Here is a 56,775-nt window from a genome sequence, read left to right on the forward strand (position 1 = left end):
CCCGCGCATTCGACCGTCACCCACGCTTCCGTCCAGTGCAGAAGGCCCGGCCGGACGGCCGCCGCGACGGCTAGCGCGTCGTGCACGGCGCAGGCACGCACGCCGTGGCGGCGGGCGTAGCGCTCGATGAGATGGCTGAGCATCCGCCCGGCCGCCGAGGTCACGGGCGTGCCGTCGGCGATGAGCGCCTCCGCGTCGGCGAGCGGGGTCAGGGCCTTACGGGTCACGTCGAGTCCGACGATGCGCAGCGGCACCCCGGCCTCGGCGACATAGCGGGCGGCCTCGGGGTCGGCGTGGAAGTTGAACTCCGCGGCGGGCGTGGTGTTGCCCGGGGCGAAGGCCGCGCCGCCCATGAGGACGATCTCCGCCAGCCGCTCCCGGGTGTCCGGGTGGGCGTGCAGCAGCGCGGCGACGTTGGTGAGCGGGGCCGTGGCGATGAGGGTGATCTCGCCGGGGGCGCCGCCACGGATCCGCTCGGCCATCCAGTCCACGGCGTGGCCCGGGTGGGCGGCCCGGGTGGGCGCGGGAATTTCCACGCCACCCAGGCCGTACGCGCCGTGCACCGGCTCATCAGGCGCACGCAGCGCGCGCGCCAGCGGACCGGCGTAGCCGCGGAGCACCGGGGTGGCCGCCGCGGCGCCGCCGATCAGGTCGCACAGCCGCAGGGCGTTGTCGACGACCTGGTCGAGTCCGACATTGCCCGCGACGGTGGTCACGCCCACGACGTCGAGTTCGGGTGACGCGTAGGCCAGCAGCAGCGCGATCGCGTCGTCGATCCCCGGGTCGCAGTCGATGATGACCCGCCGGCGGGCCTGGCTCACCGCCTGGCCCACCGCCTGGCTCATCCGGAGACCTCGCGCTGGAAGCGGTCCACCCACGCGTCATTGTGGTCGACCGCGTAGCCGAGGTCGGGGGAGGTGAACCCGGCGGCGGACGGGTCGCCGGCGGCCTTGCCCGAGACCTTGGTGAGGGACGCGGGCACCTTGGCGTCCTTGTTGACCGGCTTGTCGTTGAAGGAGGCGGCGGCCTTCTCCTGGACGTCCGCGGAGAGCAGGTAGTCGATGAACTTCTCGGCGCCCGCCTTGTTCTTGCCGCCCTTGACGATCTGGGCGGTGTTGGCGGCGACGAAGCGGCCCTTGTCGAACGGCGCCCAGCCGATGGGCTTGCCGGCCTTGGCCGGGTCCACGGCGAACAGATCGAGACCGGGAGCCATATCGACCTCGCCGCGGTCCAGCAGGCTCACCAGTTCGGTGCTGCGGTTGAAGAACTTGAGCACATTGGGCTTGAGGTCGGAGAGCTTCTTGAATCCGGCGTCGGTGTCCTTGGGGCCCGCGCCGTACGTCGCGGAGGTGGCCTCGAGGAAGGGCATACCGGCGCTGGTGGACATGTCGGGGACGGCGACCTTGCCCTTGTGCTCGGACTTCCACAGCTCCTGCAGCGTGGGCGGCTCGCTGAACTTGTCGGTGCGGTAGAGCATGCCGAGCAGCTGATAGGTGTAGGCGGGGCCGTAGCCGTCCTCGCTCCTGGCGAAGTCGTAGACCTTGGAGAGGTTGGGGACCTTCTTGGGGTCGATCTTCTCGAAGAGCCCCTGCTTCTGGCCCATGGCGGCGAACAGGTCGGTGATCATGACGACGTCGACGGTGGGGTTCGCCTTGTTGACGCGGAGCTTGGTCAGCCGGTCGGCGTTGGCGCCGGTCTCCACGGTGACATCGATCCCGGTCCGCTTCTCGAACGGCTCGACCACCGTCTTCTCGAAGCGGTCCGCCCCGAAGCCGAAGGTGCTGACGGTCAGCTTCTTGGGGTCGGCGTCGGCGGTCTCGGCACAGCCGGACAGGGAGAGGGTGAGGGCGGCCGCGGCCGCCGCGCCGCTGATGAGTCTGGTGGTGCGGGTCATGCGGGACACTCCTGCTGTTTCGAGGTGGCCGGCCGGGCGTCGCCGTCGTCGCCGGCCAGGGGGACGGCCCGCGCAAGGGGCAGGTGGAGCCGTACCGACTCCCCCGCACGCAGGGTGTCGTCGGCGCTGACGGCGTGGAGGGTGCGGTCGCCGACGGTGGCGGTGACCGCGAAGTCCGTACCGCGGAAGCGGACCGCGGCCACGGTCGCCTCGACCACTTCGCCGCCGGTCGGTGGCTTCTGGCCGCGGGCGAGGACGCCCACATGCTCGGGCCTGATGGTGATCGGGCCCTGGCCGGGGAGGTCGAGGAAGTTCTCATAGCCCAGGAACTCCGCGACGAAACGGGTCGCGGGCGCCCGGAAGACCTCGCGCGGCGGGCCCTGCTGCACGATCCGGCCGCGGTCCAGGATCACCATGGAGTCGGCGAGTTCGAGCGCCTCCTCCTGGTCGTGGGTGACCAGGATGGCGGTCAGCCCCGTCTCGCGCTGAACGCGCAGCAGCTCCTGCCGCATCTGGATACGCAGCCGCGCGTCGAGGTTGGACAGCGGCTCGTCGAGCAGCAGCACCGAGGGACGGATGGCCACGGCGCGGGCGAGCGCGACCCGCTGCTGCTGGCCGCCGGAGAGCTCCTTGGGCTTGCGGCGGGCGAGGTGGGCGAGGCCGACCAGCTCCAGCACCTCGCCCACCCGGGTGCGGATCTCGGCGGCGGGCACGCCCCGCATCCGCAGCCCGAACGCGACGTTCTTCTCCACGGTCAGATGCGGGAAGAGGGCGTACGACTGGAACACCATGCCGATGTTGCGGCGCTCGGGCGGCAGCCGGGTGGCGTCCTCGCCGTCGAGCAGGATGGTGCCGGAGCTGGGCGGGAGGAACCCCGCGATCATCCGCAGGGTCGTGGTCTTGCCGCAGCCGCTCGGGCCGAGCAGGGCGGTGAACTGTCCGCGCTCCACGGTCAGATCGATGGCGTCCACGGCCACCGACCCCGAGAACTCCCGGGTGATGGCCCGGAGCTGGACCACTGGCGTCGTCATCTGGCGCATCCCTACTTGCTGAAGACCTTGTTGAATCCGACGAGCCGCTCCGTGACCAGGGCGACCAGCACGGTCGCCGCCAGCAGCAGCGTGCTCACGGCCGCGACGACCGGGTCGAAGGAGAATTCCACGTAGTGGAGCATCTCGACCGGCAGGGTGGAGACTCCGGGACCGTTGAGGAGGAGTGACAGCGGCACGTTGTTGAAGGAGGTGAGGAAGGACAGCACGGCCGCGGAGACGATGCCGGGGGTCATCACCGGCAGGGTGATGTGGAGGAACGTCCGCAGCGGGCCCGCGCCGAGCCCGCGGCCCGCCTCCTCCAGGGCGGGGTCGGCCATGGCGAGCGAGGCTCCGGTCACCCGCACCGCGTACGGCAGGAGCAGCACGGTGTGGCCGATCAGCAGCGCCCCGAGGGCGGTGATCCGCAAGGTGACCATCAGCTGCTGGAACAGGGCGAAGCCCAGGACCAGCTCCGGCACGATTGCCGGGGACAGGAACAGCGCCTCGACCGCCTTGCGGCCGGGGAACCGGCGCCGCTGGATCGCCAGCGCGGCCGGAATGCCGACGAGCAGAGCCAGGGCCGTCGCCCCGGCCGCCACCAGCGCGCTGGTGGCGAGCGCCTCCTGGAAGGGCTGGTAGGACAGCGCCTTGGTGAACCACTTCCCCGACAGACCGGGGGGCGGGAACTCCACGGTGTCGCCGGAGGAGAACGCGATCGCGACGACCAGCAGGATCGGGCCGAGCAGGAACAGCAGCGCCAGCGCGGACAGCGCGGTGAGTACCGGACGCCCCCGCATCAGACCGCCCCCACCCGGGACAGCCGACCGGATATCCAGCTCGCGGCGAGCACCAGCACGGTCATGATCAGGGCGACCGCGCTCGCCGCGCTCCAGTCGAGCTTCACATTGGCGTAGTCGTACAGCAGCGTGGCCAGTGTGCGGTTGCGGGTGCCACCGAGCAGCAGCGGGGTGGTGAACGCGGTGACCGCGCCGGCGAAGACGAGGGTCACGCCGACCAGCACCCCGGGCAGCGCGAGGGGCAGCACCACGCTCCGGAACGCCCGGCCCGGCTTCGCCCCGAGCCCCCTGGCCGCCTCCTCCAGCTTGGTGTCGACATGGGAGAGCGAGCTGTAGGAGGTGAGGATCATGATCGGAGTGAAGAGCTGAGTGAGCCCGGCGACCAGGGCGAATTCGGTGTAGAGCAACTGGGTGCCACCGTCCATGATCTTCAGGTCGACCAGTACGGAGCTGATGAGTCCGTTGCGCCCGAGGATGACCAGCCAGGAGAAGGTGCGGACGACGGTGGAGAGCAGCAGCGGAAAGACCGCGAGCGCGAGCAGCAGGCCCTGACGGCGCCGGGGCGCCCGGGAGATCAGATAGGCCACCGGGAAGCCGAGCAGCAGGCAAACCGCCGTGGTGAGGGCGGCGACCCGGATGGTCCGGGCCGCGACCTCCAGGACGTAGGAGTCGCCGAGCATCCCGCCGAGCTTGCCGAGGACATCGGGGTGCTCGGCGGCGGGCGGGGCGAACAGGGTGATGCCGAAGGGATAGAGGAAGCCGAAGGCGAGCAGCGCCACGCCTGGCAGGAGCAAGAGGCCAGCCGCCGCTCTGCGTGACACGAACCCGTCCTCCGTGAATCTGGCGAAGAGTGATGTTGCAACCGGTTGCAGCAACCGGTTGCAGGCAAGCTACGCTAGGCGCGGGGAGGCCGTCAACGGCCATCGGTTAAAACCGTGTAACCGACAACGAGAGCAGGGGCGGATGGTTCGGCTGGCAGATGTCGCACGGGCTGCGGGCGTGTCCACTTCCACGGCGTCGCGCGCCCTCAGCAGGCCAGGCATGGTCGCGGAGGAGACCCGGGAGCGGGTGGCGCGTGCGGCCGACGAGATGGGATTCCGGCTCAACGCCACCGCACGGGCTCTGACGACCGGCCACACCGGGCTGGTGGGGGTCATCGTCCCCACCCTCGCCAACCCCTTCTTCCCACCCATCGTCACCGGCGTTCAGCAGCCCCTCACCGAGGCGGGCGGAAACGTCCTGCTCGGCGTCTCGGACCATTCGGCGGACCGGGAGCGGGAGCTGGTGACCCAGCTGGGGTCGCGGGTCGACGGGCTGGTCCTGGTCGCGCCGGTCAGCCCGGACGCGACGCTGCGCTCGTTCGCCGAGCGGCTGCCCGTGGTGACGGTGGACCGCACCACCCCGGGACTGCCCGGCGTGGTGGTGGACACCCCCGGAGGCGTACGGAAACTGATGGCGCATCTGCTCGGCCTCGGTCACCGGCGGATCGCCTACCTCGGCGGCCCGCCCGGCTCATGGATGGACCGGCAGCGCCGGAAGGCCGCCCTGGAGTCAGTGGCGGACGGCGGCGGGGAGCTGACCGTCCTGGATCCCGTACCGCCGCAGTTCGACGCCGGACTGGCCGCGGCGGAGCATCTGGTACGGCATGAGGCCCGGGTCACCGCGGTCATGGTCTACAGCAGCTATGTGCTGCTGGGGCTGTTCGTGGGGCTGGGCAACGCCGGACTGCGCGTTCCCGAGGACATGAGCCTGGCCGCCTCCGACGATCTGACCGTCATCGGCATGACCCGGCCGGGCAGCACCGCGCTGCACGTCCCCCTCCAGGAGGCGGGCGACGCGGCGGGCCGGCTGGTGCGGGAGGCCCCGGAGGTGGGCTCGCGGCCGCCGCGCGTCCGCGTCACCACACGGCTGGTGGTACGCGACTCCACCGCCCCGCCCAAGGCCGCGGGGCGACCGGTTCCTAGGCCTTCTGGGCCAGTCGCAGCAGATGGTCGGCGAGCGCCTGGCCGCCCAGCGGGTCGCGGCTGATCAGCAGGAGCGTGTCGTCGCCCGCGATGGTGCCGAGGATGTCGTGCAGCTCCGCCGAGTCGATGGCCGAGGCGAGGAACTGGGCCGCGCCCGGCGGAGTGCGCAGCACCACGAGGTTGGCCGAAGCCTCCGCCGAGATCAGCAGCTCACCCGCCAGCCGGGCCATCCGCGCCTCGCTCGCCGACTCGCCGAGCGGGGCGCGCGGCGTGCGGTCGCCGCCCTCGCTCGGCACCGCGTAGATCAGCTCACCGCCGGTGTTGCGGATCTTCACCGCGCCCAGCTCGTCCAGGTCCCGGGAGAGCGTCGCCTGGGTGACGGAGAGCCCGTCGTCCGCGAGCAGCTTGGCGAGCTGGCTCTGGGAGCGCACGGCCTGCCGGTTCAGGATGTCCACGATCCGGCGGTGGCGTGCGGTGCGGGTCTGCGGCACGGCCGGTCCGCCGTGGCCCGCGTCCTGCGCGTCGGTGTGCTGCGCCTCGGTCATCGGTGTCGTCAGTCTCCGGCTCGTCGTTCCCCGTCTCCCTCATGTGCGGCGTCCAGGACGGCGGGCAGCTCCCGGAGGAAGGTGTCCACCTCGCCGTCGGAGATGACGAGCGGCGGGGCGAGCCGGACCACATCCGGCGCGACCGCGTTCACCAGGAGTCCCGCGTCCTGAGCCGCCTTCTGCACCTGCGGCGCGAGGGACTCTGTGAGCACGATACCGAGCAGCAGCCCGGCGCCGCGGACCCGGGCGACCGATGCGTGGCCGAGTGACTCGATTCCGTTGCGCAGCCGCTCCCCCGCCCGCTTGACCCGGTCCAGGAGGCCGTCGGCGGCGATGGTGTCGAGGACGGCGAGACCGGCCGCGCAGGAGACGGGGTTGCCGCCGAAGGTGGATCCGTGCTGACCCGGGGTCAGCAGATCGGCCGCGGGCCCGAAGGCGAGGGTGGCGCCGATGGGCAGCCCGGCGCCGAGCCCCTTGGCGAGGGTGACGACATCGGGCTCGACGCCCTGTGCCTGGTGCTCGAACCAGTGCCCGGTCCGCCCGATCCCGGTCTGGATCTCGTCGAGCACCAGCAGGGTGCCGGTGGCCCGGGTGATCTCCCGCGCCGCGGCCAGATAGCCGGCCGGCGGCACGATGACGCCGTTCTCGCCCTGGATGGGCTCCAGGATGACGAGGGCGGTGTCGGTGGTGACGGCCGCGCGCAGCGCCTCCACGTCCCCGTACGGCACGTGCGTCACGTCGCCGGGCAGCGGAAGGAAGGGCTCCTGCTTGGCGGGCTGGCCGGTCAGGGCCAGCGCGCCCATGGTGCGGCCGTGGAAGCCGCCGTCGGTGGCCACCATATGGGTGCGCCCGGTGCGCCGCCCGATCTTGAACGCGGCCTCGACCGCCTCCGCGCCGGAGTTGGAGAAGTACACGCGTCCGGAGCGGCCGAAGAGCTGGAGCAGCCGCTCGGCGAGCGCCACCGGGGGCTCGGCCACGAAGAGGTTGGAGACATGGCCGAGGGTGGCGATCTGGTCGGACACCGCCCGGACGACGGCGGGGTGGGCATGGCCGAGGGAGTTGACGGCGATACCGCCGACGAAGTCGAGGTACTCCTTGCCGTCCGCGTCCCAGACCTTGGCGCCCTCGCCGTGAGTGAGCGGGATGCGGGGGGTGCCGTAGTTGTCCATGAGCGCCCCCTGCCAGCGCCGCTTCAGCTCCGCGTTGCTCACTGGTCCTCCCCCTTGTCGCCGTCGCTGTCCTGGTCGTCCTTGCCGATCGCGGTCCCGTCCGGCAGGACCATCGTGCCGATGCCCTCGTCGGTGAAGATCTCCAGCAGGATGGAGTGCGGTACCCGCCCGTCGAGCACACGGGCGGTGGTCACCCCGTGGCGCACGGCGTACAGACAGCCCTCCATCTTCGGCACCATGCCGCTGGCCAGCTCCGGGAGCAGCTTCTCCAGTTGGCTGGCGGTGAGCTTGCTGATCACCTCGTCGCTGTTGGGCCAGTCGGCGTAGAGGCCCTCGACATCGGTGAGCACCATCAGTGTCTCGGCGCCCAGGGCGACGGCGAGGGCGGCCGCGGCCGTGTCGGCGTTGACGTTGTAGACATGGCCGTCGTCGGCGCTGCGGGCGATGGAGGAGACGACCGGGATCCGGCCGTCGTCCAGCAGGGCCCGCACCGCGCCGGTGTCGATCTCGGTGATCTGGCCGACCCGGCCGATGTCCACCTGCTCGCCGTCGAGCTCGGCGAAGTGCTTGGTGGCGGACATCAGATGGGCGTCCTCGCCGGTCATGCCGACGGCCAGCGGGCCGTGCCGGTTGAGCAGCCCGACCAGTTCGCGCTGGACCTGTCCGGCCAGCACCATCCGTACGACGTCCATGGCGTCGTCGGTGGTGACCCGCAGCCCGGCCTTGAACTCGCTCACCAGACCGTGCCGGTCCAGCTGTGCGCTGATCTGGGGGCCGCCGCCGTGGACGACGACGGGGCGCAGGCCCGCGTGGCGCAGGAAGACGACGTCCTGGGCGAAGGCGGCCTTCAGCTCGTCGTCGACCATGGCGTTGCCGCCGAACTTGACCACCACGGTCTTGCCGTGGTGCCGGGTCAGCCAGGGCAGCGCCTCGATGAGGATGCGGGCCTTGGGCAGGGCGGTGTGTTTACGGGTGGCGGTCGGCTGGCTCATGACGAATACGCGCTGTTCTCGTGGACGTAGTCGGCGGTCAGGTCGTTGGCCCAGATGACCGCCGACTCGCTGCCCGCGGACAGGTCGGCGGTGATGCGGACCTCGCGGTAGCGCATGTCGACCAGCTCCCGGTCCTCGCCCACCGAGCCGTTCTTGCACACCCAGACGTCGTTGATCGCGACGTTGAGCTGGTCCGGTTCGAAGGCGGCCGAGGTGGTACCGATGGCGGAGAGCACCCGGCCCCAGTTGGGGTCCTCGCCGTGGATGGCGCACTTGAGGAGGTTGTTACGGGCGATGGAGCGGCCCACCTCCACCGCGTCGTCCTCGGTGGCCGCGCCGACGACCTCGATCCGGATGTCCTTGGAGGCGCCCTCGGCGTCCCCGATCAGCTGGCGGGCGAGATCGGCGCAGACCTCGCGGACCGCCTCGGCGAACTCCGCGGCGTCGGGGGCGACACCGGAGGCGCCGGAGGCCATCAGCAGCACCATGTCGTTGGTGGACATGCAGCCGTCGGAGTCGATCCGGTCGAAGGTGGTGCGGGTGGCGGCGCGCAGCGCGGTGTCCAGCCCGGGGGTGTCCATGTCGGCGTCGGTGGTGAGGACGACGAGCATGGTGGCCAGGCCCGGGGCCAGCATCCCGGCGCCCTTGGCCATACCGCCCACGGTCCAGCCCGCGGGGCTCTGTACGACGGCCGTCTTGTGGACGGTGTCGGTGGTCTTGATGGCGATCGCGGCCTTCTCGCCGCCGTGCGGGGAGAGCGCCTCGGCGGCCTTGCCGACCCCGGACAGCACCGCGTCCATGGGCAGCCGGACGCCGATGAGCCCGGTGGAGGCCACGGCGACCTCGCCCGCGCTGTGACCGAGGGCCTCGGCGACCTTCTCGGCGGTGGCGTGGGCGTCCTGGAAGCCCAGCGGGCCGGTGCAGGCGTTGGCGCCACCGGAGTTGAGGACGGCGGCCGAGACCTGACCGCCCTTGACGACCTGCTCGGACCACAGGACGGGGGCGGCCTTGACACGGTTGGAGGTGAAGACGGCCGCCGCGGAGAGGCGCGGGCCGGTGTTCACCACGAGTGCGAGGTCGGGGTTTCCGTTCTCCTTGATCCCTGCCGCGACGCCGGAGGCCGTGAAGCCCTGGGCTGCCGTAACGCTCATGGAGCGACTCCGATCGTGGAAAGTCCCAGCTCCTCGGGGAGGCCGAGGGCGATGTTCATGCTCTGCACCGCGCCGCCCGCGGTGCCCTTGGTCAGGTTGTCGATGGCGCTGATCACGAGGGCGCGGCCGGCCGCCTCGTCATGGGCGACCTGGAGCAGCGCGGCGTTGGATCCGTACACGGCGGCGGTGGAGGGCCACTGGCCCTCGGGGAGGAGGGTGACGAACGGTTCGTCCCGCAGCGCCTTGTCGTACGCGGCGCGCAGGCTCTCCCCGGTGACTCCGGGCCTGGCCTTGGCGCTGCACGTGGCGAGGATGCCGCGGGGCATCGGGGCGAGGGTCGGGGTGAAGGAGACCGACACCCGCTCCCCCGCCGCGGCGGACAGGTTCTGGATCATCTCGGGGGTGTGCCGGTGGCCGCCGCCGACGCCGTACGGGCTCATCGAGCCCATGACCTCGCTGCCCAGCAGATGCGGCTTGGCCGCCTTGCCCGCGCCCGAGGTCCCGGAGGCGGCGACGATGACCGCCTCGGGCTCCAGCAGTCCGGCCGCGTAGGCCGGGAAGAGCGCGAGGGAGACGGCGGTGGGGTAGCAGCCCGGCACCGCGACGCGCTTGGCGCCCTCCAGCGCGGCGCGGGCGCCGGGCAGCTCGGGCAGGCCGTAGGGCCAGGTGCCGGCGTGCGGCGAACCGTAGAACTTCTCCCAGTCCGCCGCGTCCTTCAGCCGGAAGTCGGCGCCGCAGTCGACGACCAGGGCCTGGTCGCCGAGCTGCTCGGCCACGGCGGCGGACTGCCCGTGCGGCAGCGCCAGGAAGACCACGTCATGCCCGGCCAGCGCCTCCGCGGTGGTGGGCTCGAGCACCCGCCCGGCCAGCGGGAGCAGATGGGGCTGCAGCCCGGCGAGGGGCTGCCCGGCGTTGGAGTTGCCGGTCAGGGTGCCGATCTCCACCTCGGGGTGGGCGAGCAGCAGCCGCAGCAGTTCCCCGCCCGCGTATCCGCTCGCGCCCGCCACCGCAGCACGTATGGCCATCGCCGTCGTCCTCCCTAGATGATGGCATGACTATACGTTCGACGACAGCTTTATGCAAAGAGTGGCCGGATTCCCACCGCCGAGGTGCAGCGGCTCAGATGACGATTCAGATGACGATGACCCGGCGCCCGCGCGTATGACCGGCATGGCTGTCGACGTGCGCCGCCGCGGCCCCGGCGAGCGGGTACGACTTCTCGACCGGGATGTGGAGCCTTCCTCGCGAGATGAGGCCGACGGCCTCGGCGAGCGCTTCCGGTACGCTCCCGGCCACACCGGAGAATCGGACACCGAACTCCGGCGCGGCGAGATCGGCGATGGAGATCACCTTCCGCGGATCCCCGGTCAGCTCGACAAGCTCGCGGATCACCCCCGAACCGGCCAGATCGAGCGCCGCGTCGACCCGGCCGAGCCGCCGCACCCGCTCGACCCAGCCCTCACCGTACGTCGTGGCGACGGCACCCAGGCTCCGCAGATAGTCCTGGTTCGCGTCCCCGGCCGTGCCGATCACCGTGATGCCGCGGTCGCGGGCGATCTGCAGCACCGCCGATCCGACTCCCCCGGACGCACCGCTGACCAGCAGCGTCTGCCCGGACCGCACACCGACCTCGCGGATGACGCGCAGCGCGGTCTCCACCACGGAGGGGTACCCGGCCGCCTCCTCGAACGTCAGCCCGTCGGGCATCCGGGCCCAGGCCGACAGCACGGCGAACTCGGCATAGGTGCTCGAACCCTCGCCGAACACACGGTCGCCGACCTCGACCCCTTCGACACCCTCGCCGACCTCGTCCACCACCCCGGAGGCGTCCAGCCCGACCCCGGAGGGCAGCTCGACCGGATGGGCCCCCAGGATCTGGCCTTCACGGATCCGCCAGTCGACGGGGTTCACGCCCGCCGCCCGCACGGCGATGCGTATCTGGCCGGGGCCCGCATGGGGCTCCTCGGCGTCCACGAGTTGCAGAACGTCCGGACCGCCGAACTCGGCGAAGCTCACTCTCTTCATGCCGCGACCGTAACACTAACCGTTAGGGTTTAAAAACCGTTACAGCTTTGCATCTGATAGCGTGAGGGCATGACCGTGCCGCCCGGACGCCGTGAGCGCAAGAAGGCCGCGACCCGCCAGAAGATCGCTGATGCCGCCCTGCGGCTCTTCCTGGAACGCGGGTACGACGCGGTGGGCATCCGTGACGTGGCCGCCGAGGCCGACGTGGCCGTCACCACGCTCTTCTCCCACTTCGCCTCGAAAGAGGCCCTGGTGTTCGAGCAGGACCAGGACTTCGAGCAACGCCTCACACGGGCGGTCACCGGCCGGGCGCCGCACGAACCGCTCCTCCCCGCGCTGCGCCGCGAGATCCATGCCCTGGTGCGCCATTGCTCGGCGGACGGCGCCGCCCCGATCTGGCACATGATCGACGCGTCGCCCGCCCTGCGGGAGTACGAGGAGTCGATGAGGCTGCGCCATGCGGAGTCGCTGGCAACGGCCATCGCGGCCGATCCCGGCCGGTCACAGACCACCACGGCCTGCCGGACGATCGCGAGGTTCGTGATCGACGCCTATGCGCTGGCCCGTGAGGCGGCCGATCCGGAGGCCGCGGTGGACGAGATCTTCCGGATGATCGAGGCGGCCTGGGAGGTCGCCTCACCTTCTCGACGTACGTGACTCGACGTACGTGACTCGACGTACGTGAGGAACCGCTCCCCGGGAGCGTGCCGCAACGCCCGCCACCGGTGTCCTGGCCGATCCGGACACCCGCGGTGGGGAGCTGCGCTGGGTCAGCTTCGACCGGGGCGCGGCGCCCCGGAGAAGGGAACCGCCCCGGCCGGGCGAGTGCCGGCCGGGGCGGTGTGGTGCGGTGCGGTGGTGCGTCAGGCGCGCCAGGCGGGTCAGCCGAGGGTGGCGAGGGCCTGGTTGAGGGTCGCGGACGGGCGCATGACGGCCGAGGCCTTGGCGGTGTCGGGCCGGTAGTAGCCGCCGATGTCCGCCGGGGAGCCCTGGACCGCGAGCAGCTCGTCGACGATCGTCTGCTCCTGGGTGGAGAGCGTGTCGGCGAGCTGGGCGAACGCCTTGGCCAGGTCGGCGTCGTCGGTCTGCTTGGCCAGCTCCTGGGCCCAGTACAGGGCCAGGTAGAAGTGGCTGCCACGGTTGTCGATACCGCCGACGCGACGGCTGGGCGACTTGTTCTCGGCCAGGAAGGTGCCAGTCGCCCGGTCGAGGGTGTCGGCGAGGATCTGAGCCCGCGCGTTGCCCGTCTTCTGCGCGAGGTGCTCGAAGCTGACCGCGAGGGCCAGGAACTCGCCCAGGCTGTCCCAGCGCAGGTAGTTCTCCTTGACCAGCTGCTGGACGTGCTTGGGCGCCGAGCCGCCCGCGCCGGTCTCGAACAGACCGCCGCCGTTGATCAGCGGGACGACCGAGAGCATCTTGGCGCTGGTGCCCAGCTCCAGGATCGGGAACAGGTCGGTCAGGTAGTCGCGCAGGACGTTGCCGGTGACCGAGATCGTGTTCTCGCCGCGGCGGATCCGCTCGAGGGAGAGCTTGATCGCCTCGACCGGGGCCAGGATCCTGATGTCCAGGCCCTCGGTGTCGTGCTCCGGCAGGTACGCCTTGACCTTCTCGATGAGGTTGGCGTCGTGGGCGCGGTCCTCGTCCAGCCAGAAGACGGCCGGGTCGCCGGTGGCGCGGGCGCGGGTGACGGCCAGCTTGACCCAGTCCTGGATCGGCACGTCCTTGGTCTGGCACATCCGGAAGATGTCACCGGCGCCGACGACCTGCTCGATGACCGCGTTGCCCGCCCCGTCCAGGACCCGGACGGTGCCGGTGGTGGGGATCTCGAAGGTCTTGTCGTGGCTGCCGTACTCCTCGGCCTTCTGCGCCATCAGGCCGACGTTGGGCACCGAGCCCATCGTGGCCGGGTCGAAGGCGCCGTGGGCGCGGCAGTCGTCGATGACGGCCTGGTAGATCCCGGCGTAGCTGCTGTCCGGGATCACCGCGAGGGTGTCGTGCTCCTCGCCGTCCGGGCCCCACATGTGGCCCGAGGTGCGGATCATGGCCGGCATGGAGGCGTCGACGATGACGTCGGACGGCACATGCAGGTTGGTGATGCCGCGGTCCGAGTCGACCATGGCCAGCTCCGGGCCCTCGGCCAGCTCGGCGTCGAAGGACGCCTTGATCGCCGCGCCCTCGGGCAGGGCCTCCAGGCCCTTGAGGATGCCGCCAAGACCGTCGTTCGGGGTCAGACCGGCGGCGGCGAGGGTCTCACCGTGCTCGGCGAAAGTCTTGGGGAAGAAGGCGCGTACGCCGTGGCCGAAGACGATCGGGTCGGAGACCTTCATCATCGTGGCCTTCAGGTGCAGCGAGAACAGCACGCCCTCCGCCTTGGCGCGGGCCACCTGCGCCGAGAGGAACTCGCGCAGCGCCGCGACGCGCATCACGGAGGCGTCCACGACCTCGCCCGCCAGCACCGGCACCGACTCGCGCAGCACGGTGGTGGAACCGTCGTCGCCCGCCAGCTCGATGCGCAGCGAGCCGTCCGCCGGGATCACCACGGACTTCTCGGTGGAGCGGAAGTCGTCGGTGTCCATGTGGGACACATTGGTCTTGGAGTCGGCCGTCCAGGCGCCCATGCGGTGCGGGTTGGCCCTGGCGTAGTTCTTCACCGAGGCGGGGGCGCGGCGGTCGGAGTTGCCCTCGCGCAGCACCGGGTTCACCGCGGAGCCCTTGACCTTGTCGTAACGGGCGCGGATCTCCCGCTCCTCGTCGGTCTTCGGGTCGTCCGGGTAGTCCGGCAGCGCGTAGCCCTGCTGCTGCAGCTCGGCGACCGCGGCCTTCAGCTGCGGGATCGAGGCCGAGATGTTCGGCAGCTTGATGATGTTGGCCTCGGGGGTCTTGGCAAGGTCACCCAGCTCGGCGAGGGCGTCGGGGATGCGCTGGCCCTCTTCCAGGTACTCGGGGAACTGGGCGATGATCCGGCCCGCCAGGGAGATGTCCCGGCTCTCCACGCCGACCCCGGCCGTGGAGGCGTACGCCTCGATCACCGGCAGGAACGAGTACGTCGCGAGGGCAGGGGCCTCGTCCGTGTGCGTATAGATGATGGTCGAGTCAGTCACCGGGTGCTCCGCTCCACGTCTGCAACATTGCTCGACATCAAGATATCTGGTGCCGAGCGCTTTCCCGAAAGGGCCCTGGGCAGAAAGCCGCGCCCTGGTCACGGCCCGCGCTCCGACGGGATCGTCCGGTCCATGCCGATGACTCTGCGGGGCGCGCGGGTGGTGCCGCGCCCCACCGTCCCTTCCGATGTTCCCTCCCTGGCCGCGATCCGCGCCACGTGCAGCTGACCGTCGAGTTCGAGGGCGCGGTGATCGGTCATGCGGTCCTATGAGCGCGGCGCCGACGGTACGTGGCACGACGGCCTGCTGATGGGTCTGCTGGCCGAGGAGCTCACGCCGTGAGCGGGCGGACCTTGCGCTCCGCTCTCACGTACGGTCCACTCTCACGTACCGTTCTCGCGTACGGTCCCCTCTCACGTACCGTCCAGGCGCAGCCGCCACTCGCCCGCCCGGCCGGTGAGGGTGACCGTGGAGAGCGGACGGATGTCGACGTTCCAGTAGCAGTGCGGCGGCGCCTTGATCGCGTACATCAGGGCAGCGCGGACCACCCCGGGGTCGGCCACGGCCACCATCTTGGCGTGGTCCTCGGCCGGGCGGGTGTCCAGCCAGCCGCCGATCCGCATGATGAACGCGTGCAGCGACTCCCCGCCGTGCGGTGCGGAGCGCGGATCGGCGAGCCAGGCGTCCACCTCCGTGGGTTCGCGCGCCATCACATCGGCGAGGGAGCGGCCCGCCCAGCGGCCCATGTCGCAGTCGCGCAAGGCGAGTTGGACCAGTGGCGTGAAGCCGAGCGCGTCGCCGGTCTCCCGGCTGCGGGTCGACGGTGAGCAGTACCGCAGCTCCGCCGCGGCCAGCGGCAACAGCCCGGGGGCCGCGCGCTCGGCGGCGAGCCGGCCCTCCGAATCCAGCGGCCGGTCGTCGCCGAAGCGCTCCCCCAACCGGGAGGAACTGCGGCCGGCGGCGACCAGCGTCAGCCGAAACGTCATCCCGGCATCGTAAGGTCACGGCCGCGGCTCCAGGGCCCGTACCGGGAGAAGGGCTTTTCAGGGGGCGCGCTGAAGGTGCGCGGGGCTGTGTCGATGTGCGGCTCCGCGGCCCTTTCCCCTCCCCGCCCCTTCCCGATACCAGGGGCTCCGCCCCTGGACCCCGGGGCCTGGGCCTGGGGCGAAGCCCCGGTGCGGGGGCTGGGGCGGAGCCTCAGTTTCGGGAAGGGGCGGGGAGGGGAGCAGCCCGCCGGCGGGCACCTCCTAGCCCCCCGCCAGCACCTCCTCGCACGCGGTGCGCAACCGCCGCACCCCCTCGGCCAGTTCGCCGGTGCCCGCCACCGATGCGAAGCTCAGCCGCACATGCGGCGCGGGCGGTTCGGCGCAGAAGTACGGGCGGCCGGGGGCGACGGCGACTCCGGCGCGCAGCGCGGCGGAGGCGAGGGCGGCCTCGTCGGTGCCCTGGGGCAGCCGCAGCCACAGGTGGTAGCCGCCGGGCGGGACATGGCGCAGCTCAAGCGCGGGCAACTCCCGCCGTACGGCGGTGACGAGCGCCTCGCGGCGGATGTGCAGCTCGGCGGCCACGGTGCGCAGATGGCGGGGCCAGGAGGGCGCGCCGACGAGTTCCAGGGCGGTCTCCTGGAGCGGGCGGGGCACGAAGAAGCTGTCGACCACCTGGATCGCTCGCAGCCGCTCCAGCGCGGGGCCGCGGGCGGCGAGCGCGCCCACCCGCAGGCTGGGCGAGGTGGCCTTGGTGAGCGAGCAGACATGGACCACCGCCCCGTCGGGATCGTCGGCGGCGAGGGTGGCGGGCAGCGGGGCCGCGTCCTCGTGGACGAGCCGGCGCGCGAAGTCGTCCTCCACCACGAACGCGCCCGCCTCGCGGGCGATCGCGAGCACCTCGCGGCGCCGCCCGGCGGAGAGCATCGCGCCGGTGGGGTTCTGGAACAGCGGCTGGCAGACGAAGACCCGGGCGCCGGTCGCCCGCAGCGCCTCGGCGAGCAGATCGGGGCGTACCCCGTCGGCGTCCACCGGGACCGGGACCGGGCGCAGCCCGGAGGCGCGGGCGGCGGCGAGCATGCCGGGGTAGGTGGGGGACTCGACGAGGACGGGCGCGCCGGGCGGCGCGAGCGCCCGCAGCGCGCAGGTGAGCGCGGACTGGCCGCCCGCGGTGACCAGGACGTCGGAGGCGCCGATGGCCCCGGCCGGGCCGCCGATCTCGCGGGCGAACCAGGCACGCAGCTCGGGCAGGCCCTCCACCGGCGGGCGGTCCCAGGCGCCGGGCCGTCGCCCGGCGCGGGCCAGGGCGGCGGCCAGCGCCCGCTCCGGCTGGAGCGAGGAGTGCAGATAGCCGCCGTTGAACTCCAGGATCCCGGGCGGCGGGGCGGCGAGCGTGGCCAGGACGCCGGAGGCGTCCACCGAGCGCGGCACCGACTCACCGGCCGTCTCCACGCTCAGCGCGACCTCCTGCCAGGAGGTGTCGCCCGGGCGTGGCGCCCCGGCCCGTGGCCGGTCGGCGCGGAAGGCACCGGCGCCGGGACGGGTGACCACCAGTCCTTCGGCGACGAGCGCGGCAAGGGCGCGGGAGACGGTCACCGGGCTCACCCGGTGGCGCTCGACCAGGGCCCGACTGGACGGCAGCTTCTCTCCGGGTGAGTAGCGGTCCAGTTCCTGCCGCAACGATTCCGCCAGTTCGGCCACACTGCTACGCTGTTGCATGACAGTACAGGATAGCGCTACTGACAGCAGTGCGATAGCGGTGAGCGGTGGCCCCGCCGCGGGTGATGACCCCGCCCCGGGTGGCTCTCCCGCCCCGGGCGGTGACCCCGCCCAGGACGATGCCCCCGTCCCGCGCGGCGGCCCCGCCCCGGCCCGGGGCGACGCCCGGACGGCCCCGGCGCTCCCGACACCGTTCGCCCTCCGCACCGGCACCCTGCTCGCCGCGCTCGGCGTGGCCGCCTTCTCCCTCACCTTCCCCGCCACCGCCTGGGCGCTCACCGGCCTCGGCCCCTGGTCGGTGACCACCTGCCGGGTGGTGCTCGCCGCGCTGATCGCGGGCGGGGCGCTGGCCGCCCTGCGAGTCCCGGTGCCGGACCGCCGCCACTGGCCGGGGCTGCTGGTCGTCGCGGCGGGAGTCGTCGTGGGCTTCCCGCTGCTGACCACGCTCGCCCTGCAGACCTCCACCACCGCGCACGCGGCCGTGGTGGTCGGCCTGCTGCCGCTCACCACCGCCGCCTTCTCGGCCGTACGCACCGGGGTGCGGCCCTCACGGGTGTTCTGGGCGGCGGCGCTGGCCGGGGCCGCGGTCGTGATCGCCTTCGCGGTGCAGCAGAGCGGCGGGGCGCTCACCACCGGCGATCTGTATCTGTTCGGCGCGCTGCTGGTGTGCGCGGCGGGCTACACCGAGGGCGGCCGGCTGGCCGGCCATATGCCGGGCTGGCAGGTGATCGGCTGGGCGCTGGTGGGCTGTCTGCCGCTGTCGGTGCCGGGCGCGGTGCTCGCGCTGCTGGGCGAGGACGTCCACCTCGGCGGCCGTGCGGTGGCCGGGCTGCTGTGGCTGGCGGTCGGTTCGCAGTTCGTGGGCCTGGTGGTCTGGTACCGGGGGATGGCCGCCATCGGAGTGGCCAGGGCCAGCCAGCTCCAACTGGCCCAGCCACTGCTCACCCTGGTGTGGTCGGTACTGCTGCTCGGCGAGACGCTGACCCCCGCCGCCCCGATCGCCGCCGTCGCGGTGCTGGTGTGCATCGGGGTGACACAGCGGGCCCGGGTCCCGGCCGGGGCGGTCCGGGCTTCCGGCCCCGGCCGTACGGGGCGGTCCGAAACCGTCGAAGGGACGGACCGGAGCCCCGAAGCGGTGGACGGGAATCACTCCCCGACGGGAGCAAACCAGGACAACCGGCCATAGACTGGCCTCAGGGATCGCATTGTCCTCAGTAGATCGCATTGCCCTCCAGCGGACGGGAGGTCACGCACATGGAGGCGACCGTAGGCGACAAGCTGCTGGTGCACGGCAGGGTTGTCGGAATTCACGATCGTGTAGCGGAGATCATCGAAGTGCTCGGGGATAACGGGGCACCGCCCTACCGCGTGCGTTACGAGGACGACGGACACGAGTGTCTGTTCTCCCCCGGGCCCGACTCGGTCGTCCGCCACCTGACCGCCGGACCCGGGCAGCGTTAGGTCTTTCCCTTTCCCGCCCCTTCCCGCTACCAGGGGCTCCGCCCCTGGACCCCGGGGTCGAGGGGCGGAGCCCGCACGCGGCGGAGCCGCATATCGTCAGGTGTTGACCGTCCCCGCGGGGCAGGCCCCGGGTCAGCGGGGGGCAGGCCCCGGGTCAGCGGGGCGGGCGGACGCGATACGGATAGTGGTCGGCGACCACACGCGCCATGGCGCCGTTGCGGTCGGCGGCCACCTCCTTCGCCGAGAAGTACACATTGCCGCGCACCTGCGGAAAGCCCCGGTCGAAGGTGAGATGCCGGGAGAGCTCCGCCGGGTCCTGCCAAGGCGCGGGCTGCGCCGGATCGCCCGCCTTGTAGAGCGCCTCGCCGATGTAGAGGTTCACCCCGGTACCCCGGACCGCCTCCGACCACCAGGGGACGAGCACCGCGTAGTCGGCGGCGGCGAAGCCGATGTTCCAGTAGACCTGCGGGACGACGTAATCCAGCCATCCCCGGCGCACCCAGCCACGGGTGTCCGCGTAGAGGTCGTCGTAAGTCTGCACCCCCGCCGTGGTGGCGGAGCCGAGCGGGTCGGTGGCCTGGTTGCGCCAGACGCCGAAGGGGCTGATGCCGAACCGCACCCGCCGCCCCCGTCGTCTGACGCGCACGGCCGTCTCGTACACCAGGCGGTCGATGTTGTTGCGCCGCCAGGCCGCGCGGTCCGGGAAGCCCGCGCCGTAGCGCTCGTACGCCGCGTCGTCGTCGAAGACCTGGCCGGCCACCGGATACGGGTAGAAGTAGTCGTCCCAGTGGACGGCGTCGATGTCATAGCGCGCGACCGCGTCCAGCATGGCGTCCTGGACGAAGCGGCGGACCTCGGGCAGCCCGGGGTTGTAGTAGAGCTTCCCGCCGTACGGCACCACCCACTCGGGGTGCACCCGGGCCGGATGGGTGGGGACCAGCCGTGAGGGGTCGGTGTGGTTGGCGATCCGGTACGGATTGAACCAGGCGTGCAGCTCCAGACCGCGCCGGTGCGCCTCGCGCACGGCGGTGCCCAGCGGATCCCAGCCCGGGTCCTTGCCCTGGACACCGGTGAGGCACTCCGCCCACGGCTCGTACGGTGAGGGCCACAGCGCGTCCGCCGTCGGCCGCACCTGGAAGACCACCGCGTTGAGCCGGCGGCTCACGGCGGTGTCGAGGAAGCCCAGCAGCTCGGCCCGCTGCCGCTCCGGAGGGAGACCGGGCCTGGACGGCCAGTCGCGGTTGGCCACGGTGGCCAGCCACATCCCGCGGAACTCGGGCCGGTGCCCACCGCCCCGCCCCTCCGCCAGCGCGTCACCCGCCGTGGCGGTGGCGGCCAGGGCTCCGGCGGCCGCCACCGTGAGACTTCTGCGCGTGATCCGACCCATGAAACTCAGCTCCTCGCCCCAGGGACCTGCACGGCAACTCCCGCTGATGATGGGGCGCTTGTGGGGCGCCCGGCAATGCTTACCGCGAATCCGGGACGGTCGGGCCCAACACCCCTTGAGGACCCCTTGACTTCACCCTTCTCGCACGGCCATCCGGCCGCTAGCATCGGATGACGCACGCATGGGAGCGCTCCCAAATACCCTCGCCCGCATGGCCCTCACGCCTCACTACCCCCACGTCCGGAGAGGAAGTTCCCGTGCGCAGCAACGGCAGAAGACCGGTCGGCGCGCTCATGGCCGCGCTGGCACTCGTCGGCGGCTTACTCACCGCGGCGGCCTCCCCCGCCGCGGCCCGCCCCGAAGCCTCCCCCGCCCGGGGCACCGCCCAGGCCGACGCCTACACCTGGAAGAACGTCCGCGTGGACGGCGGCGGCTTCGTCCCCGGCATCGTCTTCAACCGCAAGGAGAAGAACCTCGCCTACGCCCGTACCGACATCGGCGGGGCGTACCGCTGGGACCAGTCCGGCAAGCGGTGGGTGCCGCTGCTGGACTCGCTGGACTGGGACCACTGGGGCTGGACCGGAGTGGTGAGCCTGGCCAGCGACTCGGTGGATCCCGACAAGGTCTATGTGGCGGCCGGTACCTACACCAACAGCTGGGACCCGGGCAACGGCGCGATCCTGCGCTCGTCCAACCGGGGCGCCAGCTGGCAGTCCACCACCCTCCCCTTCAAGCTGGGCGGCAACATGCCCGGCCGCGGCATGGGTGAGCGGCTGGCGGTGGACCCCAACCGGAACAGCGTGCTCTACCTCGGCGCGCCGAGCGGCAACGGACTGTGGCGCTCCACCGACTCCGGTGTCACCTGGTCGAAGGTGACGTCCTTCCCCAACCCCGGCACATACGTCCAGGACGCGAGCGACACCAGCGGCTATCTGAGCGACAACCAGGGCGTGGTGTGGGTGACCTTCGACGAGCGCACCGGCTCCTCCGGCAGCGCCACGAAGACCATCTACGTGGGCGTGGCCGACAAGGACAACACCGTCTACCGCTCGACGGACGCGGGCGCCACCTGGTCGCGGGTGGCCGGGCAGCCCACCGGCTATCTCTCCCACAAGGGCGTCCTGGACGCCAAGAACGGCTATCTGTACCTCACCACCAGCGACAAGGGCGGCCCGTACGACGGCGAGAAGGGCCAAGTGTGGCGGTACACCACGGCCACCGGGGAGTGGAAGAACATCAGCCCCATGGCGGACGCCGACACCTACTTCGGCTACAGCGGACTCTCGGTGGACCGCCAGAAACCGGGCACGCTGATGGTGACCGGCTACAGCTCCTGGTGGCCGGACACCCAGATCTTCCGCTCCACCGACTCCGGCGCCACCTGGACCCGGGCCTGGGACTTCACCAGCTATCCGAACCGGTCCTTCCGCTACACCCAGGACGTCAGTGCCGTCCCCTGGCTGACCTTCGGCGCCAACCCCACCCCGCCCGAAGTCACCCCGAAGCTGGGCTGGATGACCGAGGCGCTGGAGATCGACCCGTTCGACTCCAACCGGATGATGTACGGCACGGGGGCGACGGTCTACGGCACGGAGAACCTCGGAAACTGGGACGCGGGCGGCAAAATCGCCATCACGCCCATGGTCAAGGGCCTGGAGGAGACGGCGGTCAACGATCTGGCCAGCCCGCCCACCGGCGCCCCGCTGCTCAGCGCGCTCGGTGACATCGGGGGCTTCCGCCACACCGATCTCGACGCGGTGCCCGCGAGGATGTACACCTCGCCCACGTTCACCACGACCACCAGCCTGGACTACGCCGAGACCAACCCGAACACCGTGGTCCGGGTGGGCAACAACGACTCCGCGCCGCGGATCGCCTTCTCGACCGACAACGGCGCCAACTGGTTCCAGGGCAGCGAGCCGTCCGGGGTCACCGGCGGCGGCACGGTGGCCGCGGCGGCCGACGGCAGCGGTTTCGTCTGGGCCCCGGAGGGCACCTCGGCCGTCTACCACACCACCGGTTTCGGCAACTCCTGGTCGGCGTCGAGCGGCATCCCCGCCGGAGCGGTCGTGGAGTCCGACCGCAAGAACCCCAAGAAGTTCTACGGCTTCAAGGCGGGCACCTTCTACCTCTCCACCGACGGCGGCGCCACCTTCACCGCCGGGGCGTCCTCCGGGCTGCCGGCCGACGGCCCGGCGCGGTTCAAGGCGCTGCCGGGCGCCGAGGGCGACATCTGGCTCGCGGGCGGCAGCACCGGCGGGGCGTACGGGCTGTGGCACTCCACGGACTCCGGCGCGACCTTCACCAAGCTGAGCGGTGTCCAGCAGGCGGACACCATCGGCTTCGGCAAGGCGGCGCCGGGCGCCTCGTACCAGACGCTCTACACCAGCGCGAGAATCGGCGGCGTACGCGGCCTCTTCCGCTCCACCGACGCCGGGGCGAGCTGGACCCGGATCAACGACGACGCCCACCAGTGGGGCTGGACGGGCACCTCCATCACCGGCGACCCACGGGTCTACGGACGCGTCTACGTGGCCACCAACGGGCGCGGCATCCTGCGCGGCGACATCTCCTGACGGCGGGGGCGGGCCAGGGCCGGATACCCGGACCCGGCCCGCCCCCTGCCGATAACCGGAGGGTAACGTCTGGGACGACAGGGGGACGGCACAACGGACAGTTGGACCAGCGAAAGGCACGATGTGACCGACATCGAACGCGTCGGAGTGGTGGGCTGTGGCCAGATGGGCGCGGGCATCGCGGAGGTGTGCGCCCGATCCGGCCTGGACGTCATGGTCGCGGAGACCACGGGCGAGGCCCTGGAGATAGGGCGTACCCGGCTGACCAACTCCCTCGGCAAGGCCGCGGAGCGCGGCAAGATCACCGAGGAGCAGCGCGACGCGACGCTGGACCGGCTGAGCTTCACCACCGATCTGGGGGAATTCTCCGACCGTGATCTGGTGATCGAGGCGGTCGTCGAGAACGAGCAGATCAAGACGGAGATCTTCCAGGTTCTCGACCAGGTGGTGACCCGCCCGGACGCGATCCTGGCCTCCAACACCTCCTCCATTCCGCTGGTCAAGCTGGCCGTCGCCACCTCCCGGCCGGACCAGGTGATCGGCATCCACTTCTTCAACCCGGCGCCGGTGCAGTCGCTGGTGGAGCTGATCCCGGCGCTCACCACCGGTGATGAGACGATCAAGCGCTCCGAGGCGCTGGTCGGCGACATCCTGGGCAAGCACGCCATCCGCGCCCAGGACCGCGCGGGGTTCGTGGTCAACGCGCTGCTCATTCCGTATCTGCTGTCCGCCATCCGGATGTTCGAGTCCGGGATCGCCAGCCGCGAGGACATCGACAACGGCATGGAGCTGGGCTGCGCCCATCCGATGGGCCCGCTGAAGCTGTCCGATCTGATCGGCCTGGACACCATCGTGGCGATCGCCGACTCGATGTACGAGGAGTACAAGGAACCGCTGTACGCCGCTCCCCCGCTGCTGCTGCGGATGGTGGACGCGGGCCGGATGGGACGCAAGACGGGCTCGGGCTTCTACTCGTACTGAGCGGGTGCGCGGCTCGTTCCGGATGACGGCGCCGCTGACCGGATCGTTCCGCCACCGGCCCCGATCGTGCCTGGCCGAGGGTGTTCGTCCCAGGTCAGACTGGGGACCATGAAGCGAGCGCTGATCGTCATCGATGTCCAGGAATCCTTCCGCGCCCTCCCGTCCTGGGAGCGGATCGCCAACCCGAAGATCGCGGATCCGGTCAACCGGCTGGTCCGCCTCGCCCGTGCCGAGGGGGACCAGGTGATCTGGGTGCTGCACACCGAGCCCGGCAGCGGGGGCGCCTTCGACCCGGAGCAGGGGCGGATCCGGCTGCTGGAGGAGCTGGAACGGCCTGCTCCGGGTGAGCCGGTCCTCCACAAGACCGCCCACAACGCCTTCACCACCACCCGGCTCCAGCAGCTGCTGACCGAGGCGGGCGTGCGCGAGCTGGTGGTCTGCGGGATCCGCACCGAGCAGTGCGTGGAGACCACCGCCCGGGTCGGCAGCGATCTGGGGTACGGGGTCGTGTTCGTCACCGACGCCACCACGACCCATCCGATCGGCGCGTTGAGCGCCGAGGCGATCGTGGAGCGTACGGAGGCGGTGCTGCGCGACCGGTTCGCCCGGATCGCCACGGTGGCCGAGCTGGAGGCGGAGTCGGGAGCCTCCACGGCATGAGCCGGGTCGTATTCGTGCTGGTGCCCGGGGTCCATCTGCTCGACCTGGCCGGACCGGCGCAGGTCTTCGGCACGGCGGCGGACCTCGGGCTGCCCTATGAGCTCGGCTATGTGGCCGAGCGGGAGCTGGTCCCCACCGCTCAGGGTCTGACGCTGAACGCGCGGACCGAGTGGCCGGCGACGCGCCCGGACGACCTGGTCGTGGTGCCGGGCTGGCGGATCTCGGCACCGCACGACGGCCGGGCTCCCGGCCCGGAGTCGCTTGCGCGGCTGTGCGCCCACCACGCGGCCGGGGGCACCGTGGCCAGCGTATGCGCCGGGGCGCTGGCGCTGGGACGGGCGGGGCTGCTGGACGGCCGCCGGTGCACCACCCACCATGAGCTGCAGGACGAACTGGCGGCCCGGCACCCCCGGGCGACGGTGGTCCGGGATGTGCTGTTCACCACCGACGACCGGATCGTGACCTCGGCGGGCATCGCCAGCGGTATCGATCTGGCGCTGCATCTGCTGGCCGTGCGGCACGGACCGGCGCTCGCCGCCCAGGTGGCCCGGAACATGGTCGTCTACGCCCGCCGCAACGGCGATGAGCCGCAGGCCAGCGCCATGCTGCGGCATCGCGCTCATCTGGACGACGTGGTCCACCGGGTCCAGGACGTCATCGACGCGCGGTTCACCGAATCGCTGTCGCTGGCGCGTCTGGCCGTCGGGGCCGGGGTCAGCGAACGCACCCTCACCCGGCTGTTCACCCGCGCCACCGGCGGGCTCACCCCGCTGCGCTACCAGCAGACGCTGCGGCTGGAGCGCGCGGAGCATCTGATCGCCCAGGGCTCGACGGTGACGGCCGCGGCGCGGGACGTGGGGTTCGACGACGCGCGGATGCTGCGCCGCCTCCGGGCACGGACGCCCTGACCTCGTCAACGCGAGATCGTCAGCCGGAGCCGTCGAGGCCGTCAGTCCGAGGCGTCGAGGTCGTGGCCCGCGTCGGCGCCGAGGACGCCGTCCAGCTCGGAGATCTCCCCGACCAGCCGCAGGACGTCCCCGGTGCCCTCGAGTGCGAGCACCACCTCGGCGACGCCCGTATCGGCGGGCCGGGCCTCCTCCTCGGCCCGGACGATCCGGGTGGTGCGGTCCCGGCCCTTCCACGGCGCCCGGTCCACCCGGACCCGGCCCACCTTGTACCCGGCGGCCGTGCACAGCTCCAGCACGCGCGGCAGCAGCCCGGCGCCCACCCGGTACGAGAGCTGCAACTCCACCTGTTCGGCCGACCAGACGGTCGGCAGCCGGCGGGTGAGCACCGGGTAGCCACGGATCACCAGGAAGTGCACCGCGGTGGCGGCGGTGGCCAGCAGGGCCAGACCACCGCCGCAGGCCATGCCCACCGCACAGGTCAGCCAGACGGTCGCGGCGGTGGTCAGCCCGCGGACGGCGTCCCGCCGGACGAAGATCAGGCCGCCGCCGATGAAGCCGATACCGGAGACGATCTGCGCCGCCACCCGCGAGGGGTCGAGGCCGACGTGGTCGCGGAACAGCACATCGCTGAAGCCGTACTGGGAGACCTGCATGAACAGCGCGCTGCCCACACCCACCAGGGTGTGGGTGCGCAGCCCGGCGCTCTTCTGCTGTACCGCCCTCTCGAGCCCGATCAGGGTGGACAGCACCAGCGCGACGCCGAGTTCGGCGAACTGCCGTACTCCCTGGTCGGCGCCGAATTCCCACATGGGAGCGGCGATCAGTGCCACATCCGTCCCTTCCGTCCGGCCTGTGGATGGGCGCGATCCATCCGGTCCGCCCACCCCTCGCGGTCCCTTCCCCGGACCGCCGTCCCCCATGAGTACCCGCTGAGTACCGGCTGAGTACCGCCTTTCGCACGGGGTGTGCGCCGGTGACTCACACACCACCCCCACACACGCTCCCGCACCACCTGGGCATGCGCTTGACTCGGAGCGTCACCACTGCATGGACGTTACATCCGGAAGGGGATCAACCCGTGACCACCGAGCCCGAGCAAGCCGCGTTAGCCGTGGAGCTCGCGGAACTGCGCCGGACCGTCGAAGTGGGCTTCACCCGCGTCGACGGCCGGCTCGCCCTGCTCGACCACCGCGGAGAGCAGGCTGAGGAGGACGTGAACCAACTGGGCGGGCAGATACGGATACTGGAGCACGGACGCTGGCCGCTGCCCTCCATCGCCGCCCTGACCGGGCTGTCCGCCCTGGCCGTCGCGGTATGGCAGGCGGCGGGACACTAGCCAGGACGGCCGGCGGCCCGGTCTAGCCGAGCCTGATGTGGTGGAGCAGCAGCAGCGCGGCCGCCATGTTGGCCGCGGGCACCTCGCCCCGCGCCACCAGGTCGGGCACCAGCTTGAGCGGCACCCACTCGCGGCGGTCCGACTCGAAGTCGTCCTCCGGGTGTCCGACGTATGACGCCTCCTCGGCCCAGTAGATGTGGTGTCGTGCGTCGGTGAGCCCGTTGGACGGCTCGACGGAGAGCAGATGGCGCAGCGGGCCGGGCCGCCAGCCGGTCTCCTCCTCCATCTCCCGGGCCGCGGCGTCGGCGATCTCCTCGCCGTCCTCGACGACGCCCGCGGCCAGCTCCCAGCCCCAGGCGTCGGTGATGAACCGGTGCCGCCACAGCAGCAGCACCTCGTTGGCCGCGTTCACCGCGGTGGCCACGGCCACCGGGCGCAGCCGGATCAGATAGTGGTCGAGTTGACGTCCGTCGGGGAGCCGGACATCGGCGAGGTTGACCCGGAACCATCGGTTCTCGTACACGGTCCGCTCCCTGAGGTTCTTCCAGCGCACTGTCAGCCACCTTTCGTCGCACGGGAGGCCATCCTGGGCCACCCGCTGACGAGAGTGCGGACCGCGAGCGGAACCGCGGTCACAGAGGAACGCGCAGTGCCCCGTCGATGAGTTCGGCGGCCTCGGCCGTCGCGGCGCTTCCGCTGGCCGCGAGGTGTTCCCGTACCGCCCGCAGCCGGTCGCGTAACCGCTGGGACTCCATGCCCCGCGCCCGCTCGGTCATCTCCACCGCGGTGGCGCCCGCCCGGTCCGCCTCGCCCTGGCGCAGCTCGATATGGGTGAGCATGGCGAGCCGGTGCACCCGGCCCCGGTCGTGGGCGGGGGTGCCGACCGCGGCGGTGGCGTGTTCGCGGGCGCCACCGAGGTCGCCGAGGCTCAGCAGCGCCTCGGCCACCTGGACGTTCACCAGACCGGGCTGGACATAGCCGGTCTCATCGGGCTCCTGGCCCGGTCTGATCCGGTCGGCGGCGGTCTCGGCACGCCGGATGCAGGACAGCGTCCCGGCGCCGTCGCCGAGCCGGGCGTACGCCTTGGCCTGCATGGCGTAGAGGTCGGCGGCGAGCGCGGGGGTGATCTGGGAACCCGCGGCGCGCAGCGCCGACTCGGCGAAGGCGACCGCCTGCCGGTACTCCTTCATGAAGAGGGACTGGTTGACCAGCAGCGCTATCACATACGCGCCCAGGCCCCGGTCGCCGCTGGCCTTGGCCAGCCGCAGCGCCTGGTGGAAGTAGCGCTGGGCCAGGCCGTGCGCGTTGGAGTCGTACGCGCAGATCCCGGCGATGGCCACCAGGCCGCCGGTCGTCCGGTGCAACTGGCGGCCGGTGTCGTCGGCGTACGCGCCGCGCAGCAGCGGCGCCGCCTCGGAGTTGAGGAAACCCACCACCCGGGTCCGGGTCGCGACACCGCCGGCCTTGCGGTACATCTGCTCGTAGTGGGCGCGGGCGGCGCGCAGCGTCTCGATGTCGGTCATGCTGACGCGGGTCAGCCCGCGCCGGGAGACATCGGAGTCCTCAGGAGGGTTCTCCCACTCCCACACCGGGATGACGGCGGGGGTACCGGTGACCGCCGGGGCCTCGACGACATGCGGCCGCTGCTGTTCGTCGGAGCGCCACAGCGCGGTGGCGCGCTCGACGAATCCGGAGAGCGGGGTGGCGGGGCCGCGGACGCTGCCGGGGGTGCCGAGGCCGATGTCGTCCAGGGTGAGGGCGCGGTGCAGCCGCTCGCCCAGCACCTCGCAGATGAGGTCCGGCACCTGACCGCGCGGCCGCTGGCCCTTCAGCCACCGGGCCACCGCGGTGTGTTCATACCGCAGCTTCATCCCCCGGGCCCGGCCCGCCTCATTGACATGCGCGGCCAGCCCCGCGTGGGAGACTCCGGCCTCGTCGAGCACGGAGTCGAGCAGTGTGTTGGGCTCCATCTCGCCCTCCCGAAGCGCTCGGTGGCGCCAGCGTAATGGAGGGCGATTCGCACGGGGTGTGAATCGGAACGGGGTGGGGCCTTGCCACGGGGCCCGGCGACCCTGAAGCAGCCCGCCGCAGGCATCAAGACCCTAGGCCCGGTGGGCGTCGGCGGCGGGGCGGGTGAGGGCCGTGGGGGTCGAGAGCGGGCAGTGGTCGTAGCGCAGGGCGAGCAGTGCGACGTCGTCGGTGAGCCGGCCGCCGGTGTGGCGCAGCAGCGCCGAGCGCACCCCCGCCACGACCGCGGCCGGGACGAGCGGTCCGGCGCCCGCGGCCTCGGACAGGGCGCGGCGCAGCGGGAAGAACGTGCCGTGGGCGTCGCGGGCGTCCTCGGCGCCGTCGGTGTGCAGCACCAGGGTGTCGCCGGTCTCCAGGGCGCCCCAGCGGGCGGTGGGGAGTTCGGCGGGGAGCGGGAAGAGGCCGAGCGGCGGCAGCACCTCGCCGGGCGCGGTCTGCCGGGCCAGAGCCGGGCCCACGGGCTGTTCGCGGAGGCGGTGCGGCCAGGGGTGGCCGCAGTTGAGCGCGGTGACCTCGCCGTCCCGGCCCACCTCCAGCAGCAGGACGGTCACGAACTCCTCGTCCACATGGCTGTCCAGCGGGCACTCCCCGTCGGCGCGGGCCCGCAGATGGCGCTCCAGGGCGCGGTCGAGCCGGCGCAGCACCTCGCTGAGCCGGGGTTCCTCATGTGCGGCCTCACGGAAGCTGCCGAGGACGGCGGCCACGGTGCCGATCGCGGCGAGGCCGTGCCCGCGCACATCGCCGATGATGACGCGGACGCCGTATGGGGTGGCCAGCGCCTCGTACAGATCGCCGCCGACGGCGGCGCCCCGGCTGGCCGACAGATGGCCGCCCGCCAGCTCGATGCCGTTCAGCCGGGCCGGGAGCGGCCGCAGCACCACGTCCTGCGCCGCGGCGGCCACCGCCCGTAGCTCCTCCAGCTCACGGACCAGCCGCACCTTGCGGCCCGCCGTGAGATAGCCGCCGAGGGCGACGCCGACGATGGCGCAGCAGGTGACCAGCGGGGCATGCGGCTCCGTCACCTCGCCGTCGGGCTCCGGCACGGTCGCGGGGGCGAGGGCGAACAGCAGGCCGGCGCCGCCGAGCAGCAGAACGCATCGGCGGCGGCCGCCGCTCGCGCAGGCGATGGCGGGTGCCGCGGCGATGAGGGGGACGACCTCGGTGTGGTGCGGGGTCAGCAACTCCCAGCAGATGACGCCCAGCACCCACAGACAGGGGACGGCGCGGGCGGCCGCCCGCAGACTCCGTGCCCTCCGTACGAACGCGCCGCCGACTGCCGATGTCCCGATCATGTGTCGCCCCCAACGCCGGCCAATGAGGCGGTCGGCCGGGCCCCGGACGGTCGGTCCCCCATGGGCCGTACGACCGGCACGATTCTTGCGACAGCTTCTGCCAATTGGACCAGCCGCCTCCGCATCTCACCTGATCGGGTGACCGTGCCCCGGGCACCCACCCGAACACGCCGCCGTACCGCGGACGCGGTGTCGGCCGTTGCCAAATGGATTGCCGTACGAGGTGGGCGCGGTCACACTTGGGTCATTCATCGCTTGGGGGAGGCGGTGCGTACGCGACTGCCCCTCAGCTGTTGACCGAGTGTGGGGGGGGCCTCGTGAAACAGGACACAGCCGCGCCGAGTGACGCCTCGGTGGTGAGGATTCTGGGCGTCGGCGGCCGGCCCGAGGGAGCCGGTTTCCTCAGCGGATACCGTGAAGTGATCACCTGTGCCCATGTCGTGGCCAGAGCGCTGGGCGTCCCGTCCGACCCGCTCGCGGAGCCACCGGCCGGACGATTATGGGTCGACTTCCCCCTGGCGGAGGCCGGCCGGCGCATGGAGGTGCGGATCGCCTCCTGGACCCCGGTCCGGGCCGATGGGTCCGGAGACGTCGCCGTCCTGCGCCTGCTCACCGATCCGCCCGACAAGGCGACGGTGGCCCGGCTCGTGGAAGACGTGGCAGAACCGGACCGTCGCGTGCGCACCTTCGGCTTTCCCACCGCCTACGACGACGGCGCGTGGAGCGTCGGCTGGCTGCGCGGGCGGACCGGCGCCGGCTGGCTGCAGTACGACACGGATTCGTCCAGCGAGCACCGCGTACAAACCGGCTTCTCGGGCGCTCCGGTCTGGGATGTGGCCGAGGGCGGCGTGGTCGGTATGGTCGTCGCCGCCGACGACAGGCCGGATGTGCGCACGGCCTACCTCATCCCGACCCAGACGCTGCGCGAGAGCTCGTCGACGCTGGGTGAAACGGCGCTGCCCGCTTGCCCGTTCCGGGCCCTGGAGCCCTTCGAGGAGCGCGACGCCCGGCTGTTCCACGGCCGGGAGGAGCCGGCCCGGCGCATCGTCGACCTGCTCGGCTACGCACCGGCGATCAGCCTGGTCGGCCCGTCCGGCTGCGGCAAGTCCTCCTTGCTGCATGCCGGAGCGCTGCCGCGGCTGCGCGGCCGCCGGGACCTGGAGATCATCGCCTTCCGCCCCGGACAGCTCGGCCGGAGCCCGCTCACCGCCCTGGTCCTGGCCCTGCTTCCGCGCCTCGAACCGGACCTGACCGAGACCGCGCGCCTGACCGGGCTGCCCGGACTGACGGATCTGGTGCGCGCGGGCCAACTGCCCGCGGTCGTGGACCGGCTGCTCGAGCGTCAGGGCAAGGACCGGCTGCTCGTGGTGGCCGACCAGTTCGAAGAGGCGCTCATCGGTACCGAGCGGGCGGAGCTGGACGCGCTGGCGGCCGCGCTCGGGCACGCTCTGCACCCCGGGTCCCGGCTGCGGGTCGTCACGACCCTGCGCGCCGACTTCCTCACCCCCGCCCTCCACCACCCCGGGCTCGCCCCGCTGTTCGCGGGCGACCGGCTGTTCACCGTGGGAGCGATGTCCGACGAGGAGCTGCGCGCGGCCATCGAGCGTCCGCTGCTCCACACCGGCGTCCGCTACGAACCGGGCCTGGTGGACCGGATCCTGGCCGATCTCGGCAACGATCCGGGCCGGCTGCCCCTGCTGGAGTTCACCCTCACCAAGCTGTGGGAGCGCCAGCGGCGAGGCGTCATGGGACACGCCGCGTACGAGTCCCTGGGCCGCGTCAACGACGCGCTGGTGACCCATGCGGAACAGATCTGGACCGGCGCCCTCACCGAGGAGGAGCACCGGGCCGCCCGCACACTGCTCGTCCAGCTCGCCCACCCCGGCGACGGCCGGGTCGAGCCCACCCGCCGCACCCTGACCCGCTCCGAACTGCCGCCCGAGCAATGGCGGATCGCCCAGCGGCTGATGACCACGCGCCTGGTCGTGCCCGGCGAGGAGTACCGCCCCGGCGACGGGCCGCCCGAGGAGACCGTGGAGCTGGCCCACGAGACGCTGCTGACGCACTGGAGCCGGCTGCGCGCCTTCTTCGAGGCCGACCGCGGCTTCCGGGTGTGGCAGGAGGACCTGCGCCGACGCATCGCCCCGTGGGCCGCCGACAGACGCTCCCGGGGGCGGCTGCTGCGAGGGGCGGATCTGCGGGACGCCCGGGAGTGGCACGCACGACGCCAGGACGAGCTGCTCCCCGCGGAGAAGGAATACATCGAGGCGAGCGTCCGCGGCGCCCAGCGCCGCCGTACCGTGATCGTCGCCCTCGTCGTCGTGCTCGGCCTTATCGGAGGGTTTCTGGGGCTGGCGGTCCGCTCCTGGCAACAGGACGTCACCACGGACTCGGCCACCCGGGCGTCCCGGGTCCTGCTCCAGCAGTCGCGCGACGCCGAGACCGGCGCCACCGACACCGGGGCCGCGTACACGGCACTGCTGCTGGCCCTGCGCGCCTACCGCACCCAGGACACCGAGCAGACCCGGGCGCGCCTCGGTGAGATGTACGCGCGGTACGGCTTCGCCGACCTCCTCGCCCCCCGGTACCCGTCGATGAACGCACTCCTCACGGACATGACCGGCCCCCTGCCGAGCTCGTCCCTCATCGACGCCGAGGGGCAGGTGATCGCCTCGCGGAACGCCGCCGGCGAGGTGGTCGTACTGGAACGCACCGACGGCGGGGTACGGCGCCGGCTGCCCGCCGGGCGTGACGCGGACGTCACGGCGGTCAGCCCGGACGGCTCCCTGGTGGCCATGGCCAAAGCACCACTCTTCTCGGACCCCAGTGGCGGGCAGTCGACTCCGTCGAACGACCCGCGCGGGCTTCCGGTGCACCTGTACGACGTGCGCACCGGGCTGGACCGGACGCTGGCGCGTCCCGAGAAGGGCGATCCGTTTCCGGACACGTCGGGGGAGATACCGGGCTTCCCCGATCTGGACTTCCCCGACCTGGAGCTCCCCGACATCCCCGGCCTCGCGATGCCGACGACGTACGCGCGGCTCACCTTCTCCCCCGATGGCTCGGTGCTGCTGGGACAGACCGGCCTCTTCGGCGAAGACGGCCGGCTCGTGCTCTGGGACACCGCCACCGGCCGGATCGAGAAGACCATGCCCGGCCTGCCGGAGCCGGTCACCGCGCTGTGGCTGGCCAACGGCGGGAAACGCCTGATCACGATGAACGAGACGACGGCGAAGGGAGCGTCCTTGGAGACGACCGTCTCGGTGAAGCGATGGGACGTGAGCGGGTCGTCACCGCGCGGGCGCCAACTGCTGGCCTTCCCGAAATCGGCCAAGAACGCCGTGGTGGCGGACGTGAGCCCGGACCTCACCCGGGCAGCCGTCACGGAGACCCGGATCGTCGATCTGAAGGCCGACCACCGGCTGTCCGTCTACCAACTGCCGAGCGGACGGCTCCTCCGGCAGAAGCGCTCCTCCCAGCAGGACACGGTGACCGGGGTCACCGTGTCCACCGGCGGCTCGCGGATCCTGGTCTACGGAGGAATCCCCAACGCCCCCGTCCCGTCCTCCTCGTCGTCCTCCCCCGCGTCCGGCGGCTCCGCGGACGACGGCTTCCTCACCAGAGTGGACAGCCGATGGCAGATCGACCTGCTCGGCCCGGGGGACGCCCCGTCGGCGGTCCTGTCGGAGCGCGGCCTGCTCGCCGTCGTCGGCCCCGGCAACGGCGATCCGCTGCGTCGGCTGCCCGGACCCACCACCAGTACCGGCCGCCCCACCGCGACACCGGTCAAGCGCCCGTCGGCTCCCGAGGCCAAGCGGTGGATGGCGCGCCTGTGCGACATCCTCGGCGACGAGACGCTGCCGCCGGCCGTCGGCGAGAAGCTGCCCCCCGGTGCGTACCGGGGAGCGTTGTGCACGAGGAAGGGGTAGGGACGCGTGGCCGAGACACAGCTCATCCGGGTGCCGCTGAACGGTTCCGAGGACTCGGGCGGCGCGGAAGCGGTGGTGGTGGAGGTCGAGCACACCGCCTCCGGTATCGTGCGCGCCGCTCGGCCGGGCCAGGTCGCGGGAACCGCCGCACGGACGCTGAGCGAGAGCTTCGACCAGGTGCGCGCCGCGGCCGCGACGCTCCTGGACCGGCTGACCACGCTCCCCAGCCCACCGAGCACGGTCGAAGTCGAACTCGGCGTGAAGATCAACGCTGAGGCCGGAGCGGTGATCGCCAAAACGGCGGCCGAGGGGAACTTCACGGTCAGACTGGTCTGGCAGCGGGACGACGGCCACGGTCCGTGACAGTCACCGTGGAAGCCAACACGGCGATGGGGCGCGTCCCGATGCGGGATGCGCCCCATCGCCGTGTTCACGCCGAGCGGCGGAAGCCGGTTGCCGTCAGGCTCCGCGCAGGGTGGCGCCCGTGCGTCCGGCGGCCGCCGACACCGCGGCGTCACGGGACGCGGCGATCTCCTCGGCGGTCAGCGTGCGGTCCGGGGCCCGGAAGCGCAGCGCGTAGGCCAGCGACTTCCTGCCCTCGCCGAGCTGCTCACCGATGAAGACGTCGAACAGGCGGAGGGATTCGAGCAGTTCTCCCGCGCCCTCGCGCAGCGCCGTCTCGACCTCGGCCGCGGGCACGGACGCGTCCACGACCAGCGCGACGTCCTGGGTGGCCACCGGGAAGGTGGAGACGTGGGGCGCCTCCACGCGACCGGCGCCGGCCTGCTCAAGACGGTCGAGCTCGATCTCCATCGCACAGGTGCGCTCGGGCAGGCCCAGGGCCTTGGTGACCCTGGGGTGGAGCTCACCGGCGTTGCCGACGAGGATCTCCTCGCCGTCGACGACGGCCAGCAGCGCGGCGCAGCGGCCCGGGTGCCACGGGTCCTGCTGGTCCTGGCGGACGATCAGCTCGGCGCCCGCCTCGCGCGCCACGGTACGGCCCGCCTCGACGGCGTCGGCCCAGCTGACCGGGGTGCCCTTGCCCCACCAGCCGGCCTGCTCCCGATCGCCCGCGAGGACGACGGCGGCGCGGCGCGGCTGGTGCGGCAGCGCCGCGTCGAGCCCGGCGATCTGCTCGTCGGTGGGGCGGCGGTCGACGGGCAGGACGGCCGCGGGCGGCTCATCCCCGGTGGCGCGGAAGACCAGACCCGTCTCGAAGAGCGCGAGGTCGTGCTCGCCGCGGCCGACGTTGCGGCGCAGCGCGCCGAGCAGCCCGGGCAGCAGCGTCGTACGGAGCGCGGGCTCGGTGTCCGACAGCGGGTTGACCAGCCGGACCAGACCGCGCCTCGGGTCGTCGGCGGCCAGCCCGAACTGGTCGAGGACGTCCTCGCCGAGGAAGGGGTAGTTCAGCGCCTCGACATATCCGGCCCCGGCCAGCGCCCGGCCGACCCGGCGGTGCAGCCGCTGACGCTCGGTCAGCCCGCGCCCGGCGGGGAGCCGGGGCAGGGTCGAGGGGAGGTTCTCGTACCCCTCGAGCCGGATGACCTCCTCGGCCAGGTCGTTGGGGTCGGTGAGGTCGGGCCGCCAGCTGGGGACGGTGACGGTGAGGTCGTCGGCGCCGTAGACATCACAGCCGATCTGCTGGAGCCGGCGCACCACGGTCTCGCGGCCGTAGGAGACCCCCGCGACCTTGTCCGGGTGGTCGGCGGGCAGCGTGATGGTGTGCGGGGCGCTGGGCGAGATGATCTCGGTGACGCCCACCTCGGCGGTGCCGCCCGCGAGCAGCACCAGCAGATCGACGGTGCGCTGTGCGGCCGCCGAGGTGGCCTCGGGGTCGACTCCGCGCTCGAACCGGCGGGACGCCTCGGAGGACAGCTTGTGGCGGCGCGCGGTGCGGGCGACCGAGACGGGGGCGAAGTGGGCGGCCTCGATGACCACCTCGGTGGTGCCCGCCACCTGGCCGGACTCGGGGTCGGCGGCGGTGTCCGCGATCTCGGTGTTGGCACCGCCCATGACACCGGCGAGGCCGATGGGGCCGGTCTCGTCGGTGATGACGAGATCCTCGGCGTCCAGGACGCGCTGGGTGCCGTCGAGGGTGGTGAGCTTCTCGCCCGGCCCCGCGCGGCGCACCCCGATCGCCCCGGTGATCCGGGAGCGGTCGTAGGCGTGCAGCGGCTGGCCCAGTTCGAGCATCACGTAGTTGGTGACGTCGACGGCGAGCGAGACCGGGCGCATCCCGGCCTTCTGGAGCCGGCGCTGGAGCCAGATCGGGGAGTGCGCCTCGGGGTCGAGCCCGGTGACGGTGCGGGCGGTGAAGCGGTCGCAGCCGACCGGGTCGGTGACCTTGACCGGGTAGCCGTGGCTGTTGGGCGCGGGCACGTCGAGCAGGGCCGGGTCGCGCAGCGGCAGCTCGTAGGCGGTCGCGGTCTCGCGGGCGACCCCGCGCATCGACAGGCAGTAGCCCCGGTCCGGGGTGACGGCGATGTCGAGGACCTCGTCGACCAGTTCCAGCAGCTCGATCGCGTCGGTGCCGACCTCGTACTCCGGCGGCAGCACGATGATGCCGTCGTGGTCGTCGGACATGCCCAGCTCGCTGGCGGAGCAGATCATGCCCTCGGAGGTCTTGCCGTAGGTCTTGCGCGCGGAGATCGCGAAGCCGCCGGGCAGCTCGGCGCCGGGCAGCACGACCACGACCTTGTCGCCGACCGCGAAGTTGCGGGCGCCGCAGACGATGTTCTGCGGCTCACCCGTACCCCCCGCCTGGCCGACGTCCACCTGGCAGTAGCGGATGGGCTTCTTGAACCCCTCCAGCTCCTCGATGGCCAGCACCTGCCCGACGACCAGAGGGCCCTTGAGCCCGGCGCCGAGCTGCTCGACCGTCTCGACCTCGAGACCGGCGGCGACGAGTTTGGCCTGTACGTCACGGCCGGTCTCACCGGCGGGCAGGTCGACGTACTCCCGCAGCCAAGAAAGCGGGACCCGCATCAGATCTCCATCCCGAAGGGCCGGGTGAAGCGCACATCACCCTCGACCATGTCTCGCATGTCTTCCACGCTGTGCCGGAACATCAGCATCCGCTCGATGCCGAAGCCGAAGGCGAAGCCGCTGTACCTGTCCGGGTCGACACCGCAGGCGATGAGCACCCGAGGGTTGACCATCCCGCAGCCGCCGAGCTCGATCCAGCCCTCGCTGGAGCAGGTGCGGCAGGGCCGGTCCGGGTTGCCCACGGACTCGCCGCGGCACACGTAGCACAGCATGTCCATCTCGGCGGACGGCTCGGTGAACGGGAAGAAGTTCGGCCGCAGCCGGGTGGACATGCCCTCGCCGAACAGCGCCCGCACCATGTGGTCGAGCGTGCCCTTGAGGTCGGCCATGGTCAGACCCTCGTCGATGGCGAGCAGCTCGACCTGGTGGAAGACGGGGGTGTGGGTGGCGTCCAGCTCATCGGTGCGATAGGTGCGGCCCGGGCAGATCACGTAGATGGGCGGCTCGCGGTCGATCATCGACCGGATCTGCACCGGCGAGGTGTGGGTGCGCAGCACCACACCGGAGCCCTCGCCGTCCTGGTCGCCCTTGGCGCCGCGCACGAAGAAGGTGTCCTGCATCTCGCGGGCGGGGTGGTCGGGCGGGAAGTTGAGCGCGTCGAAGTTGAACCACTCGGCCTCCACCTCGGGGCCCTCGGCGACCTCGTAGCCCATCGCCACGAAGACGTCCTCGATGCGCTCGGAGAACGTGGTGATCGGGTGGCGGGCGCCGGCCGGGGTGCGGTCGTACGGCAGGGTGACGTCCACCGCCTCCTCGACCAGCACCCGGGCGTCACGCTCCGCCTCCAGCTCCTCCTGCCGGGTCTTCAGCGCCTGGTTGACCTGGCCGCGGGCCTGGCCGACGCGCTTGCCCGCGTCCGCCTTGGCGTGCGGCGGCAGGGCGCCGATCTCGCGGTTGGCGAGCGCCAGCGGCGAGCGGTCGCCGGTGTGGGCGACCTTCACCTCGCGCAGCGCCTCGAGGTCCCCGGCGGCGGCGATGGCGGCGAGCGCCTCGTCCCGCCTGCGAGCGACCTCTTCCGGTTTCAGTGCCTCGACCTCGACAGGGTCGTACGACTTATTGGGTGCCGACATCTCTTCCCGTGCTTCCGTTTGTCCCCCAGCTACCGCTGGGAGGTGCCCCCCGGCTGCGCGACCCCGGCTCGACTGGCTGCGACCGCTGCGCCCCGTGCAGGGGACGCCAAAGGTGCCAAAGCCCGAGTCTAAGGGGCGCGAGAGGGGTGCTGTTCCGGGGGACGCCGCACGACGGCCGTCGCGCTCGGGGTCCGCCCCGTGCTGGAGAAGCCCGCGGGTGGATCAGGCCAGATAGGCCGGGGTGCCCACGGGCAGGGTAAATCGGAACTCCGCGCCGCCGCCGCGGGCCCGGTCGACGGTGATCGCGCCGCCGTGGGCCTCGACGATGCCCTTGACGATGTAGAGCCCCAGACCGGTGCCGCCGCGCTTGCTGCCCCGCCAGAAGCGGGTGAAGACGCGGCTCATCGACTCCTCCGGGATACCGGGGCCCTCGTCGCTCACGGTGACGGCGGTCCTTTCGACAATGGGGCCTTCAGTGGGGCCTTCCGCGACCGGCTTGGCCGGTGCGGGCGCGATATCAATGGTGACCGTTCCCTCGCCGTGGCGCACCGCATTTTCCAGCAGGTTGCCCAGCACCTGATCGATCTTGTCCGGATCTGCCCACAGCCTGGGCAGCGGGCCCCTGACCCTGATCAGGAACCGCTCGGCGGTGTGCCCGGCCGCGGTGAGCGCCTGCACATGGCGGCGGACGGCGGCGGCGAGATCCACCGGCTGGCGGCGCACCTCCAGCCGGCCGGAGTCGATCCGGGAGATGTCCAGCAGCTCGGCGATCAGCCGGGTGACCCGGTTGGCGTCGGCGTCCACGGTCTCCAGCATCAGCCGCTTCTGGTCGTCGGTGAACCGCTCCCACTTCGCCAGCAGCGTGGCCGTGAACCCCTTCACGGACGTCAGCGGCGAACGCAGCTCATGGGCGACGGTCGCGATCAGCTCGGCATGGCTGCGCTCGGTGCGGCGGCGGGCCTCGGTGCCGCGCAGACAGACCACCACCCGGCGCACCGGTCCGGTCGGCCGCTCGCGCACATAGCGGGCCGAGACCAGCACCTCGCGGCCGCCCGGCAGCAGCAGATTCCGCTCGGGCTGACCGGCCCGGATGGCCAGCCCTCCATAGGGATCGGTCAGCGCCCACCAGCGTCGGCCGTCCAGGTCCTCTAACGGCAGGGCCACCTCGAGTCGACGGCCGATCGCGTCCGCGGGGTCGGTGGCGGTGATACGGGCCGCCGCCGCGTTGAAGCACGTGACCAGGCCGGTCTCGTCGGCCACCACCAGGCCGTCGGGCAGATCGTCGGGGTGCGGTCCCAGCACGTCCGGCGCGCCGCCGGGGTCCTCCCCGGTGGACGGGCGGCCGTGCCCGCCGGGCGCATGGGCTTCGGCCGCCCTGGCGCCGGAAGTCCTGACGTCCATCCCCACCCCCTCTCGGGTCCCCTCCCAGAGGGGGCAACCCTACTAGGTCGATGTGACGGAGCGGCACCCTGCGGGAGCGCGCTGCGCACGAGCGGAGGCATAGAGGCACACGGCGGCGGCCGTGGCGAGGTTGAGGCTCTCGGCCCTGCCGTGAATCGGAACGCGCACCACCTCGTCCGCGAGTGCGCGGGTAGCCTCCGGCAGGCCCCATGCCTCATTACCGAAGATCCAGGCGGTGGGGGCGCCCAGCAGCCCGTCGTCCAGTTCCGAGTCCAGGTCCCGCTCCCCCGCCCCATCCGCGGCCAGCACCCGCGCCCCGGCCTCCCGCAGCCCGCTCACCGCGCGCTCGACGGGCACGCCGACGGCGACGGGAAGGTGGAAGAGGGAGCCGACGGAGGCGCGTACGGCCTTGGGGTTGTACGGGTCCACGGAGGCGTCCGTCAGCACGACCGCGTCCGCCCCCGCAGCGTCGGCGCACCGCAGCACGGTGCCGGCGTTGCCGGGGTCGCGGACGTTCGCGAGCACGGCGACAAGCTTCGGCCGGGCGGCCAGGATCTCCTCGAACGGCGAGTCCAGGAAGCGGCACAGCCCGACGATGCCCTGTGGGGTGACCGTGTCGGACATCTCCGCGACGACGTCATCGGTCGCGGAGAACACGGGGATGTCCGCGGCGCGGGCGGCGCCGAGGATCTCGTGGTGCCGCTCGGCGGCCTCGGGGGTGGCGTACACCTCCACGAGATGCGCGATGGCCTCCCGTACGGCCTGTGGCCCCTCGACGATGAACCGCCGCTCCTTGCCTCGGAAGCTGCGCTTGGCGAGCCGGCGGGCCGCGGTGACGCGTGGCGATCGCAGGGAGGTCAATTCGGGGCTGGCCATGGGGTGCGTGCGCTTTCTCGTGTGGTGTGGTGATGGCACGGGCCGGGGGTTTCCCCCACCCCGCCCCTCCCCGAAACCGAGGGCAAGCCCCCGGGCCCCCGGGAGGGACAGCGGCATCCCCGGTAGCGGCGCCTCGGGCCCCGGACGGGCAGCGACGTACCCGGCTACGGGCTCGCCCCACGGGGCGAACTCCCCCACCCCGCCCCTCCCCGAAACCGGGGGCAAGCCCCCGGAACCCCGGGAGGGACAGCGGTGCACCCGGCAGTGGCGGATCGAGCCTCGGGCCCCGGACCCCCGGGAGGGACAGCGGCGTCCCCGGCAGCGGCGCCGCGGGCCCCGCAAGAACAGGGCCCCACCCAGCTGCGGGCGGGCCGTCCCGCAGGGCGGAACGCGCCCCGTTGTGGGCGATCGTCCCGCGGCGCGGGACGGGTGGGCACGACCCGGCCACCGGGCCGCACCCGGAAACGAGACCACAGGGGGGCGGAGCCGCAGGGGCATCGACATGCGCGGACCCGCAGGTGATGCGCTCACCTGCGGGTCCACTGGGCAATGCTCAGCGCAGCGCTTACGCGGCCTTCGGCGCGTTCACATCGCTCGGCAGCGCCTTCTGCGCGGCCTCCACCAGCGCCGCGAACGCGTTCGCGTCGTTGACCGCGAGGTCCGCCAGAATCTTGCGGTCGACCTCGATGTTCGCGGCCTTCAGACCCTGGATGAAGCGGTTGTACGTCATGCCATTGGCGCGGGCAGCGGCGTTGATGCGCTGGATCCACAGCTGGCGGAAGTCGCCCTTGCGCTTCTTGCGGTCGTTGTAGTTGTAGACCAGAGAGTGGGTGACCTGCTCCTTGGCCTTGCGGTACAGGCGGGAGCGCTGGCCCCGGTAGCCGCTGGCCTGCTCGAGGATCGCCCGGCGCTTCTTGTGGGCGTTGACTGCCCGCTTGACGCGTGCCACTTGTTTAACTCCTTGTACGGGGCCGCGGGTGACTCACGCGGCCCGGAAACGAATAGGTCCCGGTGGGTCCCGGTCTGGCGCTCGCCTCACCCCGCCGGAGCGGGGCAGGGGCGTCACTTGCCGAGAAGCTTCTTGATCTTCTTGGCGTCGGCAGGGGCCATCTCGACCTTTCCGGCCAGGCGGCGCGTCAGCGTGGACGGCTTGTGCTCGAGAAGGTGGCGGCGACCGGCGCGCTGGCGCACCACCTTGCCGGAGCCGGTGAGCTTGAAGCGCTTGCTGGCACCGCTGTGCGTCTTGTTCTTCGGCATGTCGCCGTTCTCTCCTCGTCGGGACGCCTCCGCGGTTCGACACGCGAAAGCGTTATGTGTTTCGGCTGGTGTCCGGGGCCGTTCGGCCCCGGGTGAGCGGTCGAGGCTCGCGCCTCTCAATCACGCCTCGGCGGGCTCCTCGGCAGGCTCCTCGGCGGACGCGTCCGGGGACTGGTCCAGGTGAGGAATTCCCTGGCGCTCCGCCTTGCGGGCGGCCTGCGCCTCGCGGGCTTCGGCCATCGCCTCGGTCTTCTTCTTGTGCGGACCGAGAACCATGATCATGTTTCGGCCGTCCTGCTTCGGGTTGGACTCCACGAAGCCCAGCTCCTGGACGTCCTCGGCGAGCCGCTGCAACAGCCGGTAGCCGAGCTCGGGCCGGGACTGCTCACGGCCGCGGAACATGATCGTGATCTTGACCTTGTCGCCCTGCTTGAGGAACCGGACGACGTGACCCTTCTTGGTGTCATAGTCGTGCGGGTCGATCTTCGGCCGGAGCTTCATCTCCTTGATGACCGTGTGCGCCTGGTTCTTGCGCGCCTCACGGGCCTTCATGGCCGACTCGTACTTGAACTTTCCGTAGTCCATGAGCTTGCAGACCGGCGGACGGGCGGTCGCCGCCACCTCGACGAGGTCGAGGTCGTACTCCTGCGCAAGCTCCAGGGCCTTGGCAAGCGGCACAATGCCGACCTGCTCGCCACTGGGACCGACGAGTCGCACCTCGGGGACGCGAATCCGGTCGTTGATGCGGGGCTCGGCGCTGATGGATCCTCCTCGGTTGCACCACGCGACCGTCTGGCGGACTGCCGCGTAACGTCTGTTTCGGTATGACCACCGCGCCGTAACGCACAAAACGCCCCGACGGGTACACAGGCGGGGCTCCTCATTGACCGGGAGCACCGCCGCGATATCACCGCGGGGCGCAGCCTGACCGATGACCTGCCGACCCTGGGGGTCGGGAGGTGGGAGCTGGGGAGCCTCCACTTGTGGGCCGGACACACAGGTGACCGGCCGGTCGTTTATCTACGATACCAGGACCGGCACAGGATGCTCACCCACCGCGCATCCGGCATCCGCCGTCCCCGCCGTCCCTCGTCCTCTCACTTGTCCCGTCCCCTCCGTTCCCGTGAACTCACCCGCCCCGTGCGTACGGTGCCGGGCGGACGCCTAGGCTGGGGCACACCGTCCATCAGGAAGTGAGCCCCGACCACCATGAGCGACGCCAACGCCGGGCAGCCGGCGGCCCCCGACTTCGACCGGATGACCCGGGACATCGCGGATGTGCCCGCCGTCGAGGTGATCACCACGGTCGCGGTGCACCTGATGAGCGCCGCCGCGGTCAATCTGGGCCTGGCCGAGGAGGGTCCCCAGCACAAGGACCTGGACGAGGCGCGAAAGCTGATCAACGCCCTGGCGGGGCTCGTCACGGCCAGCGCCACGGAGATCAGCTCCTTCCACGCGGCCCCGCTGCGGGATGGTCTGAAGTCTCTCCAGCTCGCCTTCCGCGAGGCGTCGGTGGTGCCGGACGAGCCGGGGCAGGGGCCCGGCGAGAAGTTCACCGGCCCGGTCTTCGGCTGACCGGCTGCCGTCTTCGGCTGACCGCCTGCCCCCCGTAGCCTCACGGCCGGCCCCCGGCATCGACTCGGGCCGTCCGGCGCCCCTTGCCGCTCAGGCCGCCTCCGGACCCTTGGTCTCCGGGCCGCCCGCCTCGGGGCGGTGGCCGCCGCGCATGCGTCCCCACGGACCGGTCGCCGGGGGCGGATGTGCCTCCTCCTGTTCGGCCCGGCCAGCGGGATGGAGATGGGTGAACCGGTGCACCGCCGCGGCGAGCACCCCGCCGACCAGTGGCGCCACGATGAACAGCCACAGCTGGCCCAGCGCATCGCCGCCCGCGAAGATCGCGGGGCCGAAGCTGCGCGCCGGATTGACCGAGGCCCAGGTCAACGGGATGCCGATCAGATTGACCGCGGCGAGGGCGAGGCCCACCGGGACCGGTTCGGCGCCGACCATCGGCACCGCGTGGGTCACCGTGAGGAAGACGAAGACCAGCAGGAAGGTCAGCAGCACCTCGGCGAGGAAGGCCCCGCCCGCGCCCATGCCCACCGGTGAGCGGCCACCGTAACCGTTGCTGCCGAAGGCACCGGCCGTCTGGAGCCGGGGCACCTGGTTGGCGAGCAGGAAGAGGATCGCCGCGCCCACGATCGCGCCGACGAACTGCGCGACCCAGTACTGGACGGCCGTACGGATGTCGATGCGCCTGGCCAGCAGCACACCGAGGGTCACCGCCGGGTTGATGTGGCAGCCCGAGATGCGCCCGAACGCGAAGGCGATCGCGATCAGCGTGAAGCCGAAGGCGAGCGAGATCCCGAGGGCGTTGATGTAGTCGCCCGCCAGGACCAGCGAGCCGACTCCGAAGAGGACCAGCATCGCGGTCCCGATGAACTCCGCTACGACCGTTCTCGTCTCCATGGCGCTCTCCTCACGCAGATTCCGACCGCCAGTCGCCTAAGCATTGTGGGCGGAATCGGGAGGATTCGCCTGTTGGTCCGAATGGGGAGGGGCCGGGCCCGGCCCTCAGCGGCTGAAGAGCGGCTCGCCGGGGACGTTCGCGTCCGGCGGCAGCAGCGCCAGGGTCAGCCCGCGCACCAGCCGCGCCCGCAGCACCTCGTCCGCGGCCAGGGCGCCCGCCACCCGGTGCGCCGTCTCGCGCGCGGGCGCCTCCGGGGTCAGGGCGAGCGCGAGCATCCCGTCGGCGTCCGCCGCCGGGGCCAGATGGGCCCGGAGCACCTCCGGCTCGGCGGCCAGCACGGTACGCACCGCCTCGGTCACCGCCGGGTCGGCGAGCGGATCGGCGCTGGTCCGCCCCTCGGCGAGGGCCAGCAGCGCGGGCCCGGTCAGCTGGTACGGCACCGGGCCCGCGAGGTCCAGGACCAGGGTGTCCGCCTTCTCATGGGCGGTGGCCTCCAGCGCCTGGCGCAGCGGTACGGCCACGGGCCGGGCGTCCGGGCGCCAGCGGGCCAGCGTCTCGAGCGAGGTGAACGCGGGCAGCGCGCGCCGGCCGTCGGGGGCCTGGAGCGTGGGCACCGCCATATCGCTGGTCTTGTCGCGGCGCAGCCCCTCGGGCCCCACTTCGGCCTCGCCGAGGATCGCCACCACGGGGACGAGCAGGCGGGCGTCGGTGAGCGCGGCGAGCACCTCCGGTTCGGCCGAACGGTCATCGGCCCAGGCGGCGAGCGCCGCGGTCAGCCGGGGGTCGGCGGAGCCGTCGTCGCCGGAGAAGCCGGGGTCGGGAATGTTCTTGAGCGCCACACCATGAGGGTATCGACAGCGAGGAGACCGAGATCCCCGCACCCCCACCCGGGGCAGGTGCGGCCCCACCCGGGGCAGGTGCGGCAGTGAAGGAGACGGCGTGGAACGCGTGAACGACGGCGGCCCGACGCTGCCCACCCCGTCCGGTACGGGCGGACTGAGCGGCGCGCTCGCCGACGCGCTCGCGCCCGTGGCCGCGGGCTCCGCCGCGGACTTCTCGGTCGCCGTCCTGGAACCCGGGTCGGGGGCGAGCGGGTCTTATGGCGACGGCTCGTACGCCACGGCGAGCGTCATCAAGGTCGGCATCCTCGCGGCGCTGCTGCTCGGGGCGCAGGACGAGGGGCGGCGGCTGACCGCCCAGGAGCGCGCGTACGCGGGCGTGATGATCGAGCGGAGTGACAACGACGCGGCGACGGCGCTGTGGGGGCCGATCGGCGGGTCGAGCGGCCTCGAGGCCGCGCTGGGAAGGCTCGGGCTGACCGATACCCACGCCGACGACCGCGGACGCTGGGGTCTGACACACACCACCGCGTCCGATCAGCTGGCCCTGCTGCGCGCGGTCTTCCTGGACGGCTCCCCGCTGAGCGCGCGCTCCCAGGCGTATCTGCGGACGCTGATGGGCCGCGTCACCGCCGGTCAGACCTGGGGCATCTCGGCCGCCGCGGACGGCACCGGCCCCGGGGCCCGGCTCAAGAACGGCTGGATGCCCCGCGACGCCACCGGCCTGTGGGTCGTCAACAGCGTCGGCGAGGTGACGGCAAACGGTCGGCGCTATCTGATCGCGGTGCTCACCGAGGGTAATGCCGACCGGGAGGGCGGGGTGGCGCTGGTGGAGCAGGTGGCACGTGCTGCCGTGGCGACGACCGCCGCGTACGCATCGGGGTGAGCGGCCCGCTCCGGAACGGCCCCCGGCCCGGCAACCGCCGTCATGCTTCAGCGCGTACGGATTCCCACGGGCAGGCGCGCACACCGGGCCCGAACCGGCGCGGCGGCCGGACGCCGCTCAGCGCGTACGCGTCCCCGTCAGCAGCGCCCGCACTCGCGGGGGCACCCGCAGGGGGCCCGAGCCGCGCCACAGGGATATCGCGGCGACGACCAGGGCCGTGCCGGCGAGTCCGGCGAGGAGGGCCATCTGGTTGGGGCCTGAGTCGTCGTGGGCGCCCTGGGTGTGGCTTGGGCCGTTGCCGAAGTAGCGGTTCGGGGAGGCGGCCGCGGCGGGCCGTTGGGCCTCGGGCTTCAGCTTGCCGCCCGCGGTGATCGCGGCCGCCGGGTTCACCAGGCCCGCGCCGAGTTCATCGCTGCGGCCGCCCTCGGGGACGTCCTGGGCGGTCCTGGTGAGGAGCCCGCGGATCTGGCGCGGGCTCAGGTCGGGGTGGGCGGCGCGGACGAGGGCGACGGAGCCGGAGACGAAGGCGGCGGCCGCACTGGTGCCCCAGCCCTCGTAGTAGCGCTTGTCGGGGTCGGCTATGACCACGTCGACGCCGGGTGCGCTGACGGTGGCGTACCAGCGGCGGGTGGAGAAGGCGGCGCGGGAGCCGTAGCGGTCCACGGCGGTCACGGCGATGACCCCGGGGTAGGCGGCCGGGTAGGAGACCCGGTCGCCCTTCTCGCCGCCGTTGCCCGCGGAGGCGACCACGACCGCGCCCTTGCGCAGCGCGTACTGCACGGCGGCGTCCTCGGCGGCCTCGGGGTGGGCGGAGGCGCTGTCGTCGCCGAGCGAGAGGTTGATGACGTCGGCGCCGTGGTCGGCGGCCCAGCGGATCCCGGCGGCGAGCGCGCCGCCACGGGTCGAACGGGCCTTCTTACGGTCGGGATCGGAGTCCTCGAGGATCACCCGCACCGGCAGGATCCGGGCCTTCGGGGCGACGCCCAGGACGCCCTCGCCGCCGGAGGCGCCATGGCCGTGTCCGGCGATGATCCCGGCCATGGCGGTGCCGTGGCGGGCCCAGGAGCGTTCGCCGCGCCGGGCGCCGAAGCCGATGAGGTCCTTCCCCGGCAGCACCTGGCCTTCGAGGTCGGGGTGGCCGTCGTCGACGCCGGTGTCGAGGACGGCGACGGTGATCCCGGAGCCCTTGGTGGTCTGCCATGCCTCGCGGACGTGGAGGGTGTCCAGCGCCCACTCCTGGGCCTGTATGCCGTCGGCGTATCCGGGCGCCGCGGGCACCAGGGTCAGCCCGGCGGCGGCGAGGGCCACGGCGAGGCGCCGCCCGATCCCGGTCATGACGTGGTCTCCGTGAACGTGGCCAGGGCCCGGCGGAATCCGGCCTCGATCGCGTCGGCGATGCCCCGGGCGTCGTTGCCGAGGCCGGACTGCGCGGGGGCCGAGGTGGCGCCGCGCTGGGTCGCCTCGCCCGCCGACTGCGGGTCGGTGACCTCGCGGCCGTCGGCGAAGCCGGTGACGGTGTAGACGACGGCGGGGGCGTCGGTGAGGATCCGGATCCGCCAGCTGGCGCGCTGGTCGTCGCCGAAACCGGCCGCGGCGGTGCCCTTGGCGGCGTATGTGCGGGGCATCAGATCGGTGCGCTCGTCCAGCTTCTCGGTGGCGAAGCGCTGCCGCAGCGCCCGCATTCCGGTGGGTCCTGAGGTGGTGATCAGCACGCCGACGGTGGTGACGCTGGTGCTGGTGGCGTCGGTGTACGTGGCGCGCACCAGCCGTTTGCAGCCCACCGGGGCCAGCGCCTTGGCGAGCAGCGGATCGAATCCGCCGCCGCAGCTGCTGTCGGGGGCGACGGCTATCCGGGTCCAGACGCGGTCGGCGCCGCCGGGGCCCTCGCCCTTGCCGCGCAGGGTGCGCGGGAAGAGGTCGTCCACGGGGATGCCGTGCCAGGCGGAGCGGGCGTGGGCGTAGGTGTCGGCGGTGGACGGCGGGGCGCCGGGGTCGTCGCCCAGCCAGCTTCCGGCCGCCGCCCCGCCGAGCAGCCCGAGCCCGAGGACGAGACTCGCGGCGGCGGCCGCCGTACGGCTGGGGGGACGGCGCCGGCCGCCCGGCCCGCCGGCCGCGAAGAGCCCGCCGGTGCGCGGAGGCACGGACGGGCGCGGCGGTGTCGAGGGCTGCGGGGGCACCCGGGTGCCGGACGCCTCGGCGGTGCCCCTGGAGAACGGGGCCTTCGCCCGTACGCCGAGGACGGGCGTCTCCGGATCGGGGGTGAACCCGGGCGCGCTGGTGGGGCGCGGTGGGGGCGCGGAAGACCGCTCGGGCGCCGTGCGCGGGGGTTGTGCGGGGCGTGGTGGGGGCGTGCCGTGGGATGAGTGCGCCTGTTCCGCGTCGGTGCTCACCTGCACCCCCTCGCACCCGTCGAGACCTGCTTCACCTGGCTCCGTCCGGTTCGCCGCGCCACCGCACCGCCTTTCGGGCAGGTGGGCCCGTATACGGACAACCCGCCGCTGACCTGCCGGTCGTGGCGTGCGCGACACTCTACGGCCAGCCGGGGGCCCTGCGCACCGGCCGCCCTCTACCCAGTGGTAATAGCGGTCTGGCAAGCTGCGTCCATGTCCGCTGCCGCCGCTGACCGGGCCCGGTACGACCGGGCCACCGCCCATCTCGAAGCGCCCGTGGCGATTGTCGACCTGGGAGCCTTTGACGACAACGCACGGGATCTGGTCCGCCGGGCGGGAGGCAAACCGATCCGCGTGGCCAGCAAATCGGTGCGCTGCCGCGCGCTGTTGGAGCGGGTCCTCGCGTTCGACGGCTTCGCGGGGATCATGAGCTTCACGCTCCCGGAGTCGCTGTGGCTGGCGCGCGAGGGGTTCGACGACGTACTGCTCGCCTACCCCTCCGCCGACCGGGACGGCTTCGCCACTCTGACCGGTGACCCCAAGCTGGCCGAGGCCGTGACCGTCATGGTGGACGACCTCTCCCAGCTCGATCTGATCGACAGCGTTCGCGCCGGGACCGAAGAGGTCCGGGTCTGTCTGGAATTGGACACCTCGCTGCGGATGCTCGGCGGACGGGTGCGAGTCGGGGCGCTGCGCTCACCGCTGCGCGAACCGGAGCAACTGGCCGCCCTGGCACGGGCGATCGCCGACCGCCCCGGCTTCCGGCTGGTCGGGCTGATGGCGTACGAGGGGCATGTGGCGGGCGTGGGCGACGCGGTGCCCGGGAGCCCGCTGCGCTCGCGCGCCATCCGGCTGATGCAGTCCGTGGCGCGCCGGGAGCTCGCGGCGCGCCGGGCCGCGGCCGTACGGGCGGTGCGGGCCGTGGCGGACCTGGAGTTCGTCAACGGCGGCGGTACGGGCAGTGTGCAGCACACCGCCGCGGAGGGCGCGGTGACCGAGATCGCCGCCGGGTCCGGGCTCTACCAGCCGCGCCTGTTCGACCACTACACGTCCTTCCGCGGCCGCCCGGCGGCCCTGTTCGCCCAGCCGGTGGTGCGCCGCCCCGGGGTGGGCGTGGTGACGGTGCTCGGCGGCGGCTATCCGGCGTCGGGCGCGGCGGGCCCGGACCGGCTGCCGGTGCCGTATCTGCCTCAGGGGCTCGTGTACGACTCGATGGAGGGGCCGGGCGAGGTGCAGACCCCGCTGCTGGGCACGGCCGCCGACGATCTGCTGATCGGCGACAAGGTGTGGTTCCGGCACGCCAAGGCCGGTGAGCTGTGCGAGCGGTTCGACACGCTGCGGCTGATCGAGGGGGACCGGGTGGTGGCCGAGGTGCCGACGTACCGGGGCGAGGGCAGGACGTTCCTCTGACGGCTGGGAACGCGTCTAGATGGACCGGCCGTTGCCCGCCAGCGCCTCGATGCCCTTGACGATCTTGTCCATGTCGCTGAGCGGCGGCGCCTTGTCGCTCTCGTCGAACCCGAAGCGCACCACGACCATCGTGTCCGGCATGGTCGGCGAGGGGAACGCCACCGACTGCACGATGCCGTCGTCGCCCTTCTTCGTCACCACCTTCCAGCGGACCAGATAGCCCTTCTTGCCCGCGACCTCGACCGCCGACGCCTTCAGCTGCTTATGAGAGGTGATCCCGCCGTACGCCTTGCGGTCGGTGTCCTTGTCGGTGCCGTAGGACTCCTCGGCGTTCTGCTCGATGTCCTCCTTGGCTATGCCCTTGGCGGAGGTGGCCTTGTAGCCCTCGGCGGTCCGGGAGAAGGCACCGCCGCGCACACAGTCGGTGGACGGGTCGCCCGGGCAGGGGTAGCGGGAGGTGGTGACGCCCGCGCCGCCGGAGCTGCTGCGCCCCGCCTGCCAGCCGGAGAGCACCGGCAGGCTGATGCCGTTGCCCTGGTCCGGGGCGGTGTCCGGGTCGTAGCTGGGCGGTGCCCCGGGGCTCTCGGTGGGCCCCTCCGAGGGGTCGTCCGGGGTGGGGAGGTCCGGGGCCGGGTCGCCGCCGTCGTCCGGCGCGGAGGTGCTGGGGGCGGGCCCGGTCTGGGCGTTCCCACCGCCGTCGCCGCCGTCGCCCAGCAGCACGATGCCACCGACGATCGCGGCGACGACGACGCCCACGGCGACGGACAGCGCCGCGATCCTCGGGCCCCGGCCCCGGCCGTGCCCGTGTCCCCCCTGCCGCCCTGGCAGGTAGGGGGGCGGCGGCGGGCCGAAGGCCGGGTCCGCGGCCCCCGAGGCATCACGGGTGTACTCGGTCCAGGCCGAGCCGTCCCACCACCGTTCCATGGCGGGGCCGTTACCTGCGTAGCCGGGATCGGGGTACCAGCCGGGGGGCGTGTTCATGGTCACATGGTCAGCCTATGGCCAGGGGTGGGGTCCGTACACCGCGGATGGCCGGACTGCGCACCGGACTACAACGGCGTGACATATGCCCCGGCGATCCCGCCGTCCACGAGGAACTCGGCGGCGTTGACGAAGGACGCGTCATCGCTGGCCAGGAAGGCCACGGCGGAGGCGATCTCCTCAGGCTCGGCGAACCGGCCCACCGGTACGTGCACCAGCCGGCGCTGGGCCCGCTCCGGGTCCTTGGCGAACAGCTCCTTCAGCAGCGGGGTGTTGACCGGCCCCGGGCACAGCGCGTTGACCCGGATGCCCTCGCGGGCGAACTGCACACCCAGTTCGCGGGACATGGCCAGCACCCCGCCCTTGGAGGCGGTGTAGCTGATCTGGGAGGTGGCGGCGCCCATCACGGCCACGAACGAGGCGGTGTTGACGATGGAGCCCCGGCCCTGCCGCCGCATGTACGGCAGCGCGGCCTTGCAGCACAGATAGACGGAGGTGAGGTTGACCTCCTGGACCCGCTTCCAGGCGTCGAGTCCGGTGGTGAGGATCGAGTCGTCGTCGGGCGGGGAGATCCCGGCGTTGTTGAAGGCGATGTCCACCGAACCGTAGGTGTCGAAGGCGGTCTTGAAGAGCGCCTCGACCTGCTCGGGGTCGGTCACGTCCACCCGGACGCAGAGCCCGCCGACCTCGTCGGCGGCGGCCTTGGCCGCGCTCTCGTCGATATCGGCGCAGACGATGTGCGCGCCCTCGGAGGCCAGGCGACGCGCGGTGGCCAGGCCGATGCCGCTGCCCGCTCCGGTGACGACGGCGGTACGGCCCACCAGGCGGCGGCACACGGGGGTCTCGGTCACGTCACTGCTCCTCGGTGCTGATGAAGACGTTCTTGGTCTCGGTGAAGGCGGCAAGGGCGTCGGGGCCCAGCTCCCGGCCAAGGCCGGACTGCTTGTAGCCGCCGAAGGGGGTGGCGTACCGCACGCTGCTGTGCGAGTTGACGGACAGGTTCCCGGCGGCGACGGCGCGCGAGACCCGGACCGCGCGGCCCACGTCGCGGGTCCAGATCGAACCGGACAGACCGTAGTCGGTGGCGTTGGCCAGCCGTACGGCGTCGGCCTCGTCCTCGAAGGGGAGGACGACCGCGACGGGGCCGAAGACCTCCTCCACGGCGGTGCGGTCCCCGGGGCCGGTGGCCTCCAGCACGGTGGCCGGGTACCAGAACCCCTTGCCCTTCGGAGCCTCGCCGCGGATCGCGACGGGCGCGTCCTCGGGCACGTAGGACCGTACGCGCTCCCGCTGGGCGGCCGAGATCAGCGGGCCCATGGCGGTGGCGGGGTCGGCCGGGTCGCCGACCGTGAACGACGTCACGGCGGGCTCCAGCAGCTCCATGAACCGGTCGTAGACGCCGCGCTGGACCAGGATCCGGCTGCGGGCGCAGCAGTCCTGGCCGGTGTTGTCCAGGAAGGAGCCGGGCGCGGCGGCCGCGGCGCGCCCGAGGTCGGCGTCGGCGAAGACGATGTTGGGGCTCTTGCCGCCGAGTTCGAGGGTCACCCGCTTCACGCCCGCGGCGCATTTGGCCATGATCTCCTTGCCGACGGCCGTGGAGCCGGTGAAGACGACCTTGGCGACGCCCGGGTGCTCGACCAGCGCGGCCCCGGCCACCGGCCCGGCGCCGGGCAGCACCTGGAACAGCCCCTCGGGCAGCCCGGCGGCGAGGGCGAGTTCGGCGAGCCGGAGCGCGGTCAGCGGGGTGGTCTCGGCCGGTTTGAGGACGACGGCGTTTCCGGCGGCCAGGGCGGGCGCGGTGCCCCAGGCGGCGATCGGCATGGGGAAGTTCCACGGCGCGATGACCGCGACCACGCCCAGCGGTTCATGGAAGGTGACGTTCAGACCACCGGCCACCGGGATCTGGGCGCCGCTCAGCCGCTCCGCTCCCCCAGCGGCGTACTCCAGCAGATCGCGCACGTTGCCCGCCTCCCAGCGGGCGTTGCCGATCGGATGGCCCGCCTCGCGGACCTCCAGCGCTGCCAGTTCCTCGATGTGCCCGTCCACGGCGGCGGCGAAGCGGCGCAGCAGCCGGGCGCGGTCGGCGGGCGCGAGCGCGGCCCAGCCGCGCTGCGCCTCGGTGGCGCGGGCCACGGCGGCGGCCACTTCGTCCGGGGTGGTGGCGGGGACGGTGGCGATGACCTCCTCGGTGGCCGGGTTGAGGATGTGGTGTTCGTGGGGGTGTTCGGTGCTCACTCGCTGGTTCCTCACATGCGCTCGAAGGACCGGAAGCGCTCCCAGTCCGTGACGGCGGTGTCATAGGCGTCTTGCTCGACGCGCGCCATGTTGAGGTAGTGCTCGACCACCTCGTCGCCGAAGGCGGCCCGCGCTATGGGGCTGTTCCGCCACAGCTCGGCGGCGTCGCGGAGCGAGGTCGGGACGTGCTCGGCCCCGCCGGTGTAGGCGTTGCCGGTACAGACCTCGGGGAGCTCCAGCTCCTGCTCCACGCCGTGGAGCCCGGCGGCCACCATTCCGGCCACGGCCAGGTACGGGTTGACGTCGCCGCCGGGGAGCCGGTTCTCCAGCCGGTGGGAGGGGCCGTGGCCGATGATCCGCAGCGCGCAGGTGCGGTTGTCCGGGCCCCAGGCGACGGCGGTGGGCGCGAAGGAGCCGGGGCGGAACCGCTTGTAGGAGTTGATGTTCGGGGCGTAGAGCAGGGTGAAGTCGCGCATCGCCGCGATCTGTCCGGCGAGGAAGTGGCGCATGGTCTTCGACATGCCGTACTCGCCGTCGTCGTCGGCGAGCACGGGGTGCCCGGCCTCGTCGCGCAGCGAGAGGTGGATATGGCAGGAGTTGCCCTCGCGCTCGTCGTACTTGGCCATGAAGGTGAGCGCCATGCCCTCCTGGGCGGCGATCTCCTTGGCGCCGGTCTTGTAGACGGCATGCTGGTCGCAGGTGGTCAGGGCGTCGGCGTAGCGAAAGGCGATCTCGTGCTGGCCGAGGTTGCACTCCCCCTTGGCCGACTCGACGGTCATCCCGGCGGCGCCCATCTCGTTGCGGATGCGGCGCAGCAGGGGCTCGACCCGGCCGGTGCCGAGGACGGAGTAGTCGACGTTGTACTGGTTGGCGGGGGTCAGCCCGCGGTAGCCGGTGTTCCACGCCTGCTCGTAACTGTCCCTGAAGACCATGAACTCCAGCTCGGTGCCGGTGTACGCGGTCCAGCCGCGCTCGGCGAGCCGGTCGAGTTGACGGCGCAGGATCTGGCGCGGGGAGGCGGCCACCGGGCTGCCGTCGTGCCAGGCGAGATCGGCGGTGAGGAGGGCGGTGCCGGGGTTCCAGGGGGTGCGGCGCAGGGTGGCGGTGTCGCCGTGCATGGCGAAGTCGCCGTAGCCGCGCTCCCAGGAGGACATGGCGTAGCCGTCGACGGTGTTCATCTCGGTGTCGACGGCGAGGAGGTAGTTGCAGCCCTCGGTGCCGTGTGCCAGGACGTCGTCGAGGAAGAAGCGGGCGGCGAACCGCTTGCCCTGGAGCCTTCCCTGCATATCGGTGAAGGCCAGGACGACGGTGTCGATCTCCCCGGCGGCGACCAGTCTGGTCAGCTCGTCGACCGAGAGCGGGGGCGTGCGGTCTGCCACGGTGGGGCCTCCTGCGTCGGAGAATTCGAGGGGGAACGGAGGGTGCGGAGGGTGCGGAGAGGGGTTGGGGGGCGCGAGTGGCCTTAAGGTAATACCGCAGACCATTGGTTGGGAAGTAGGTGCGGACGGTTCGATGAGCGAGAGCGGGAGTGGGCGCGGGAGCGCGGCGGACGACCGGCTGGCACCGGTGCTGCGCCCGGTGCGCGCGGGGAACGGCTTCGAGGAGGCGCTGGAGCAGATACTCCAGGTGCTGCGGCTGGGGCTGGTCCCCGACGGCGGCCGGCTCCCGGCCGAGCGGGAGCTGGCCGACCGGCTGCGGATCAGCCGGGTGACCCTGCGCGAGGTGCTGAAGGTACTCCAGGACCAGGGGCTGGTGGAGAGCCGCCGCGGCCGCTACGGCGGCACCTTCGTCCGGGCCAGGCCCGAGCCCGCCGAGGGCGGCGGCGAGGACGAGCTGCGGCGCCGGGTCGAGGCGGTCGACGTCGAGGACACCCTGCGGTTCCGCGAGGTCCTGGAGGTGGGCGCGGCGGGGCTGTGTGCCGCGCACCGGCTGGACGAGGGGCGGGCGCGGCGGCTGCGGGCGGCCCTGGACGCGACGCGGGACGCCCCGCTGGCCGACTACCGCCGCCTGGACACGATGCTCCACCTCACGCTCGCGGAGCTGGCGGGCTCACCGTCGCTCGCCGCCCAGTACGCGGCCGTCCGCGCGACCGTCAACGACCTGCTGGACTGCATCCCGCTGCTGGTCAAGAACCTCGAACACTCCCAGGCCCAGCACGGGGCGCTGGTCGAGGCGGTGCTGGACGGGGACGCGGACGGAGCGCGTGAGGTGATGCGGGAGCACTGCGAGGGCACGGCGGCACTGCTGCGCGGCTTCCTGGTCTGACCGGCCGGTCCCACGGGGTCCTTAACCACGGTTTTACGCAGAGGTCTTGCGCATCGCCGACCGGACGGCAAAGGTATGGCCCCACACCTTTGCCATCGCCCCCTCGTGTGGAGCAGGAGTGTCCCCCATGGCCGACGGTACCGAATCCGCCCGCACCGAATCCGCCGGCGCCTCCGGTGGCGGCGCCCCACCGGGCGGCGGCCCGGCGCCGTCCCCCGAGGACGCGTATCTGGAGCGCCGCACCCTGCGGCGCGGCAGCGCGGGCCCGCTGCTGCTGACCGGCCTCGGCGTCGCCTACGTCGTCTCCGGCGACTTCTCGGGGTGGAACTTCGGCCTGGCGGAGGGCGGCTTCGGCGGCCTCGCCATCGCCGCCCTGCTGATGGGCCTGATGTACGCCTGCATGGTGTTCGCCCTGGCGGAGCTGGCCGCGATCCTCCCCACCGCGGGCGGCGGCTACGGCTTCGCGCGGCGCGCCCTCGGCCCCTGGGGCGGCTTCCTCACCGGCACGGCGATCCTCATCGAGTACGTCCTGGCACCCGCCGCCATCTCCATCTTCATCGGCGACTACGTCGAGTCGCTCGGGCTCTTCGGCCTGGAGTCCGGCTGGCCGGTCTATCTGGCGTGTTTCGTCATCTTCATCGGCATCCATCTGTGGGGTGTGGGCGAGGCCCTGCGGTTCAGCCTGGTCGTGACCGCCATCGCCGTCGCCGCGCTGCTGGTCTTCGCCGTGGGCGCCCTCACCGACTTCGACGCGGGCTCGCTCAACGACATCCCGGCGGACCACTCCTCCTTCGGATCGAGCTCCTGGCTGCCGTTCGGGCTGCTCGGCATCTGGTCGGCGTTCCCCTTCGGCATGTGGTTCTTCCTGGGGGTGGAGGGAGTGCCGCTGGCGGCGGAGGAGACCCGGGACCCGGCCCGTACGCTGCCGAAGGCCATGGCCTGGTCCATGGGCATCCTGCTGCTCCTCGCCCTGCTCACCTTCCTCGCGGCGGCGGGGGCGCGCGGCCCGAGCGCCGTACAGGACGCGGGCAACCCGCTGGTCGAGGCGCTCCAGCCGGACGGCAAGGCCACCGTGCTGTCCCGCGTCGTCAACTACGCGGGCCTCGCCGGGCTCGTGGCCTCCTTCTTCTCGCTGATCTTCGCCGGTTCGCGCCAGCTGTTCGCGCTCTCCCGGGCCGGCTATCTGCCCCGCTTCCTCTCGCTGACCAGCAGCCGCAAGGCCCCCTTCCTGGGCCTGCTGGTCCCGGGCGCCATCGGCTTCACGCTCGCGGCGTGGACCGGCGACGGCGCCCGGATGCTCAACACCGCGGTCTTCGGCGCCACCATCTCCTACGCCCTGATGTCGCTCTCCCACATCGTCCTGCGCCGCCGCGAACCGGGCCTGGAGCGTCCTTACCGCACCCCCGGCGGCACGGTGACGTCATCCCTCGCCTTGGTCCTGGCCTGCTCCGCGCTGGTGGCCACGTTCCTGGTGGACAAGGACGCGGCCTTCATCGCGCTCGGTGTCTACGCGGTGGCGCTGGCCTACTTCGCCTTCTACAGCCGCCATCGCCTGGTCGCGGCCGCGCCGGAGGAGGAGTTCGCGGCGCTGGCGGAGGCCGAGGCGGAACTGTCCCGCGACTGAGACCCTTCCCGCGACGGAGAACGATCCCCGCAACGGAGAACGATCCCCGCGACCGAGCAGATCCACGAAGATCGGAGCCCCCGGTGTCCAAGCCCCTGAT

At 72.4% G+C, this 56,775-nt stretch carries 52 protein-coding genes (2 of these 52 running past the window's edge); 17 read left to right on the forward strand and 35 right to left on the reverse strand.

Annotation, left to right across the window (positions count from 1 at the left end; all coding sequences use genetic code 11):
* The 5 genes in view from ACMTAK_RS11975 to ACMTAK_RS11995 are tightly spaced (at most 11 nt apart) and all read right to left on the reverse strand, a layout consistent with a single transcriptional unit that may run on beyond the window.
* On the reverse strand, positions 1-845 hold the 5' portion of the coding sequence (locus ACMTAK_RS11975; RefSeq protein WP_413806192.1) for a nucleoside hydrolase. It extends 268 nt beyond the left edge of the window; only the first 845 of its 1,113 coding nucleotides appear in the window; its start codon is at positions 843-845; its stop codon lies beyond the left edge, outside the window.
* Positions 842-1,894: an ABC transporter substrate-binding protein gene (locus tag ACMTAK_RS11980; protein WP_413806193.1), complete on the reverse strand. Its 1,053-nt coding sequence runs from the start codon at positions 1,892-1,894 to the stop codon at positions 842-844. The genes ACMTAK_RS11975 and ACMTAK_RS11980 overlap by 4 nt, the downstream gene beginning before the upstream one ends.
* Entirely contained in the window at positions 1,891-2,925 is a 1,035-nt protein-coding gene (locus tag ACMTAK_RS11985) for an ABC transporter ATP-binding protein (protein ID WP_413806194.1), read from the reverse strand. Before ACMTAK_RS11985 ends, ACMTAK_RS11980 begins: the two co-directional genes overlap by 4 nt.
* Before the next feature lie 11 nt (positions 2,926-2,936).
* Positions 2,937-3,722, reverse strand: coding sequence for an ABC transporter permease (locus ACMTAK_RS11990; protein WP_413806195.1), 786 nt, complete (start codon positions 3,720-3,722; stop codon positions 2,937-2,939).
* Positions 3,722-4,516: an ABC transporter permease gene (locus ACMTAK_RS11995; RefSeq protein ID WP_413806196.1), complete on the reverse strand. Its 795-nt coding sequence runs from the start codon at positions 4,514-4,516 to the stop codon at positions 3,722-3,724. The genes ACMTAK_RS11990 and ACMTAK_RS11995 overlap by 1 nt, the downstream gene beginning before the upstream one ends.
* Positions 4,517-4,685: 169 nt before the next feature.
* On the opposite strand from ACMTAK_RS11995, the gene ACMTAK_RS12000 reads away from it, so the two are divergent.
* On the forward strand, positions 4,686-5,750 hold the full coding sequence (locus ACMTAK_RS12000) for a LacI family DNA-binding transcriptional regulator (protein WP_413806197.1): 1,065 nt from the start codon (positions 4,686-4,688) through the stop codon (positions 5,748-5,750).
* Here ACMTAK_RS12000 and ACMTAK_RS12005 read toward each other — a convergent pair.
* The 6 genes from ACMTAK_RS12005 to ACMTAK_RS12030 form a co-directional block, all read right to left on the reverse strand.
* Complete coding sequence (locus tag ACMTAK_RS12005; RefSeq protein WP_413806198.1) at positions 5,683-6,231, reverse strand: arginine repressor; 549 nt, start codon at positions 6,229-6,231, stop codon at positions 5,683-5,685. The genes ACMTAK_RS12000 and ACMTAK_RS12005 overlap by 68 nt on opposite strands.
* Before the next feature lie 8 nt (positions 6,232-6,239).
* The gene (locus tag ACMTAK_RS12010) at positions 6,240-7,442 is read right to left on the reverse strand and encodes an acetylornithine transaminase (protein WP_413806199.1); all 1,203 of its coding nucleotides are present in this window, start codon (positions 7,440-7,442) and stop codon (positions 6,240-6,242) included.
* A complete protein-coding gene (gene argB, locus ACMTAK_RS12015) occupies positions 7,439-8,392 on the reverse strand; it encodes an acetylglutamate kinase (RefSeq protein WP_413806200.1) in 954 nt (317 codons plus the stop codon). The genes ACMTAK_RS12010 and argB overlap by 4 nt, the downstream gene beginning before the upstream one ends.
* Positions 8,389-9,543 carry a bifunctional glutamate N-acetyltransferase/amino-acid acetyltransferase ArgJ gene (argJ, locus tag ACMTAK_RS12020; protein ID WP_413806201.1) on the reverse strand — a complete coding sequence of 385 codons (1,155 nt, stop codon included), beginning with the start codon at positions 9,541-9,543 and terminating at the stop codon, positions 8,389-8,391. The genes argB and argJ overlap by 4 nt, the downstream gene beginning before the upstream one ends.
* Positions 9,540-10,568 carry an N-acetyl-gamma-glutamyl-phosphate reductase gene (gene argC / locus ACMTAK_RS12025; protein WP_413806202.1) on the reverse strand — a complete coding sequence of 343 codons (1,029 nt, stop codon included), beginning with the start codon at positions 10,566-10,568 and terminating at the stop codon, positions 9,540-9,542. Before argC ends, argJ begins: the two co-directional genes overlap by 4 nt.
* Positions 10,569-10,674: 106 nt before the next feature.
* Positions 10,675-11,568, reverse strand: a complete 894-nt coding sequence (locus ACMTAK_RS12030) for an NADP-dependent oxidoreductase (RefSeq protein WP_413806203.1) — start codon at positions 11,566-11,568, stop codon at positions 10,675-10,677.
* A gap of 69 nt (positions 11,569-11,637) precedes the next feature.
* On the opposite strand from ACMTAK_RS12030, the gene ACMTAK_RS12035 reads away from it, so the two are divergent.
* Positions 11,638-12,225, forward strand: coding sequence for a TetR/AcrR family transcriptional regulator (locus ACMTAK_RS12035; protein ID WP_413806204.1), 588 nt, complete (start codon positions 11,638-11,640; stop codon positions 12,223-12,225).
* Between the two features lie 224 nt (positions 12,226-12,449).
* Here the strand turns inward: ACMTAK_RS12035 and ACMTAK_RS12040 are convergent, their stop codons facing one another.
* The 4 genes from ACMTAK_RS12040 to ACMTAK_RS12055 form a co-directional block, all read right to left on the reverse strand.
* Positions 12,450-14,669, reverse strand: coding sequence for an NADP-dependent isocitrate dehydrogenase (locus tag ACMTAK_RS12040; RefSeq protein ID WP_413806205.1), 2,220 nt, complete (start codon positions 14,667-14,669; stop codon positions 12,450-12,452).
* Positions 14,670-14,767: 98 nt separating this feature from the next.
* Entirely contained in the window at positions 14,768-14,929 is a 162-nt protein-coding gene (locus tag ACMTAK_RS12045) for a hypothetical protein (protein ID WP_413806206.1), read from the reverse strand.
* Between the two features lie 153 nt (positions 14,930-15,082).
* Positions 15,083-15,655: a histidine phosphatase family protein gene (locus ACMTAK_RS12050; RefSeq protein ID WP_413806207.1), complete on the reverse strand. Its 573-nt coding sequence runs from the start codon at positions 15,653-15,655 to the stop codon at positions 15,083-15,085.
* A 261-nt stretch (positions 15,656-15,916) separates the two neighbouring features.
* Entirely contained in the window at positions 15,917-17,371 is a 1,455-nt protein-coding gene (locus ACMTAK_RS12055; protein ID WP_413806208.1) for an aminotransferase-like domain-containing protein, read from the reverse strand.
* Between ACMTAK_RS12055 and ACMTAK_RS12060 the strand changes: the two genes are divergently transcribed.
* Complete coding sequence (locus tag ACMTAK_RS12060) at positions 17,370-18,557, forward strand: DMT family transporter (protein WP_413806209.1); 1,188 nt, start codon at positions 17,370-17,372, stop codon at positions 18,555-18,557. The genes ACMTAK_RS12055 and ACMTAK_RS12060 overlap by 2 nt on opposite strands.
* A gap of 68 nt (positions 18,558-18,625) precedes the next feature.
* Positions 18,626-18,832 carry a DUF1918 domain-containing protein gene (locus ACMTAK_RS12065; RefSeq protein WP_413806210.1) on the forward strand — a complete coding sequence of 69 codons (207 nt, stop codon included), beginning with the start codon at positions 18,626-18,628 and terminating at the stop codon, positions 18,830-18,832.
* Positions 18,833-18,986: 154 nt separating this feature from the next.
* On the opposite strand, the gene ACMTAK_RS12070 is transcribed toward ACMTAK_RS12065, so the two are convergent.
* A complete protein-coding gene (locus tag ACMTAK_RS12070) occupies positions 18,987-20,219 on the reverse strand; it encodes a glycoside hydrolase family 10 protein (RefSeq protein ID WP_413806211.1) in 1,233 nt (410 codons plus the stop codon).
* Between the two features lie 257 nt (positions 20,220-20,476).
* Here ACMTAK_RS12070 and ACMTAK_RS12075 point away from each other — a divergent pair, with 257 nt between their 5' ends.
* From ACMTAK_RS12075 to ACMTAK_RS12090, 4 genes are all read left to right on the forward strand, one after another.
* Positions 20,477-22,795, forward strand: coding sequence for a xyloglucanase (locus ACMTAK_RS12075; protein WP_413806212.1), 2,319 nt, complete (start codon positions 20,477-20,479; stop codon positions 22,793-22,795).
* A 123-nt stretch (positions 22,796-22,918) separates the two neighbouring features.
* Positions 22,919-23,776: a 3-hydroxybutyryl-CoA dehydrogenase gene (locus ACMTAK_RS12080; protein ID WP_020867173.1), complete on the forward strand. Its 858-nt coding sequence runs from the start codon at positions 22,919-22,921 to the stop codon at positions 23,774-23,776.
* Positions 23,777-23,884: 108 nt separating this feature from the next.
* Entirely contained in the window at positions 23,885-24,436 is a 552-nt protein-coding gene (locus ACMTAK_RS12085; RefSeq protein WP_413806213.1) for a cysteine hydrolase family protein, read from the forward strand.
* Positions 24,433-25,344: a GlxA family transcriptional regulator gene (locus ACMTAK_RS12090; protein ID WP_413806214.1), complete on the forward strand. Its 912-nt coding sequence runs from the start codon at positions 24,433-24,435 to the stop codon at positions 25,342-25,344. Before ACMTAK_RS12085 ends, ACMTAK_RS12090 begins: the two co-directional genes overlap by 4 nt.
* 41 nt (positions 25,345-25,385) lie before the next feature.
* Here ACMTAK_RS12090 and ACMTAK_RS12095 read toward each other — a convergent pair whose 3' ends face one another.
* Positions 25,386-26,174, reverse strand: coding sequence for an MgtC/SapB family protein (locus ACMTAK_RS12095; protein ID WP_413806215.1), 789 nt, complete (start codon positions 26,172-26,174; stop codon positions 25,386-25,388).
* Between the two features lie 248 nt (positions 26,175-26,422).
* On the opposite strand from ACMTAK_RS12095, the gene ACMTAK_RS12100 reads away from it, so the two are divergent.
* A complete protein-coding gene (locus ACMTAK_RS12100) occupies positions 26,423-26,680 on the forward strand; it encodes a hypothetical protein (protein WP_413806216.1) in 258 nt (85 codons plus the stop codon).
* A 22-nt stretch (positions 26,681-26,702) separates the two neighbouring features.
* Here ACMTAK_RS12100 and ACMTAK_RS12105 read toward each other — a convergent pair whose 3' ends face one another.
* The 3 genes from ACMTAK_RS12105 to ACMTAK_RS12115 all read right to left on the reverse strand — a co-directional run bounded on the left by ACMTAK_RS12105 (position 26,703) and on the right by ACMTAK_RS12115 (position 30,000).
* The gene (locus ACMTAK_RS12105; RefSeq protein WP_262700856.1) at positions 26,703-27,233 is read right to left on the reverse strand and encodes an NUDIX hydrolase; all 531 of its coding nucleotides are present in this window, start codon (positions 27,231-27,233) and stop codon (positions 26,703-26,705) included.
* Between the two features lie 79 nt (positions 27,234-27,312).
* Positions 27,313-28,650 (reverse strand): transcriptional regulator, encoded by a 1,338-nt coding sequence (locus ACMTAK_RS12110; RefSeq protein WP_413806217.1) that lies wholly within the window; start codon positions 28,648-28,650, stop codon positions 27,313-27,315.
* Positions 28,651-28,782: 132 nt separating this feature from the next.
* Complete coding sequence (locus ACMTAK_RS12115; RefSeq protein WP_413806218.1) at positions 28,783-30,000, reverse strand: PP2C family protein-serine/threonine phosphatase; 1,218 nt, start codon at positions 29,998-30,000, stop codon at positions 28,783-28,785.
* 317 nt (positions 30,001-30,317) lie between these two features.
* Between ACMTAK_RS12115 and ACMTAK_RS12120 the strand changes: the two genes are divergently transcribed.
* Positions 30,318-33,929 (forward strand): nSTAND1 domain-containing NTPase, encoded by a 3,612-nt coding sequence (locus tag ACMTAK_RS12120; RefSeq protein ID WP_413806219.1) that lies wholly within the window; start codon positions 30,318-30,320, stop codon positions 33,927-33,929.
* 6 nt (positions 33,930-33,935) lie between these two features.
* The gene (locus ACMTAK_RS12125) at positions 33,936-34,292 is read left to right on the forward strand and encodes a CU044_2847 family protein (protein WP_413806220.1); all 357 of its coding nucleotides are present in this window, start codon (positions 33,936-33,938) and stop codon (positions 34,290-34,292) included.
* Between the two features lie 96 nt (positions 34,293-34,388).
* Here the strand turns inward: ACMTAK_RS12125 and pheT are convergent, their stop codons facing one another.
* The 7 genes from pheT to infC all read right to left on the reverse strand — a co-directional run bounded on the left by pheT (position 34,389) and on the right by infC (position 42,340).
* Entirely contained in the window at positions 34,389-36,914 is a 2,526-nt protein-coding gene (pheT, locus tag ACMTAK_RS12130; protein ID WP_413806221.1) for a phenylalanine--tRNA ligase subunit beta, read from the reverse strand.
* Entirely contained in the window at positions 36,914-38,044 is a 1,131-nt protein-coding gene (gene pheS / locus ACMTAK_RS12135) for a phenylalanine--tRNA ligase subunit alpha (protein ID WP_413806222.1), read from the reverse strand. Before pheS ends, pheT begins: the two co-directional genes overlap by 1 nt.
* Positions 38,045-38,266: 222 nt before the next feature.
* Complete coding sequence (locus tag ACMTAK_RS12140) at positions 38,267-39,445, reverse strand: sensor histidine kinase (protein WP_413806223.1); 1,179 nt, start codon at positions 39,443-39,445, stop codon at positions 38,267-38,269.
* 42 nt (positions 39,446-39,487) lie between these two features.
* The gene (locus tag ACMTAK_RS12145) at positions 39,488-40,321 is read right to left on the reverse strand and encodes a TrmH family RNA methyltransferase (protein WP_413806224.1); all 834 of its coding nucleotides are present in this window, start codon (positions 40,319-40,321) and stop codon (positions 39,488-39,490) included.
* 565 nt (positions 40,322-40,886) lie between these two features.
* Positions 40,887-41,270 (reverse strand): 50S ribosomal protein L20, encoded by a 384-nt coding sequence (gene rplT / locus ACMTAK_RS12150; protein WP_009713826.1) that lies wholly within the window; start codon positions 41,268-41,270, stop codon positions 40,887-40,889.
* Positions 41,271-41,383: 113 nt separating this feature from the next.
* Positions 41,384-41,578, reverse strand: coding sequence for a 50S ribosomal protein L35 (gene rpmI, locus ACMTAK_RS12155; protein WP_020867203.1), 195 nt, complete (start codon positions 41,576-41,578; stop codon positions 41,384-41,386).
* Positions 41,579-41,698: 120 nt separating this feature from the next.
* The gene (infC, locus tag ACMTAK_RS12160) at positions 41,699-42,340 is read right to left on the reverse strand and encodes a translation initiation factor IF-3 (protein WP_093470618.1); all 642 of its coding nucleotides are present in this window, start codon (positions 42,338-42,340) and stop codon (positions 41,699-41,701) included.
* Between the two features lie 447 nt (positions 42,341-42,787).
* Here infC and ACMTAK_RS12165 point away from each other — a divergent pair, with 447 nt between their 5' ends.
* A complete protein-coding gene (locus ACMTAK_RS12165; RefSeq protein ID WP_413806225.1) occupies positions 42,788-43,153 on the forward strand; it encodes a DUF1844 domain-containing protein in 366 nt (121 codons plus the stop codon).
* A 90-nt stretch (positions 43,154-43,243) separates the two neighbouring features.
* Here the strand turns inward: ACMTAK_RS12165 and ACMTAK_RS12170 are convergent, their stop codons facing one another.
* Entirely contained in the window at positions 43,244-44,044 is an 801-nt protein-coding gene (locus ACMTAK_RS12170) for an aquaporin (protein WP_413806226.1), read from the reverse strand.
* A gap of 105 nt (positions 44,045-44,149) precedes the next feature.
* The gene (locus tag ACMTAK_RS12175; protein WP_413806227.1) at positions 44,150-44,884 is read right to left on the reverse strand and encodes an SseB family protein; all 735 of its coding nucleotides are present in this window, start codon (positions 44,882-44,884) and stop codon (positions 44,150-44,152) included.
* Positions 44,885-44,984: 100 nt separating this feature from the next.
* Here ACMTAK_RS12175 and ACMTAK_RS12180 point away from each other — a divergent pair, with 100 nt between their 5' ends.
* A complete protein-coding gene (locus ACMTAK_RS12180; protein WP_413806228.1) occupies positions 44,985-45,770 on the forward strand; it encodes a serine hydrolase in 786 nt (261 codons plus the stop codon).
* A 117-nt stretch (positions 45,771-45,887) separates the two neighbouring features.
* Here the strand turns inward: ACMTAK_RS12180 and mycP are convergent, their stop codons facing one another.
* The gene (mycP, locus tag ACMTAK_RS12185) at positions 45,888-47,105 is read right to left on the reverse strand and encodes a type VII secretion-associated serine protease mycosin (protein WP_413806229.1); all 1,218 of its coding nucleotides are present in this window, start codon (positions 47,103-47,105) and stop codon (positions 45,888-45,890) included.
* Positions 47,102-48,160 (reverse strand): hypothetical protein, encoded by a 1,059-nt coding sequence (locus tag ACMTAK_RS12190; protein ID WP_413806230.1) that lies wholly within the window; start codon positions 48,158-48,160, stop codon positions 47,102-47,104. The genes mycP and ACMTAK_RS12190 overlap by 4 nt, the downstream gene beginning before the upstream one ends.
* Positions 48,161-48,373: 213 nt before the next feature.
* Between ACMTAK_RS12190 and ACMTAK_RS12195 the strand changes: the two genes are divergently transcribed.
* Entirely contained in the window at positions 48,374-49,570 is a 1,197-nt protein-coding gene (locus ACMTAK_RS12195; RefSeq protein WP_413806231.1) for an amino acid deaminase/aldolase, read from the forward strand.
* Positions 49,571-49,585: 15 nt separating this feature from the next.
* On the opposite strand, the gene ACMTAK_RS12200 is transcribed toward ACMTAK_RS12195, so the two are convergent.
* The 4 genes from ACMTAK_RS12200 to ACMTAK_RS12215 form a co-directional block, all read right to left on the reverse strand.
* Positions 49,586-50,551 carry a DUF2510 domain-containing protein gene (locus ACMTAK_RS12200; RefSeq protein ID WP_413806232.1) on the reverse strand — a complete coding sequence of 322 codons (966 nt, stop codon included), beginning with the start codon at positions 50,549-50,551 and terminating at the stop codon, positions 49,586-49,588.
* A gap of 68 nt (positions 50,552-50,619) precedes the next feature.
* Entirely contained in the window at positions 50,620-51,402 is a 783-nt protein-coding gene (locus ACMTAK_RS12205) for a 3-oxoacyl-ACP reductase (RefSeq protein WP_413806233.1), read from the reverse strand.
* 1 nt (position 51,403) lies between these two features.
* The gene (locus tag ACMTAK_RS12210; RefSeq protein ID WP_413806234.1) at positions 51,404-52,786 is read right to left on the reverse strand and encodes an aldehyde dehydrogenase family protein; all 1,383 of its coding nucleotides are present in this window, start codon (positions 52,784-52,786) and stop codon (positions 51,404-51,406) included.
* Between the two features lie 11 nt (positions 52,787-52,797).
* Complete coding sequence (locus ACMTAK_RS12215; protein ID WP_413806235.1) at positions 52,798-54,165, reverse strand: glutamine synthetase family protein; 1,368 nt, start codon at positions 54,163-54,165, stop codon at positions 52,798-52,800.
* A 133-nt stretch (positions 54,166-54,298) separates the two neighbouring features.
* On the opposite strand from ACMTAK_RS12215, the gene ACMTAK_RS12220 reads away from it, so the two are divergent.
* From ACMTAK_RS12220 to ACMTAK_RS12230, 3 genes are all read left to right on the forward strand, one after another.
* Positions 54,299-55,051 (forward strand): FadR/GntR family transcriptional regulator, encoded by a 753-nt coding sequence (locus ACMTAK_RS12220; RefSeq protein ID WP_413806236.1) that lies wholly within the window; start codon positions 54,299-54,301, stop codon positions 55,049-55,051.
* Between the two features lie 127 nt (positions 55,052-55,178).
* A complete protein-coding gene (gene eat, locus ACMTAK_RS12225; protein WP_413806237.1) occupies positions 55,179-56,675 on the forward strand; it encodes an ethanolamine permease in 1,497 nt (498 codons plus the stop codon).
* 83 nt (positions 56,676-56,758) lie between these two features.
* Positions 56,759-56,775, forward strand: the 5' end (the start) of a protein-coding gene (locus ACMTAK_RS12230) for a gamma-glutamyl-gamma-aminobutyrate hydrolase family protein (protein WP_413806238.1). It continues 676 nt past the right edge of the window; 17 of the gene's 693 nt are visible here — the first part of the coding sequence; it begins with the start codon at positions 56,759-56,761; its stop codon lies beyond the right edge, outside the window.

The organism is Streptomyces lacaronensis (assembly GCF_047337785.1).
GTDB classification, from domain to species: domain Bacteria; phylum Actinomycetota; class Actinomycetes; order Streptomycetales; family Streptomycetaceae; genus Streptomyces; species Streptomyces lycopersici.

Excerpts from the sequence above, each read along its gene's own strand:
- ACMTAK_RS12090 (WP_413806214.1), top strand. The coding sequence starts at position 24,433 with ATGAGCCGGGTCGTATTCGTGCTGGTGCCCGGGGTCCATCTGCTCGAC.
- ACMTAK_RS11980 (WP_413806193.1), bottom strand. The coding sequence starts at position 1,894 with ATGACCCGCACCACCAGACTCATCAGCGGCGCGGCGGCCGCGGCCGCC.
- ACMTAK_RS12195 (WP_413806231.1), top strand. The coding sequence starts at position 48,374 with ATGTCCGCTGCCGCCGCTGACCGGGCCCGGTACGACCGGGCCACCGCC.
- argB (WP_413806200.1), bottom strand. The coding sequence starts at position 8,392 with ATGAGCCAGCCGACCGCCACCCGTAAACACACCGCCCTGCCCAAGGCC.
- argC (WP_413806202.1), bottom strand. The coding sequence starts at position 10,568 with ATGGCCATACGTGCTGCGGTGGCGGGCGCGAGCGGATACGCGGGCGGG.
- rpmI (WP_020867203.1), bottom strand. The coding sequence starts at position 41,578 with ATGCCGAAGAACAAGACGCACAGCGGTGCCAGCAAGCGCTTCAAGCTC.
- ACMTAK_RS11985 (WP_413806194.1), bottom strand. The coding sequence starts at position 2,925 with ATGACGACGCCAGTGGTCCAGCTCCGGGCCATCACCCGGGAGTTCTCG.
- ACMTAK_RS12140 (WP_413806223.1), bottom strand. The coding sequence starts at position 39,445 with ATGGACGTCAGGACTTCCGGCGCCAGGGCGGCCGAAGCCCATGCGCCC.
- ACMTAK_RS12220 (WP_413806236.1), top strand. The coding sequence starts at position 54,299 with ATGAGCGAGAGCGGGAGTGGGCGCGGGAGCGCGGCGGACGACCGGCTG.
- ACMTAK_RS12005 (WP_413806198.1), bottom strand. The coding sequence starts at position 6,231 with ATGACCGAGGCGCAGCACACCGACGCGCAGGACGCGGGCCACGGCGGA.
- ACMTAK_RS12030 (WP_413806203.1), bottom strand. The coding sequence starts at position 11,568 with ATGAAGAGAGTGAGCTTCGCCGAGTTCGGCGGTCCGGACGTTCTGCAA.
- ACMTAK_RS12085 (WP_413806213.1), top strand. The coding sequence starts at position 23,885 with ATGAAGCGAGCGCTGATCGTCATCGATGTCCAGGAATCCTTCCGCGCC.
- eat (WP_413806237.1), top strand. The coding sequence starts at position 55,179 with ATGGCCGACGGTACCGAATCCGCCCGCACCGAATCCGCCGGCGCCTCC.
- mycP (WP_413806229.1), bottom strand. The coding sequence starts at position 47,105 with ATGACCGGGATCGGGCGGCGCCTCGCCGTGGCCCTCGCCGCCGCCGGG.
- ACMTAK_RS12145 (WP_413806224.1), bottom strand. The coding sequence starts at position 40,321 with ATGGCCAGCCCCGAATTGACCTCCCTGCGATCGCCACGCGTCACCGCG.
- ACMTAK_RS11990 (WP_413806195.1), bottom strand. The coding sequence starts at position 3,722 with ATGCGGGGGCGTCCGGTACTCACCGCGCTGTCCGCGCTGGCGCTGCTG.
- ACMTAK_RS12055 (WP_413806208.1), bottom strand. The coding sequence starts at position 17,371 with ATGCAACAGCGTAGCAGTGTGGCCGAACTGGCGGAATCGTTGCGGCAG.
- pheT (WP_413806221.1), bottom strand. The coding sequence starts at position 36,914 with ATGCGGGTCCCGCTTTCTTGGCTGCGGGAGTACGTCGACCTGCCCGCC.
- ACMTAK_RS12065 (WP_413806210.1), top strand. The coding sequence starts at position 18,626 with ATGGAGGCGACCGTAGGCGACAAGCTGCTGGTGCACGGCAGGGTTGTC.
- ACMTAK_RS12165 (WP_413806225.1), top strand. The coding sequence starts at position 42,788 with ATGAGCGACGCCAACGCCGGGCAGCCGGCGGCCCCCGACTTCGACCGG.
- ACMTAK_RS12060 (WP_413806209.1), top strand. The coding sequence starts at position 17,370 with ATGACAGTACAGGATAGCGCTACTGACAGCAGTGCGATAGCGGTGAGC.
- pheS (WP_413806222.1), bottom strand. The coding sequence starts at position 38,044 with ATGTCGGCACCCAATAAGTCGTACGACCCTGTCGAGGTCGAGGCACTG.
- ACMTAK_RS12200 (WP_413806232.1), bottom strand. The coding sequence starts at position 50,551 with ATGAACACGCCCCCCGGCTGGTACCCCGATCCCGGCTACGCAGGTAAC.
- argJ (WP_413806201.1), bottom strand. The coding sequence starts at position 9,543 with ATGAGCGTTACGGCAGCCCAGGGCTTCACGGCCTCCGGCGTCGCGGCA.
- ACMTAK_RS12045 (WP_413806206.1), bottom strand. The coding sequence starts at position 14,929 with ATGACCGATCACCGCGCCCTCGAACTCGACGGTCAGCTGCACGTGGCG.
- ACMTAK_RS12110 (WP_413806217.1), bottom strand. The coding sequence starts at position 28,650 with ATGGAGCCCAACACACTGCTCGACTCCGTGCTCGACGAGGCCGGAGTC.
- ACMTAK_RS12170 (WP_413806226.1), bottom strand. The coding sequence starts at position 44,044 with ATGGAGACGAGAACGGTCGTAGCGGAGTTCATCGGGACCGCGATGCTG.
- ACMTAK_RS12035 (WP_413806204.1), top strand. The coding sequence starts at position 11,638 with ATGACCGTGCCGCCCGGACGCCGTGAGCGCAAGAAGGCCGCGACCCGC.
- ACMTAK_RS12050 (WP_413806207.1), bottom strand. The coding sequence starts at position 15,655 with ATGACGTTTCGGCTGACGCTGGTCGCCGCCGGCCGCAGTTCCTCCCGG.
- ACMTAK_RS12000 (WP_413806197.1), top strand. The coding sequence starts at position 4,686 with ATGGTTCGGCTGGCAGATGTCGCACGGGCTGCGGGCGTGTCCACTTCC.
- ACMTAK_RS12115 (WP_413806218.1), bottom strand. The coding sequence starts at position 30,000 with ATGATCGGGACATCGGCAGTCGGCGGCGCGTTCGTACGGAGGGCACGG.
- ACMTAK_RS12070 (WP_413806211.1), bottom strand. The coding sequence starts at position 20,219 with ATGGGTCGGATCACGCGCAGAAGTCTCACGGTGGCGGCCGCCGGAGCC.